The sequence below is a fragment of the Noviherbaspirillum aerium genome (genome assembly GCF_008929045.1).
Lineage (GTDB): Bacteria > Pseudomonadota > Gammaproteobacteria > Burkholderiales > Burkholderiaceae_D > Noviherbaspirillum > Noviherbaspirillum aerium.
The window spans coordinates 114,418-172,088 of the sequence record NZ_VFAH01000004.1; the positions used below are offsets into that span (position 1 = coordinate 114,418).

Here is a 57,671-nt window from a genome sequence, read left to right on the forward strand (position 1 = left end):
TACCTTGATGCGGAAGTCTTCCGGATTCAGTTCCAGCTTGAGCGGCCCGGGATGATCGTCCGTCGGCGGATGCAGCGGCGACGCCCGGTAGTAATTCACGCCGCCGGTCAGACCGCGCGACCAGCAGTCATGGTATTTCGCACGAACCTCATCGGTGAACCACGGCGTGGGAGACTGCCCCATGCCGTTCAGCAGGTTTTCCAGCAGCTTGAACCCGTCCTTTGCAAGCGCGGTTTCGGAGCCTTCGGCACGCAGCCAGTTCATGTAATCGCTGGCCTTGCGCTGCGCCGGGTCGTTGGCCAATGCCTGCATGAACAGGTAGGGATGCGGCGAATTCACGATGATCAGCTTGTGCAGCAGCTGCGGCAAGGCAATCGCGAAATTCCAGGCGATCGCCCCGCCCCAGTCATGCGCAACCATCACGAACTTGTCGTAGCCAAGCTCGGCCGCCAGCAATCTCAGATCTTCGACGATATGCTTGGCCTTGTAGGCCGACAGCTCGCCCGGCATCGATGAAAGATTGAAGCCGCGCAGGTCGGGCGCCACGGCAAAATGATCACTGCCGAATTCCTTCAGCTGAGCCTCCCATTCATACCAGAACTCGGGAAAGCCGTGCACGAATAGCAGAAGCGGCTTTCCGCGTTCGCCGGCGCTTGCGTAATGCAGGCGCATGCCGTTGGAAAGCTCCGCGAACTGGTCGGTCTTGATTGCAGCTGTCATGCGATCTCATCCTTTGCCTGCGTTGGTGATGGCGCTATTGAAACGGATTATTGCTGCCTCAGCTTCGCCTGCAGCATCTCGCGTATCTGGGGAGCGGCGGCAAACGGATCGCTCGGGTTGCGCTGGGTGACGATGTCTTCCATCCGGGTCTGGACGTTGCCGAGCGCCTGCGGATGGGAATAGATATAGAACTGGCCGTCGCGTATGGCGTTGAAGGTTCTTTCCGCCACCTCAGCGGCCGTGACTTTGCCGGAGGACACCGCCTTGTCGGAAACCGCCTGCGCAACGACCTGGCTCAGCGTCGGGCCGCCTTCTTCCTTGACATCGTCCGGCCGGTTGCGCTGCGACTGGCTGATGCCGGTCGGGACGAAATACGGGCACAGGACGGAGGCGCCGATCGGTGCGCCGATCAGCTGCAGGTCGTGATACAGCGTCTCGGACAGGGACACGACCGCATGCTTGGAAACATTGTAGATGCCCATGTTCGGCGCATTGAGCAGGCCGGCCATCGATGCCGTGTTGACGATATGGCCCTGGTAGCCGGGCTCCTTCTTTGCGCATTCCAGCATCAGCGGCGTGAAGGTGCGCACGCCGTGCACCACGCCCCACAGATTGACGCCGAGCACCCACTCCCAGTCGGCGATGGAGTTTTCCCACACCAGGCCGCCGGAGCCGACGCCGGCGTTGTTGAACACCAGATGCACGCTGCCGAAGCGCTCCATCGTTGCGTCGGCCAGCGCCTGCACCTGTTCGGCCTTGCGCACATCGCAGCGCATGGCCAGCACTTCGGTGCCGCCGGCTTCGAGTTCGGATCGGGTTGCATCCAGCGCATCCTGCTGCACGTCGGCCAGCACCAGTCTCATGCCAAGTCGTGCGCCGATCTGTGCAAACTCCTTGCCGAAACCGCTTGCGCCGCCGGTGATGACGGCCACCTTGCCCTTGAAGTCATTCATGTGTTCTCCTGCCTCTCGGTATTGAGATGGAATTGATCAAATAGTCGTTGCGTCTGTCGCCGTATCGGCGCTGCTCAGACTTTCTTGAGATGGAAGCCGATGCGTGGAAAATGGACATGTACCACGCCGGCGCGAGGATCCTCGCGGCGGACTGCAAACTGCGTTGCCGTGGACAGCACCAGCTCGCCCTCGACCGGATCGAGCGCGTAGTCGGTGGGCGTGATGGTCACGCGCTGTCCGAGCGAAACATCGTGGGTATTGAAGAACGGCATGTCATCGCCTGCCGCCGGCGTGCTGGCGCGAGCAATCGCGACCGCCTCTTCCGAAGCCAGCCTTTCGGACTGATGATGGCCGAACTCCGCCATGCGCGCCAGCCACTCCTTCAGCGCGGGAGCCGTGTCGAGGATATGGGCGACCGGCTCGGCCTTCTGCACGAACCACAGGCAGTGGTACACCGAGAAGTCCGCGATGCTTGGCTGCTGACCGAGCAGATAGGGTTTGCCGCCGGCAAGCATGTTTTCCATGCGCCGCAAATATTCCGCCAGCGCGCCGCTTGCTTCGGCGAGCGACATGCGAGGCGCGTTACCGCGCATCGCCGCGCGGTCGACGGAAAATGCCTTCATCTGTTCGGGCGTGACATTGCCCAGCAAGTAGGGCACGGCGGACGGCTGGAATACATAGGCGATCACTGTCCAGAACAGCGTGGCGTCCGCCCATTGCGACAGCATGCGTGCCACTCCCTCGTTCTCGGCGGGATACAGCGTTGGCTGCGGAGACATGCGTTCCAGCACGTCGGCGATGAGCGCGCTGTCGCAATAGATATCCGCGCCGATCTGCATGAACGGGGTTCTGCGGTAACCGCCGGTCAGGGCAATGACATCGGGCTTGGGCATGATGGTCGGGATGACGACGGACTTCCATGCCAGCTTCTTGTAGCCGAGGATGAGACGGACTTTTTCGGAAAACGGCGAGATCGGGTAATGATGCAGGATGATGTCGGGCATGCTGTCTCCTCTTTGATTTTGTCGCGGCACCACGCCTGCATGGCAGGTGGTGCCGCACGGGCGCGCTTATGGCGCGCTCCGCTGCACGGCTCATAGATCCGGCCCGAAAACATGTTGGGCCGAATCCCCTCACCCCGGCCCTCTCCCAGAGGTAGAGGGTGAGATCAGCGACCCGAAAAATGAACCATTTTTCGGGCCGAATCAATCAACCAGCTTGACCAGCTGCTTGCCGAAGTTCTTGCCCTTCAGCATGCCGATAAACGCTTCCGGTGCCGCCTCCAGCCCCTGCGCAACCGACTCCCGGAACTTGAGCTTGCCGGTGGCGACCAGCGTGCTGAGTTCCTTGAGACCCTGCGGCCAGAGGTCCATGTGCTCGGAAACGATGAAACCGCGCATCGTCAGGCGCATCGTCAGGAAGTTGCGCACATTGTTGAGCGCCATCGGTTCGCCGTCATAACCCGCGATAAGGCCGCACAACGCGATGCGTCCGAAGGGATTCATGCGGGCGATGCATTCATCGAAAATCTTGCCGCCCACATTCTCGAAAACGGCATCGATGCCGTTCGGCACGGCGCGCGCAAGGTCCTCGGCGAGGTTGCCGGCCTTGTAATCGATGCAGGCATCGAACCCCAACTCATTGACCACGTAATCGCATTTTTCCTTGCCGCCCGCGATGCCGACCGCCCGGCAGCCGCGCAGCTTCGCCAGCTGGCCGACCACGCTGCCGACCGCGCCGCTGGCGGCGGAGACAACGATGGTCTCCCCTTCCTTCGGCTGCATGATCTGCGTCAGTCCGTACCATGCGGTCATGCCGGGCATGCCGACCGAGCCGAGATAGGCGGACAGCGGCACCTGCGTCGTATCGAGCTTGCGCAGCATGATGCCATCCGAAACGCCCATCTCCGACCAGCCCAGCATGCCCTGCACCTTGTCGCCGACTGCGTATTTCGGATTCCTGGACTCCACCACCTCGCCGACGGTACCGCCGATCATGGTTTCCCCCAAAGCCTGCGGCGCGGCATAGCTTTTCACGTCTTCCATGCGCATGCGCATGTAGGGGTCGAGCGACAGGTAATGATTGCGGATCAGCACCTCGCCATCTTTCAGGGCAGGCGCCTGCACTTCTTCGAGACGGAAATTGTCCGGCGAGACCACACCCTTCGGACGTGAAGCCAGGACCAGGCGTTTGTAAGTTGTCATGGTTTTCCTTGCATTCCTTGAAATCGCTGAATTGCCGGCCGCCTTGCAGCCGGCGGTGTTATTCGTGACTGATCTTGCCGGCCACATCGAGGCGCTTGAGGTACTTGAACGTCCCCGAAGCCTTGGCCACCAGATTGTCGCCGTTCCATAGCTCGCCTTCGCAGAAGCATATGCTCGTCGAGCGATGGGTCGCGATACCTTTGGCGATGATGCGGGTGCCGGGCTTGCCGCCGGGCTGGAAGAAACTGGTCTTCATTTCGACAGTCACGCCGCCGCGCGCGTTCGGATCGAGCGAGCGGCCAGCCATCGACATCACCACGTCGAGCAGCGTCATCACGACGCCGCCGTGGGTCACCTGCCAGCTGTTCATGTGACGTTCCTGCAGTTCAAGCGCGACCTGCGCCTCGCCGTTTCCCATGCCGAGGAATTCCACTCCCATGTCGTTCAGGAAGGGAATCTCGGCCGGAAAAGGCCGAGGCTTTGCTTCGGTATTGAGTCGGCTCATCAGTGAACCGCCGATACGCCGCCGTCGACCGCCAGGATCTGGCCGGTGATGTGCTTGCCCGCGTCGGAAGCAAACAGCAGCGCGGCGCCTTTCAAGTCCTCGTCATCGCCGATGCGCTGCAGCGGAGCGCGCCGGGTCAGGTTGTCCACGCCCAGGTTTTCCAGCAGGCCCTTGGTCATCTTGGAGGGGAAGAAACCCGGCGCCAACGCATTGACGGTGATGCCGTGCTTGCCCCATTCGCCGGCAAGCGTGCGGGTAAAGTTGACGACCGCCCCCTTGGAGGTGTTGTAGGAAATGGTCTGCATCGATTCCGGGCCGTTGCCCGACAGGCCGGCGATCGAAGCCACGTTGATGATGCGGCCGTACTTGCGCGGGATCATGGACTGCTTGCCGACCGCCTGCGACAGCAGGAAGATGCTGCGGATGTTCAGGTTCATGACCTTGTCCCAGGCCTCGACCGGATGATCTTCCGCCGGCGCTCCCCAGGTGGCGCCGGCATTGTTGACCAGAATGTCGATATGGCCGAGGCGCTTGAGGGCCTCCGCAACCAGCGGCGCGACATTGGCTTCCTGCGACAGGTCGGCGGCAATCGCGCTGGCTTCGATGCCGCGCTGCTTCAGGTGGGCGACGGCTTCGTCAAGATCGGATTGCTTGCGCGAAGACAGCACGATCTTCGCGCCCTGCTCGCCCAGCGCTTCGGCGATCTGCAGTCCCAGTCCACGCGAGCCGCCGGTGACGAGAGCGGTCTTGCCATTGAGATCGAAGAGTTGTTGAATGGTACGCATAGGGGTCTCCTTCATCGGTTCTATTGATTCGGCCCGGAAATGGATTCATTTTTCGGGTCGCTGATCTTTGCTTCTACCTCTAAGACAGGGCCGGGGTGCAGGAATCCGGCCCAACCTATTTTCGGGCCGGATTCAAAGTTCTTCATTATCCCGCACTTGCAGCCGCCGTCAGAACCAGGCGTCCTGCATGTCGAGCGTGGTGGTGTCGATGCTTTCCAGCAGGTCAAGCTGCGGCTGGACCTTGGGCAATTCCCATTTGAAGAAATAGGCGCAGGCCTGAAGTTTGCCACGGTAGAAGTCCGCGTCATGGCCGGACTTTCCGGTAGCGACCATCGCCTGCTGCAGCCACATCCATGCCACGACCGCATGCCCGAAAGCCTCCAGGTAGACGGAGGCATTGGCGAGGGTCTTGTTCATGTCGCCGGCGGCATACAGGGCTTGGGTCACCTTGGCGATCCGCTGCAGCACGGCGGCGAGCGCGCTGGCATAGCCGGCAAGCTCCGGCACTTCCAATGCCTTTGCGATGGTCTTCTGCACCTCGTCGCCGAACGCCTTGAAGGCGGCGCCGTTCTGCATCGATACCTTGCGGCCGAGCAGGTCCAAGCCCTGGATGCCGTGCGTGCCTTCGTGGATGGGATTGAGCCGGTTGTCGCGATAGAACTGCTCGACGTTGTACTCGCGGGTATAACCGTAGCCGCCATGTACCTGGATGGCCAGGTTGTTGGCTTCGAGGCACCACTGCGACGGCCAGGACTTGGCGATCGGGGTCAGGATGTCGAGCAGCAGGTTTGCATGGCGCTTCGCGTCATCCGACTCCGCCGTCTTTTCCTCGTCCACCAGGCGGGCGCAATAGAGGTTGAGCGCAAGGCCGCCTTCGACATAGGCCTTCTGCGCCAGCAGCATGCGCTTGACATCGGTGTGCTGCACGATGGGAATCTGCGGCTGGGCCGGATCCTTGGCCATCGGGTGGCGCCCCTGCGGCCGCTCGCGCGCATATTCGAGCGCATGCAGATAGCCGGTGTAGCCGAGAACCACTGCGCCGAGACCGACGCCGATACGGGCTTCGTTCATCATGTGGAACATGTTGGCCAAGCCTTTGTGCTTTTCGCCAACCAGGTAACCGATCGCCCCCGCCTTGCCGCCCGGCTTGAACTTGCCTTCGCCGAAGTTGAGCAGGCAGTTGGTCGTGCCCCGGTATCCCATCTTGTGATTGAGTCCCGCCAGTACCACGTCATTGCGTTCGCCGATGGAGCCGTCGGGATTGACCAGCTTCTTCGGCACGATGAAGAGCGAAATGCCCTTCACGCCCGGAATCAGCTTGCCGTTTTCATCCGGCACCTTGGCCAGCACGAGATGAACGATGTTTTCCGACAGCTCATGCTCGCCGGCGGAAATCCACATCTTGTTGCCTCTGAGGCGGTAGGTGCCGTCTTCCTGCGGTTCGGCGCGGGTGACGATATCGGACAGCGATGAGCCCGCCTGCGGCTCCGACAGGCACATGGTGCCGAAGAAACGGCCTTCGAGCATGGGCTTAACGAAGGTCTCGATCTGCTCCGGCGTGCCGCACTTGAGCAGCGTGTTGGCATTGCCGATGGTGAGGAAGGGATAGGACGAGGTGCCGACATTGGCCGCTTTGAAGTATGCGAAACTCGCCTTCTCGATCAGCACCGGCAGCTGCATGCCGCCGTAGTCGTAGTCCTGGCCGGCTGCCATCAGGCCGGCATCGCAAAAGACTTTAAGCGCCGACTTCACCTCCGGAATGATGTGCACGGTTTCGCCGTCGAAGTGCGGTTCTTCCTGGTCGCTCTTCTTGTTGTGCGGCGCGAACAGGTCGGTGGCGATGCGTTCGCAGGTATCCATGGCCGCGGTGAAGGTTTCGCGGGAATGGTCCGCATAGCGGGCTCGTCTGGTGAGTGCTTCGGCGTCAAGCCATTCGTACAGCAGGAAGTCGATATCGCGTCGGGAAAGAATTTTCGATTGCATGATATGCCCCGCGCGTCGCCGTCGAAACGGCGACGCGTTCAATAAGCCATTGTCAGGAATTCAGAAGTCAGTAAAGCGGACATTGCCATGCCCAGAAACGCATGTGGGCGCCGCGGCGCCCACATTTTTTCGCTTAGACCACTTCGAACAGGCCGGCAGCACCCTGGCCGCCGCCAATGCACATGGTGACCACGACGTACTTGGCGCCGCGGCGCTTGCCTTCGATCAGCGCATGGCCAGTGAGGCGCGCGCCCGATACGCCGTAGGGATGGCCGACGGCGATCGCACCGCCGTTGACGTTCAGCCGGTCGGCCGGAATGCCGAGCTTGTCGCGGCAGTAAAGCACCTGCACCGCGAACGCTTCGTTCAGTTCCCACAGGCCGATGTCCTCAACCTTCAAGCCGGCCTTTTTCAGCAGCTTGGGAATCGCAAATACCGGGCCGATGCCCATTTCATCCGGCTCGCAGCCGGCGATGGCGAAACCGCGGTAGATGCCGAGCGGCTGCAGGCCTTTCTGTTCGGCGAGCTTGCTGTTCATGACGATCGCAACCGATGCGCCGTCGGAGAACTGGCTGGCATTGCCCGCCGAGATCACGCCGCCGGGAATGGCGGTGCGGATCTTGGAGACGCCTTCCATCGTGGTGTCGGCACGGATACCTTCATCCGAGGAAATCGTGACTTCGCGGGTCAGCAGCATGCCGCTTTCCTTGTCGGCCACGCCCATGATGGTGGTCATCGGCACGATCTCGTCATTGAACTTGCCGGCGGCCTGGGCGGCGGCGGCGCGCTGCTGGCTCTGCACGCCGTACTCGTCCTGGCGTTCCTTGCTGATGTTGTAGCGCTTGGCGACCGTCTCTGCGGTCTGCAGCATCGGCCAGTAGATTTCCGGCTTGTTCTGCTTGAGCCAGACTTCGGCCAGCATGTGGGAGTTGGCTTCGTTCTGGACGCAGGAAATCGACTCGACGCCGCCCGCCGCATAGATGTCGCCCTCGCCCGCGATGATGCGCTGCGCGGCCGTGGCGATGGTCTGCAGACCCGAGGAGCAGAAGCGGTTGATGGTCATGCCGGCGGTCGTCACCGGGCAGCCGGCGCGCAGGGCGATCTGGCGCGCGATGTTGCTGCCGGTCGCGCCTTCGGGCGTCGCGCAGCCCATGATTACGTCTTCGACTTCTCCTGCCTCGATCTTCGCGCGCTCGATGGCGGCCTTGAGCACATGTCCGCCCATGGTAGCGCCGTGGGTCATATTGAAGGCACCTTTCCAGGATTTGGCCAAACCGGTGCGGGCTGTGGATACGATGACGGCGTCAGTCATTTGAGGCTCCTTGAGTTGAATTGTGGATGTTCGAATCAGTGCTCGAGCTTAGGTTGTATTGAGGTGTCTCTGGCGATGAAAATTGCTGAATTCGAGAATATCATAGTTTTAGCACGATCGTTCGTAAAAGTTTAGGGTTTCACAAGCCGCACCCGACCGCCTTGCGGACCTGGTTCAAACCCACCAAACATTTATCTTGCGAAATCTCCATATGTAAGTTTCTGTAAGTTTGAAGCAAGCGTCGCGTAAGGTTAGGGTCGCACACTCCACTCGTGCAATATGGGCAAGAAGGATTGCTTGCACATGTATATTAATTATTTGAGTTTGAGGAGATAAGCATGGCGACAGTACAGACTACGACTGCACGCGGCATGACGGCGGAGGAGCGAAAAGTCATTTTCGCATCTTCCCTCGGGACGGTATTCGAGTGGTATGACTTTTATTTGTATGGTTCACTGGCAGCGATCATCGCGAAGCAGTTCTTTGCCGGCACCGACCCGAATACAGCGTTCATTTTCGCGTTGCTGGCATTTGCCGCGGGCTTCATTGTTCGCCCGTTCGGCGCATTGGTCTTCGGTCGCCTCGGCGACATGATTGGCCGCAAATACACCTTCCTGGTGACGATCCTGCTCATGGGCGTCTCGACGTTCATCGTAGGCTTGCTGCCCAACTATGCATCGATCGGCATCGCCGCTCCGATCATCCTGATCACTCTGCGCATCCTGCAGGGCCTGGCGCTCGGCGGCGAATATGGCGGCGCGGCAACCTATGTCGCCGAACATGCTCCGCACGGACGTCGCGGCGCTTACACCGCCTGGATTCAGACCACCGCAACGCTCGGCCTGTTCCTGTCGCTGATGGTGATCCTGGGTACACGTACCGCCGTCGGCGAAGCAGAGTTCGCCGACTGGGGCTGGCGCGTTCCCTTCCTGGTCTCCGTGTTCCTGCTGGCAATCTCTGTCTGGATCCGTCTGTCGATGAATGAGTCGCCGGCATTCGCCAAGATGAAAGCCGAAGGCAAGACTTCCAAGGCACCGCTGTCCGAATCCTTCGGCCAGTGGAAGAACCTGAAGATCGTCATCCTGGCGCTGATCGGTCTGACCGCCGGCCAGGCAGTCGTCTGGTACACCGGCCAGTTCTATGCCCTGTTCTTCCTGACGCAAACGCTGAAGGTTGACGGCGCCACGGCCAACCTGCTGATTGCGGCTTCGCTGGTCATCGGTACACCGTTCTTCATCATCTTCGGTACGCTGTCCGACAAGATCGGCCGCAAGCCCATCATCCTCGGTGGCTGCCTGATCGCCGCGGTGACCTACTTCCCGATCTTCAACGCGCTGACCCACTACGCCAACCCGGCGCTGGAAAATGCGATCAAGAACGCACCGGTGGTCGTGACTGCCGATCCGAATGACTGCCAATTCCAGTTCAACCCGACCGGCACGAAGAAATTCACCTCTTCCTGCGATATCGTGAAGGCAAAACTGGCAGCTGCTTCGGTGAACTACACCAACGAAGCTGCTCCGGCAGGCACACCGGCAACGGTCAAGATCGGCGACAAGGTCATCCAGTCCTACAATGCGAACGGCCTCTCCAAGGACGACGCCGCAGCCAAGGACAAGGCCTTCTCGAAAGATCTGGGTGACGCCATCAAGGCTGCAGGCTATCCGACCAAGGCCGATCCGGCCCAGATGAACAAGGGCATGGTTCTGTTGCTGCTGGTTATCCTGGTGCTCTACGTCACCATGGTGTACGGCCCGATCGCGGCGATGCTGGTGGAAATGTTCCCGACCCGCATCCGCTACACCTCGATGTCCCTGCCTTACCACATCGGCAACGGCTGGTTCGGCGGTCTGCTGCCGACCACCGCGTTTGCTCTGGTGGCCTACAAGGGCGACATCTACTACGGCCTGTGGTACCCGATCATCATCGCCCTCATCACCTTCGTGATCGGCATGCTGTTCGTCAAGGAAACCAAGGACGACGACATCTACGCCGCGGATTGATTTCCGCCTTTCCCGGCATGCGCTGCATGCCGGGACGCATCAAGCACAGCCGCCTGCCCGTCAGGCGGTTTTCTTTTATGCCGGACCGATCATGTGGGCCGACCGCATGCTTCCGCTGCCAAGCTTCCGCAAGTTTGGTATCGTCGCGGTTTGGCTGTTGCAGGCTTCCGGAAACCTCGTGAAAGCCGGGTCCGCCGCGGCGGATTTTTTCTTCCTAATTTTTCATCCCGACACAACCATGAACCAACCCATCCGCCTCGGCACCCCGCTTTCCCCTTCCGCAGTCAAAGTGATGCTTCTCGGCTCCGGCGAACTCGGCAAGGAAGTCATCATTGCACTGCAGCGCCTGGGCGTGGAAGTCATTGCCGTCGACCGTTATCCCGACGCACCCGGCCATCAGGTAGCCCACCGCGCTCATGTGATCGACATGACGGACGCTGCAGCGCTGACCGCCCTCATCGAACAGGAAGCCCCGCACCTGGTCGTGCCTGAAATCGAGGCCATCGCCACACCGGCGCTGATGGAACTCGAAAAAAGAGGCGGCACACGCTTCATTCCGACGGCCCGCGCCGCCTGGCTGACGATGAACCGGGAAGGAATCCGCCGGCTGGCGGCCGAAACCCTCGGATTGCCGACCTCGCCCTACCGCTTCGCCGATAGCCTGGATGAACTGAAAGCCGCCTGTGGCGCCGTCGGCTTTCCCTGCGTGGTGAAGCCGGTGATGTCGTCTTCGGGCAAGGGACAGTCGAAAGTGGACAGCGCAGAAGAAGTGGAAGAAGCCTGGCGCTACGCAGCCTCGGGCAGCCGCGTCGATGCCGGGCGGGTGATCGTGGAAGGCTTCATCGATTTCGATTACGAGATTACACAGCTGACCGTACGCGCACTCGATGCCAGGGGCGAAACGGTCACGCATTTCTGCGAACCGATCGGCCATGTGCAGGAAAAAGGCGACTACATCGAATCCTGGCAGCCGCATCCCATGCCTGCCGCAGCGATGGCAAAGGCGCGCGAGATTGCGAAGAAGGTCACGGATGATCTCGGCGGCCTGGGATTGTTCGGCGTCGAACTGTTCGTCAAGGGAGACATGGTCTGGTTCTCGGAAGTCAGCCCGCGCCCGCACGACACCGGCATGGTAACGATGGCAAGCCAGCGCCAAAGCGAGTTCGAGCTGCATGCCAAGGCCATCCTTGGCCTGCCGGTAGATGTTTCTCTTCTGGCTCCGGCAGCTTCAGCTGTCATCTACGGGCAGCATGAGGCGAAGGCCATTGCCTTCGAAGGCGTGGCGGAAGCGCTTGCCGTACCCGGCGTCGATATCCGCCTGTTCGGCAAGCCGGAATCCTTTGCCCGCCGCCGCATGGGCGTGGCGCTGGCAACCGCATCCGATACGGACGCGGCGCGGCGCCTTGCCAAGGAAGCCGCTGCCAAGGTCCGCCCTGTCCTGCCGTAACAGGCAGGCGAAAGGCGACGGGAAGGCTTGTACCAATTCCAAGCCCTTCCATCGCTTGGGATCGCGTCTTTTTCCGCCTGGCCGAGTGGCAGCCGACGTTCGTAGCCCCGCCATGGACTCCTGATCCGCCATTTCCGCCTTGCCAGCCGAAAAACCAGCGATCTCATTCCTCATGGAATACCTTGGATTGGTATTACCCGGGCACCAGCTTGAGAAGACCCAGCCTGCCCTTTTCCACTTCAGCGCGCTGCGTCTTCAGCGGGATGTATCGCACATCCACCCAGCGCTGCGACAGGTTCCGGTAGAGGGGCGAGAGCACATTGCCGGACTGGCCGGTCGAATGGATGAAGCGCGAGTTCTCCAGGTTGGACAGGTCATACACTGCCCTCAGGCTGGCGGCGTGGCGGTTGGCGAATGGATCCTTTTCATCGCGCAGGCTGTATCTGCCGACATTGACGGTGTGGGTATCGCCCGGGGACGGCACCCGGATATCGAAGAAGCGCGCCAGCAGATCGACCTTGGTGAAAGGACGGTGCTCCGAACGGGCGGCATGGGCGTCACCCCAGCGCCATTTGGCCATATCCCCGCCGTAGCGCCGATCGAGATCGGCCAGGGCCACCTCCAGCGCGGTCGATAACAGTTCCGCGCAGGTCTGCGGCTTGCTGTCTGCCGGCTTGTTTACGTCGGCGCACCAGCGGCCCTGCCCGTCCTTGTCGAACAGGACGTTCACCGTGGATTGCTGCACATTTCGGTGCTCGAAGTAATCCTTCATGAGCGCCTCGCCGAGTTCATCCCTGAAGATTTCGTTCGATATTTCCCGCATCCAGGCGTTGTAGATCAGTGCGGCGACGCTGTCCACCCGCATTTCCCCGTTCCATTGCCCGAGCAATCCGAGTGCCGCGCGTGCCTTCTCTGATCTGGGCGCTGTCTTGACGAGCAAGGGAAGGACTTCCCTCGCAGCCAGGGAGACATCATCCTTCTGCATCTGCGCAAAGCTGTCGAGGCCATGTGTGGGCGCCGCATCCAGCAGCGACTGGATCCGGTCCGCGCGATACGGCATGCTCCATTCGCTGGTCAGGTAATGCGGATAATCAGGCCCGACGATCTTGTGATTGGCGGTCACGATCTTTCCGGACGGCGGATTGAATTCCTTCGGCAGGTCCTGGAAGGGAAGAAAGCCGGCCCAGTCGTAGCGCGCATCCCAGCCGGGCGCGGGCGCAAGGCCTTTCAGATCGTTTTCCGGCTTGCGGAGCGGCACCCTACCGGCCGCGACAAAGCCGATATTGCCGTCGACGTCGGCATAGACCATGTTTTGATGCGGAGAATTGAAGTCGGCCGCACCGTCGAGAAACTGCTGCCAGTTGCCGGCGTGGTTGATCTTCATGCCGGCTTGCAGCGTCATGTCATCCGGGCGCAATGCCGTCCAGGCGAAGGACACGACATACTTCTTCGCATTGACGGCCGTCCGGTCGACGACCGGCAAGGCGCCGCTGATGACCGGACCGTGGCGGGTCTCGCGGACCAGCAGCTGCTGGTCCGCCGCGCCCTTGACCTTGATCGTTTCCACCCGGGCTGTAAACGGCGCCCAGCCATCCGGAGTCTGGTACCGCGCGGCGTTGTCGGGATCGACGCGTTCCAGGTACAGGTCCTGCACATCCGACGCGGTATTGGTGAATGCCCAGGCGATCCGGCTATTCCTTCCCAAAACGACGCTCGGTATCCCCGGCAGCGTTGCGCCCACCACTTCGAATCCCGGCGCGGAAAGATGGGCGAAGTACCACAATGCCGGAGCGGACAATCCGAGATGAGGATCATTGGCGAGCAAGGGCTTTCCGCTTTCCGACAAGGCGCCGCCGACGGCCCAGTTGTTCGAACCCATTCCCTCCACCAGCGAAGCTGGCGCCGCAGCCGCGATCCTGGTGAGCTGGCCGGCAATGGTCATCATGTCGCCGTATAGCACGGTGTAGTCGCGAGTCTGCAGCACAGGGTCGCCCGGATACGGCGGCAGAAACTCATTGATACGATCAAGCGACAGACGCTGCGACAGGCGCATGCGCAGGATTTCCTGCGACCAGTTTGCACCCAGGTCCCATGCCATCATGGTTTGCCAGCCGATCGAGTCGACGGGATGCCAGGGTTCCGGTGCGGCCGCCCGGGTGAGCAGGAATTCCGGCGGCAAGGGACTGGAGCGAGTCGCCAGGTAGGCATTGACGCCGCGCGCATAAGCCTCGAGCCCGGCTCGGGTTTCAGCGGACAGGTTGGCCAGGATGCGCTCGGCATTGCGGCGAATGCCAAGGGTGCGCAGGAAGCGGTCGGCATCGACGGCGTTCGGTCCTAGGATTTCCGCCATGCGGCCGGCGGCAATGCGCCGATTCATCTCCATCTGCCATAGGCGGTCCTGGGCATGCACGAAGCCGAGCGCGAAATAGGTATCCTGTTCGGATTTGGCATAGATATGCGGAACGCCTTCGGCATCGCGCACGATGTCGACGTCACCCTGCAGTCCGCCGAGCCGGATCGTGCCGTCGATGGCCGGCTGGCTGGCGGACCGATACCAGAGGCCGGCTGCGAGCGCAGCGACCGCCAGGATGGCGATCAGAACGCCAGCGGTGCGGGCAACTTTCCGCAGTGTTGTTGTCATATGGGTCATTTCCTCTTCCAGTTTAAAGCCAGTTGCCCGGGCTTTTCAAAGCCTTCGAACCCCGCGCATTGTCAGATGGTAAGATGTGGAGTCATGTCATGAAACCGCAACAAAACCGTTCTTATCTTATGAAATTTGACGTTGCCATCGTGGGAAGCGGTCTCGCCGGACTCTCCGTAGCCCTACATCTTGCCAAAACACGCAAGGTTGTTGTGATTTCCAAGCGCACACTCCTTGACGGCGCAAGCAACTGGGCACAAGGCGGCATCGCCGCCGTGCTCGACTCCGGCGACAGCCACGAGCAGCATATCGCGGATACGCTGGTGGCCGGAGCCGGCCTGTGCGACGAAACGGCCACGCGTTATATCGTGGAACACAGCCGCGCGGCAATCGAATGGCTGATCGAACAGGGAGTTCCGTTCACCCGGGATCCGACTGCTGAGCTTGGCTATCACCTGACCCGGGAAGGCGGCCACAGCCAGCGGCGCATCATCCATGCCGCCGACGCCACCGGCCATGCGGTGCAGGTGACCCTGGAACAGAAAGCGCGCGCGCATCCGAACATCACGATACTCGAACACCATTACGCCATTGACGTGATCAAGTCCGACAAGCTGGAGGGTTCCGCCCCGGCTTCGGCTGCGGATTCGGACGACGGCGGCACGCCGCGCTGTGTCGGCCTGTATGTGCAGGATGTCAATTCCGGCAAGGTGATGACGCTGGCTGCGGATCACACGGTACTGGCCACCGGCGGCGCCGGCAAGGTGTATCTGTACACCACCAATCCCGACACCGCCACCGGCGACGGCATTGCAATGGCCTGGCGCGCGGGTTGCCGCGTTGCCAACATGGAATTCATCCAGTTTCATCCGACCTGCCTGTACCATCCCTACGCAAAATCCTTCCTGATCAGTGAAGCCGTGCGCGGCGAAGGTGGTTTGCTCAAGCTGCCAACGGCGGCCGGTGCCGCCGCCGGACAGCGTTTCATGGAGTGGCATGATGAGCGGGCGGAACTGGCGCCGCGTGACGTGGTGGCGCGCGCCATCGACTTCGAAATCAAGAAGCGCGGCCTGGACCATGTCGATCTCGACATCAGCCACCAGCCGCCGGAATTCCTGAAAGAGCATTTCCCGACGATTTATGCCCGCTGCCTGGAATTCGGCATCGACATCACCAAACAACCGATTCCGGTCGTGCCGGCGGCACATTACACCTGCGGCGGCGTGGTCACCGATGCCATGGGCCGGACCGACCTGCCGGGCTTGTACGCGGTGGGCGAAACCGCCTACACCGGCCTACACGGCGCCAATCGCCTGGCCAGCAACTCGCTGCTGGAATGCCTGGTGCTCGGCCGCGCGGCGGCACAGCATATCGAACAGCAGCCGAAGCCGCGCTCCCTGCCCCTGCCGGCATGGGACGAGAGTCGCGTGACCGATGCGGACGAGGAAGTGGTGATTGCGCACAATTGGGATGAGTTGCGGCGCTTCATGTGGAATTATGTCGGCATCGTGCGCACCACGAAGCGGCTCGAGCGGGCGCAGCACCGCATCGGCCTGCTGCGCGAGGAAATCTACGAGTATTACTCGCACTTCCGCATCACCCGCGACCTGCTGGAACTGCGCAACCTGGTAGATGTTGCCTCGATGATCGTGGAGAGCGCCTTGTCGCGCCGCGAGAGCCGAGGCCTGCACTTCAGCCAGGACTATCCGGAAACCCTGCCCAAGGCCTTGCCCACGGTGCTGGCGCCTTCGCGGCGCTAGAGCGCCTTGGCCTCGACTTGGCAAGTCAGGATGAACCGGCTTGAGGCTATGTCTGCCACGCCGCTGCGTGCTCTGGATACGCTTCAGTGATGATCGACTTCTCCGGTGCGCGGGGCGCGTTTGTAAGCGCGCTCCTCGACGCCACTTCGAACCGCTGCAATACAGATCAGGCACAGCCTGGAACGGATGGCGGATGACGGATGCAAAAATGGCCGGTTGATTCAACCGGCCATTTCCATTTCCGTTTCCCCATCGGAAATTGCGCAAAGCAGTTCAGCTCATGACTTCAGCCGATCACTCGCAACGAATAATCGGTGGCACGCACATCCTTGGTCAGGCTGCCGATCGATATCCGGTCGACGCCGGTTTCGGCGATCGCGCGGACGGTCGACATATTAATGCCGCCGGAGGCTTCGAGAACGGCACGCTCCGCCGCGATTTTCACCGCCTCCCGCATCATGTCCAGAGAAAAGTTATCCAGCAGGATTGACTTCGCTCCTGCATTCAGGGCTTCATCCAGCTCGGCGAGGCTTTCGACCTCGATCTGGATCGGAACCCCGGCATTGAGCGCCTGCGCGGCACGCATCGCGGCAGTAATACCGCCCGCTGCCGCGATGTGGTTTTCCTTGATCAGGATGCCATCGTAAAGCGCCAACCGCTGATTTTTGCCGCCGCCGACGCGTACCGCATACTTCTGCGCCAAGCGCAGCCCGGGCAGCGTCTTGCGGGTATCCAGCACGGAGGCACGCGTCCCGGCAACGACATCGGCGTACTGGCGCGTCGCCGTCGCGACGCCCGACAGCAGTTGCAGGAAATTGAGCGCCGAACGCTCTGCCGTCAGCAAGGCCCGCGCCGGCGCCTGAATCAGGCAGACCTGCGAGTCCGCGGTCATCTGCGCGCCTTCGGCATAGTGCCATTCGATCTTGACGCGCGGGTCAACCTGGCTCATCACGCCCTCGAACCATGGCGCTCCGCACAGCACGGCATTTTCCCGCACCAGCACGCGCGCCTGTACCGTCTCGTGCTCGGGCACCAGCAGTCCGGTGAGGTCGCCGGTACCGACATCCTCGGCCAGCGCGGTACGGATGTTGGCTTCGAATGCCGCAGACAGCGCCGGATCGAAAGGCGCAAATGGATTCTTCAATGTGCTCATGCCGGGCCGATTCCTGCAAACAGTTTCTGTTCCTTGGCGAGATCGCCGGTCGGGCGGACATTGGCTTTCTGGGCCGCCGCGAAAGCCAGCATGCGGTCGATGCACAGATAGGCCTTGCGCCCAATTTCCGGATCGACATGGATCTCGTTGCGGCCGGTCTCAAGCACATCGGCCAGGTTTTGCAAGCCGTTCATCGCCATCCACGGGCAATGCGCACAGCTCTTGCAGGTGGCGCTGTTGCCTGCGGTCGGCGCATCGATGAAAATCTTGCCGGGCGCTGCCATGCGCATCTTGTGCAGGATGCCATTGTCCGTCGCGACGATGAATTCCTTCGCATCCAGGGATTGTGCCGCGGCGATCAGCTGCGAGGTCGAACCGACGACATCGGCCTGGGCCACCACGGCTTCCGGCGATTCCGGGTGCACCAGAATCTTCGCGCCGGGATGGTCCTTCTTCAGCAGTTCGAGTTCGATACCCTTGAATTCATCATGCACCAGACAGGAGCCCTGCCAGAGCAGCATGTCGGCGCCGGTCTTTTTCTGGATGTAGCCGCCGAGATGCTTGTCCGGCGCCCACAGGATCTTCTTGCCCTGCGCATGGAGATGCTCGACGATCTGCAGACCAATGGAAGATGTCACCATCCAGTCCGCTCTTGCCTTCACGGCGGCGCTGGTGTTGGCGTAGACGACCACGGTGCGATCGGGATGGGCGTCGCAGGACGCGGCAAATTCTTCCGACGGGCAGCCAAGGTCGAGCGAACAGGTTGCGTCGAGATCCGGCATCAGGATGGTTTTTTCCGGGCTCAGGATCTTGGCGGTTTCACCCATGAATTTCACGCCGGCCACTACCAGGGTCTTGGCCGGGTGATCCCTGCCGAAACGCGCCATCTCGAGGGAATCGGAAACGCAGCCGCCGGTTTCCTCCGCCAAGTCCTGCAGGTCGGCATCGACATAGTAATGCGCCACGAGCACCGCCTGCTTTTCCTTGAGCAGCTTGCGGATGCGCTCCTTGAGCGCGGCTTTTTCAGCTGGCGATGGCGCAGCCGGTATGCGCGCCCAGGCATTTGCGGTGCAACTGGTGCCGGCATCCATCTGCGGGCGCTCGAATTCGATGGTCTTAATAGGTTGGATCTGCATGGTGTCGATGAGTAATACCACCGCAAGTGGCAAGAAAACGAGAGTATGCCCGATACTTCCGATGTGAGTGCGCCAATGCCTTATTCAAGAAAAATCTGCGTCCTCGGTATCCTTCCCTTCCGCATTTCCTTTTCGTCAAGAGCCTTTGCCGCTGTGCGTTAACCATGGAAAGCATGGAATTTATACGACAATTATTTCCTGAGCGCAATTTATACATTTACGTGAGGAAATATTCGGACGATACTTGAATGAGAAATCTCAATGCCGCACGGAAATATTCGTTATACAAAGGCAAGGTGAAGTTTCCAAGAAGAATGAGCTGGGAGGCAAGTCATTGGAACGCAGCATCAACGATGGCAGACTCTCTGCATAAATCGGGGTGGAAAGACGCCCCGGAGCGTGAGGAAGACAATCATGACGAAGGTGTTCGACAAGACGGAAAAGGGGCGCGAAGAAATTGCCACCCGAAAGTATCATCTATCCCCGAGGATTCGCAGCCTGCTGGTAATGATTGACGGCAAACAGACCGCCGATGAATTGCTGAAAAAAGTCGCCGGCCTTGGCGTCAATGAACAGGCCATGACGGAATTGCTGCAGGAAGGATTCATTCAGGAAGCCGCGTCGCTGGCAATAACCAGAGCCGCAAACGCCAGCTCAGCTAACGCCGACGGAAACATCCCGGCTCCTGCGGAGGCACCGGGCGTGCCTCATTCAACACCACTTGCCTCGCCAAGCCCGGCGGTAGTCGTGCTTCCCGAGGGCCAGACGCAGTTCGAAGCCATTTACCGCTTTTACAACGAAACCATCAAGAGCACGATAGGGCTGCGCGGCTACGGCCTGCAGCTCAAGGTCGAGAAAGCGGCATCGATCGACGATTTCCGCCAGTTGAAGAAACCCTATCTCGAAGCCGTGCTCAAGGCCCAGGGCCAGGAAATGGCGCGCAGCCTGAGGGACAGGCTGGACAAGCTGCTGTATCTGGGAGAGCCGATTCCGGAAACCACCACCATCGCCGGTCTCAACAATTAAACCGGCAACCGGCTCATCCCCGCAATCACTTTGCCGGCCTCACTCGATACCCTGGCTCTTGAGATAGTCTTCGTAGTTGCCCTGGAAGTCGATCACTTCGCCATCCTTGACTTCCAGGATGCGCGTGGCCAGCGATGATACGAATTCGCGGTCATGCGACACGAAAATCAGCGTGCCCGCATATTTGTCCAGCGCGATATTGAGGGATTCAATCGACTCCATGTCCATGTGGTTGGTCGGTTCGTCCATCAGCAGCACATTGTGACGGCCAAGCATCAGCTTGCCGTACATCATGCGGCCCTTTTCGCCGCCGGACAATACCTTCACCGACTTCCTCACATCATCGCCGCCAAACAGCAGACGGCCGAGGATCGAGCGGACTGCCTGGTCGTCGTCGCCTTCCTTGGTCCACTGCCCCATCCAGTCGGTGAGGTTCTTGTCGACTGCAAATTCCTCGGTGGGATCCTGCGGCATGTAGCCGACATTGGCGTTTTCCGCCCACTTGCCCACGCCGTGATCGGGTGCGAGACCGCAGATTTCCATGCCCCCGATACAACGCAGCAAGGTGGTCTTGCCGGCGCCGTTGGCGCCAATGATGGCGATCTTCTCGCCGGCTTCCACCATCAGATTGATATTGTTGAAAATCGGGCGGTCATAAGTCTTGGAAAGACTCTGGACCTCGACGGCGAGACGGTGCAGCTTCTTCTCGCCCTCGAAGCGAACGAAAGGATTCTGGCGGCTGGACGGCTTGATGTCCTCGACCTTGATCTTGTCGATCTGCTTGGCGCGGGATGTCGCCTGGCGCGCCTTGGACTTGTTGGCAGAGAAGCGGCGCACGAATTCCTGCAGTTCGGCCACGCGTTCCTTGGCCTTGGCGTTGGCCGCCATCTGCTGCGCGCGCGCCTGCGACGAAGCAAGCATATAGTCGTCGTAGTTGCCGGGATAGACCTTCAGCGTACCAAAGTCCATGTCCGCCATGTGCGTGCAGACCTGGTTCAGGAAGTGACGATCGTGGGAAATGATGATCATGGTGGAATTGCGCTCGTTGAGCACGTCTTCCAGCCAGCGGATGGTGTTGATGTCGAGGTTGTTGGTCGGCTCGTCGAGCAGCAGGATGTCCGGATTGGAGAACAGCGCCTGCGCCAGCAGCACCCGCAGTTTCCAGCCGGGGGCGACATTGCTCATCGGTCCCTGGTGCTGTTCGATCGGCACGCCGACGCCGAGCAGCAGTTCACCGGCGCGGGCCTCGGCGGTATATCCGTCATATTCGGCGAACTTGGCCTCGAGGTCGGCGGCCTTCATGTAGTCGTCGTCGGTCGCGTCGGGATTGGCGTAGATGGCGTCGCGCTCGGTCATGGCGGCCCACATTTCCGTATGGCCCATCATGACGACGTCGAGCACGCGCATTTCCTCATAGGCGAACTGGTCCTGGCGCAATTTACCGAGACGCTCGTTCGCGTCCAGCATGACATTGCCGGCGCTCGGCTCGAGGTCGCCGCCGAGAATCTTCATGAAGGTCGACTTGCCGCAGCCATTGGCGCCGATCAGGCCGTAGCGATTGCCATCACCGAATTTGACGGAGATGTTTTCAAACAGCGGCTTGGGGCCGAACTGCATCGTGATGTTTGCGGTGGAAAGCACGTAGAAGCCTTTTCTTGCGAAGTGAATACGAAACCGGTCATTCTACCATTTCGGACCAGCGATCCACCGCTTCGCATCGCAAATCCACGGCCGGCATGTTATGCGCCTTGCAACAGCTTCTCCCGTGCGGCAACAAAGGCCTGAGCCGAGCGCGTCAGCGCCGCTTCATCCACACCGGGCTGATACAGCTGGCCGCCGATGCCGAAACCGCTGGCTCCGGCCGCTACATAACCGGCCATGTTCTGCGGATTGATGCCGCCTACGGGGAGCAGGGGCGTATCGGCCGGCAGGATGGAACGGATGGCCTTGACCGCCGATGGCGGAATCATCTCCGCCGGGAACAGCTTGAGTCCATGGGCGCCGGCCTGCAGCGCGCGGAAGGCTTCGGTCGGCGTGGCAACGCCGGGCAAGGCAACCATGCCGTTCGCTGCCGCATGAGAAATCACATCCTCGGCGCAGTGCGGGGACACGATCAGCCTGCCGCCGGCATCCTTGACGGCATTGACGTCGGCCACCTTCAGCACGGTGCCGGCGCCGATCAGCGCGTCATCCGGCGCCATGTCGATCAGGCGCTGCATCGCTTCGATGGCGCCGGGCCGGTTGAGCGGGACTTCCAGCATGCGAAAGCCGGCGTTGAACAGCACGCGCCCGACCATGGGCGCCTCCTCCGGTGTCAGGCCGCGCAGGATGGCCACCATGGGAAATTGAACGGGACGGAATAAGTCGGACATGTTTTACCTCGGAAGATTGAAAAGCGCTTTGAGCGCCGCAAGGTAGACGGTATCGGGCTGCCAGGCCCGCGACGGTATGCCGAGCAGCTCCAGCGCATTATGGTAGCGGGCGGATAGACCCGGACTGCCGATCACCTGAACCGGCGTGCCGGCCATTGCCTTGGCGCGCTGCAGGATGTCATGAATCTCGGTGCCGATCAGCAGGCCCGAGAGGTAGGATGCCGTGTGCTCGGGCGGCATCATGTCGGTAACGACCAGCGCGCGGCAACCGAATGCGGTATGCGGGAAACTGCCGTGTCTCGCCGCCCGCACGCCGGCGGCAAAGGCATCGGGATGCGACTCGTCCTTGTTTCCGATCACCTTCGACAGCGTGCCGTTCTGGGAAAGCAGCGCAAAGAACTCGCCTGTCATGAAGGTGAGAAACTCCATGATGCGGCCCTGCTCCACCCGCGCCCACTTGCTGTGCGTTCCGGGAAGCAGGAACCAGCCTTCCGAAGCGTCGGCGCCGCTCAGGGCGAGGGCGCCGAGGATCTGCGCCTCTTCGCCGCGCATCACGTCCGGAATGCCGTTGGGATCGACGTACTTGTAGCCCGGCGCCACGCGGCAGCGCACGCCGGGGATGCCGGTGTCGATCGCCATCAGGTTGTCATGTAGCGCGGTCAGCGGCCGGTCGACGCCCAGGTAAGGCGCTTCCTTCCATCCATTGCGGCTGCCCACCATGCCGGACATGACGATATCAGCCTGCCGCAGGCCGAGGGTTTGCAGCAGGTCGCGCAGCGAGCCGGCAAAGTCGCCGTTGACGTGCAGGATGCCGGCGCCGTCATCATGCTGCCGCAGCAATTCGCCGCGATGATCGAGGACATAGCTTCTGCGGTTGCTGGTGCCCCAGTCGATACCGAGCAAGGTCGTGTCTTGTATTGTCATAGGTGGAGATTTCGTGAAGAGAATGTCGTTCACCTGGCGCGGATGAACTTGCACGCCATGCGTTATCGCGACGATACCTGGCCGTATCGGGCAGCATGTCAGGCCCAGCCGCCATCGACAATATACTCTTGCGCGGTACACATCGCGGCATCGTCGGAAGCAAGGAAGAGTACCATCCTCGCGACATGCCAGGGCGCCACCCTGCCCTTGAGGCACTGATTCTGGTCAATCAGCTTTTCTCCTTCCTCATCGACCCACATGGTCAGCTGGCGCTCGGTCATCACCCAGCCCGGCGTGACGGTATTGACCCGGATATTGTAAGGTCCGAGATCGCGCGCCAGGCCGCGCGTCAGCCCGCTGACCGCGGCCTTGGTGGTGGTATAGACCGGATAGCCGCCGTTGGCGATATGCCAGCTGGTGGAACCGAGGTTGATGATGGCGCCGCCGCCGCGGCGCTTCATGCCTTCTATTACCGCCTGGCAGGTAAAGAACATCGGGCGCTGGTTGATCGCGATACGTTCGTTCCAGTAATCGAGGGTGACTTCCTCGGGCTTGTGGCGCTGGTCATTACCCGCATTGTTCACCAGCACATCGAAGTCGCCGATATCCGCGGCAACCGAGCGCATGACTTCCTGCAGCGCGGGAATGTCGCGGATGTCGCATTCCCGGAACACCGGCTTCTCATACCCGGCCACCGAGAGCTTTTCGCACAAGGCCAGGCTCGCATCGACCGCGATATCGATGAATGCCACTTTCGCGCCCTGCTCCGCAAAGGCGGTCACGATGCTTTCGCCGATGCCGGAACCGCCCCCTGTAATAAATACCCGCTTGCCTTTGAGGCTGCCGAAACGCGCCAGCTCAGCTTGTGCTGCCATGATTTTCTCCTGAACTTTCGAATCGATGACTAATCAATATTGATGCTAAGTCGAAACCCTTCCCCCGCAGCTCACGATTTCACTCGCATTTACCAGTTTTTACCCGTTTTCATTCACGTTCACTCAATGTCCTTCACGAAAGCTCTATGACCATGGAGAAACCCAAACGTCGCAGCCGCGCCTGGTTCGAAAAGCAGGACCGCGACGGCTTTGTGCATCGAAGCTGGACATCGAAAGCCGGCCATCCTGCGGACGAATTCGACGGCCGCCCCGTCATCGGCATCTGCAACACCTGGTCCGAACTGACCCCCTGCAACAGCCACTTCCGAGAACTCGCGGAATTCGTCAAGCGCGGTGTACTTGAGGCAGGAGGATTCCCGCTTGAGTTCCCCGTCATGTCGCTTGGCGAGACGCAACTGCGGCCGACGGCCATGTTGTTCCGCAACCTGGCCAGCATGGACGTGGAGGAATCGATTCGCGGGAATCCGATCGACGGCGTCGTGCTGCTCATGGGATGCGACAAGACCACGCCGGCCCTGATGATGGGCGCGGCCAGCTGCGGCCTGCCGACCATCGGCATTTCCGGCGGCCCCATGCTCAACGGAAAATTCCGCGGCAAGGACATCGGTTCCGGCACCGGGGTCTGGATGATGTCGGAAATGGTGCGCGGCGGACAGATGACGCAGGAAGAATTCACCGAAGCCGAAGGCTGCATGAACCGTTCGTCCGGCACCTGCATGACCATGGGCACGGCGTCCACGATGGCAAGCATGGTGGAAGCGCTCGGCATGTCCCTGCCGGGCAATGCGGCGATACCGGCACCCGACACGCGACGCAACCGGCTGGCGCAGTTGAGCGGACGGCGCATCGTGCAGATGGTCGAGGAAGACCTCACGATGGACAAGATCATGACGCGCGAGGCGTTCGAAAACGCGATCCGCGTCAATGCCGCCATCGGCGGATCGACCAATGCCGTGATTCACATGCTCGCCATGGCTGGCCGCATGGGCATCGATCTGACGCTGGAAGACTGGGACAGCATCGGCAGCCAGTTGCCGTGCCTGGTCAACCTGCAGCCTTCGGGCCACTTCCTGATGGAAGACTTCTACTATGCGGGCGGCGTGCCCGCCGTGATGCGGGAAATCCAGCATCTGCTGCACCTCGACGCACCCACGGTCAACGGCAGGACCATCGGCGACAACATCAAGGATGCCCCCTGCTACAACCGCGAAGTCATCAAGACGGTCGAGGAGCCGTTCAAGGAAGCCGCCGGCATCGCCGTCCTGAAGGGAAATCTCGCGCCGGACGGCGCCGTCATCAAGCCCTCGGCCGCGTCGCCGCAGCTGCTCAAGCACCGCGGCCGCGCGGTGGTGTTCGAATCGATCGAAGACCTGCATGCGCGGCTCGACGATCCCGACCTCGACATCGACGAGACTTGCGTGATGGTGCTCAAGAATTGCGGCCCCTGCGGCTATCCCGGCATGGCCGAGGTCGGCAACATGCCGCTGCCGAGCAAGGTGCTGATGAAAGGCATCAGCGACATGGTCCGCATTTCGGATGCGCGCATGAGCGGCACCGCCTACGGCACCGTGGTGCTGCATACCTCGCCAGAGGCGGCGGTCGGCGGGCCGCTTGCACTGGTGCGCAACGGCGACATGATCCAGCTCGATGTCGGCGAGCGCAGCCTGCACCTGGAAGTCAGCGACGAGGAACTGGCGCGGCGCCGCGCGGAGTGGACGCCGCCGGAGCGGCCGACGCGCGGCTATGCGAAGCTGTACGTCGACCATGTACAGCAGGCGCATCTCGGCGCCGACCTCGATTTCCTGGTCGGCCGCAGCGGCGCGCCGGTACCGCGCGAATCGCATTGACAATGACAGCATCGATACACAACGACGATAAAGACAGGAGGCGCTTATGAAGACGCCCGAATGCATCTGGGAGGCCAAGGCACTGCTGGGCGAAGGGCCGCTCTGGTCGGTCAGGGAACAGGCGCTGTACTGGGTCGACATCCTCAACCATCGCCTGCACCGCTACTCGGTCAAGGACGGAACGCGTACCTGGCAGTTCGATGAAGAGATCTCGGCGATCGCCGAGCGTGCCGATGCGGACGGCTTCGTGATCACCCGCAGGCACGGATTTGCCACCTTCAATCCCGCCACCGGAGAATTGGCGCCGCTCGCCAGCGTCGAGTCCGACCTGCCCGGCAACCGCTTCAATGACGGCAAGTGCGACCGCCTCGGCCGCTTCTGGGCCGGCACCATGGACTTCCATGCGGACAAGCCGACCGGTTCGCTCTATCGCCTCGCGCCCGGCGGCGAATGCATGCGCATGGATACCGGCTACATGGTGACCAACGGCCCCGCCTGGTCGTCCGACGACAAGACGCTCTATCACAACGACAGCGCCCGGGGCCATGTCTATGCGTTCGACTATGACCTGGAGCGCGGCGAAATTTCAAACAAGCGTCTGTTCCTGCAGTTCGGCGAGGAAGACGGATCGCCCGACGGCATGGCGACCGATGCCGAGGGCGGACTCTGGATTGCGCATTGGGGTGCCAGCAAGCTGACCCGCCATGATGGGCAGGGCAAGCTGCTGCACACCATTGACTTGCCGTGCAGCCAGATCACCAGCTGCGTTTTCGGAGGACCGTCGCTGAGAACGATGTTCATCACGTCCGCCAGCGTCGGCCTGTCGCCGCAGCAACTGGAACGAGAACCGCTGGCCGGCAGTCTATTTGCGCTCGACCTCGATATTGCCGGGGTTCCTGCCAATCCATTTCGGGGATGATGCCTGCTGCCATGAAGACCGATACTCTGACACTTGAATCCGACCGACAACGCCTGCTGCTTGCTCCGGAATTCGGCGGCGGCGTCATCGGCTGGGACTGGAAACTGAACGATCAGTGGTCGCCCATGTTCCGGCCCTGGAACGGCAAATCCGAAGACCGCTATACGCTATCCTGCTTTCCGCTGGTGCCCTGGTCGAACCGTATCACCGGCGGCGGCTTCGAGCACGAGGGTGTATTCCATCCGATACGCCTGAACCGGACCGGCGAGAGCTATCCGATCCATGGCGATGGCTGGATGCAGGCCTGGCAGGTGAGCGAGCGCACCGGCGACCGCATCAAGCTGTCGCTCGAATCAGACAAATTCGACAGCAACCCTTATCACTACCGCAGCACGCAGACCTTCCTGCTGCTGCCCGACGGGCTCCAGATCGATCTCACGGTCACGCATCTCGGCCAGGGAACGCTGCCCTATGGCCTGGGCCTGCATCCGTATTTCATGCGCAATGCGCAGACGCGATTCATGGCCAAAGCCGAAGGCGTTTGGCTATCCGGCGACGATCCGATTCCGGTCGAGCATACGACGAATTTTCCGGAAACCTGGGACTACAACACGCCGGCGCCGCTGGAGGGGCCAATGATCGACAATTGCTTCAGCGGTTGGAATGGCAAGGCGGTGATCGAGTATCCGGACCGGGCGCTGACCCTCACCATGGTGATGCCGGACTGCAACGGCTACAGCCTGATGTACCGGCCGCTCGGCTTCGATTATTTCTGCTTCGAACCGATCACGCATCCCATCGACGCCTTTCACATGTCGAATCAGCCAGGACTCGCCATCCTGGGGCACGGCGACAGCCTCGCGCTGCGGGCCAAGTTCCTGGTCAGCGGATCAAGCACCGGCTGAGCGGCGCGCGCTCAGCCCCGGATAACCGCTCATCGTCAGCGCGGCATTGCGGCCGTCGGACTGAAGCCGCGCGTGGCTGCCGATGACGAGAGTGGCCTTGTCGCGAATGTGGCCGAACGGCAGCCCGGTGAAAATAGGGACGGAGAGGGTCTTCCGCAGATAGGCAAGCATCGCCTCGAAATCATAGCCGTTGTCGTAGTCGAACAGGCGGTAGGCGGAGAAATCCCCGAAGACGATGGCTTTCTGTTCGAGCAGGCCGGCATGCAGGAGCTGCAGCAGCATGCGCTCGACCCGGTAGGGGTGCTCGTTGACATCCTCGATGAACAGGATGCCATTCCTGACATGGGGCAGAAAAGGCGTACCGATCAGATGCGTGAGCATCGTAAGGTTGCCGCCCCACAGGACTCCGGACAGATCCGCTTCCGGCTGCTCGGCCGGAGCCAGCGCAACCGCATGCGTTTTTCCGGACACGCACCGCCAGAAGTCGCCAAGCGTGTAGTCGCTGGGGTCTTCGCGTGAAAAATCATCGCAGATCATCGGCCCGGCGAAGCTGATGGCGCCGTCATGCGCGAGCATTGCCATCTGCAAGGCGGTGAAATCGCTGTGGCCGACAAACAGCTTGCCGCTGGCCGACAAGGCGGCAAGATCGATCCGGGGCAGCAGGCGCGACAAGCCATAGCCGCCGCGCAGCGCGAGCACGATATCGACTTCCGGATCGGCGGCTGCCTGGTGCAGTTGCGCAATCCGTGCCTCATCCGTGCCGCCGAAGCGCTGGAATTTCGATTCGGCATCATAGAAATTCTTCACCCGGCAGCCCTGCTCCTGCAGCCTCGCGGTGGCGCGCCCTACGGCCAGCGGGTCGGCAGCGTAACCGCTTGCCGCAACAATGGCGACCGTCGCACTGGACAGCTGTACTGGTTTCCCCATGCTTCCCTATCGTGATGTTTTTCCTGCCCTGCCCGCAACCGCAATGCACATCATAAACATTTTGCGCATCAAGTGCTGCTGGCGGCGGCCGCCAGTTCGCGACGGCAGTGCGAACCGATCAGGCTGGCGATCGGCACTTCCAGCTGCGGCGGCAGGTCATGACCCATGCCTTCGATCTCGTGCATGATCGCGTTGGGAATCCAGCGCGCGCTGTCCTGTCCGCAGGCAATCGGCACCAGCGGATCGTCCGTGCCATGGATGATCAGGGCCGGCGCCCGGATAGTGCGCAATTGCGCCACCAGGTCGCCGGATGAGGCGACCGCCATCATCTGGCGCGAAGTGCCGCTGATGCTGGGATTGCGGCGCACGCTCTGGATGATGCGCTGGCGGAGAAGCGCTTCCGGCGTCGGATAGGCCGGGCTGCCCAATATCTGGAACAGATGCACGTAATACGCGACAACGCTCTCGAAGTCGCGCGGATTGGCCGGTGTCGACAGCATCGCGGTGCTTGCCGCCAGCGTCGGTCCCGGCAGGCCCGGGCGGCCGCTGGTCGACATGATGGACGTCATGGTCAGCGTGCGATCCGGATAGCGCGCCGCGATGATCTGCCCTATCATGCCGCCCATCGAGGCGCCGACGATGTGTGCCTTCTTGATATCGAGCGCATCCATCAGGCCGATCGTGTCGCGTGCCATGTCATATAGGGTGTAGCTGCTGAACATCGGCATGCGGAACAGTGGCTTGAACATGGCGAGATGCGGATGCGTCTTGCCGAAATGATTCACCTTGGACGACAAGCCGCTGTCCCGATTGTCAAATCGTACGACGCGAAAGCCCTGCTGCACCAGGGTCTGGCAAAATTTATCCGGCCAGGAAATCAGTTGCAGTCCAAGCCCCGCGATCAGGACAATCGTTTCGCCCGCAGGGTTGCCCTGCACGTCATAGGCAAGCTGAATGCCGTTGGTTTCAATTACAGGCAATGGGACCTCCCCTTTGCAGAGTCGACAGTATTTTCATTGTTGAAACTTGGTTGTGGCGTTGATGCGGTGTTAATGCTTTGCTCCTAGGGCCTGTTCACACTTCATTCGGGAGATGCGTTCGCGCCATAACGCGTATTGGCGGTGGCGCGTTCTGGTGCGAACCCTTCGGGAAGGTACCGTAGGCGTCGCATGGCGGCGTTACGTGGGGACGCCGAGTCCTCCTTGCCGTAGCACCGCTACGACGCGTCGTCGTGCCTGGCCCTGCCACGCCTACGGTGCCTTCGCACTCCCGAATGAAGTGGGAACAGGCCCAATCCTTCCGCACCTGCAGCCTCCAACAGCAAACGGCGTGCCTGAATGAAAAGACTCTGGTTTCGGCGCCGTCCCATACCGCAATGTAATTCCGGCACCGCCAGATGGCAAAATCTTCGCACGTCCGAGCCGGCGGGAATCATTGTTAACTGCAAGAAATGTTTTCTGCCGAACGAACAACCAAGAGTCCACTCTACACGAGCCGCTGCGGCAATGCAGCAGCGAGGTCAAGCGAACGGCATATCGTTGCCGGACAGTTCCGGCGGCAGCGGGCTGACATCGAGCTTGCGCTGAAGCGTACGGCGCCGCTCGGCGAAGAAGGCGCGCAGCAGGTTCCCGCATTCTTCCGCGAGGACTCCGCCCTTGACTTCAGTGTGATGATTGAGGCGCTCCTGCGCAAACAGATCGACGATGGATCCGCAGGCGCCAGTCTTCGGGTCGTGCGCGCCGAAGACCACCCTGGCCAGCCGCGCATGCATCATCGCGCCGGAACACATGACGCAGGGCTCGAGCGTAACGAACAATTCACAACCCGGCAGCCGGTAGTTGCCGAGAATGCTGGCCGCGGCGCGCAAGGCCATGACTTCCGCATGCGCGGTCGGATCATGCGTGCCGATGGGCTGGTTGAAACCGGTGGCGATCACCGCCCCGTCCTTCACCACCACCGCGCCGACCGGCACTTCGCCGAGCGCCCAGGCATTGTGCGCCTGCGAGATCGCCTGCTGCATGAAGACTGCGTCGTCCATCGCCATCGCCGCCTCAGTCCGCCGTGATTTCGGCCCAGCAGTTGGGCGTTTCATGCAGAACCACCTTCTGCAGGCGCAGCCCTGTGCCGAAACGGTCGTGGAACACGCCCTTGAGGATGTCGAAGGCGGTGCGCGCCAGGTTTTCCACGGTGGGGATGCGGTCGATCACCACCGTCTTGTGGCCCGGCAGGCTGGCCAGGAATTCCAGCACGGCAGTGTCCTTTTCATACGCCAGGAAGGCATGGTCCCAGACGTCGACCAGATGCTGCTTCGCCAGCGTCTTCACATCGGAAAAGTCCATGATCATGCCGTTGTCGGAACTGCCCTCTTCCTCGATCACCGCACCGACGAGAGTGATTTCCAGGGTATAGCGGTGGCCGTGCAGGTTGCGGCACTGGCTTTTGTGATCGGGAATGCGGTGTCCCGCATCGAATTCGAGTTTTCTTGTAATCGTCAGCATCGGAGTTTCAGGGTATTTGCAGTAATTTATGCGTCTGGATGCTCAGCTTCCAGCGGGGATTCCGTTTGCAGGTCTCGATGGCGAGCTGCGTATTGCGCGCCGCGTCGGGGCCGTCCATCGGTTGCAGGTAAAAGTGCTCGAAGTCGAGCGATGCATATTCTTCAAGCGGCTGACCGTCCTGGGGAATCACCACCTTGAGTTCATTGCCCTTGGTGACCTTCAATTGCGACCCCATTTTCGGGCTCACGCATATCCAGTCCACGCCGACGGGAACCGGGAGCGTGCCATTGGTTTCAATGGCGATCTCGAAGCCTTGGGCATGCACTGCGTCGATCAACGGCCGGTCGAGCTGGAGCAGCGGCTCGCCGCCGGTAAAGACAACGAATTTGCTGCCTGAATAGGTGTCCGGCCAGAGCGAGGCGACTGTTTCCGCAAGCGCGCCGGCATCGTACTTGCCGCCCCGCTCGCCATTGGTGCCTACGAAATCCGTATCGCAGAACCTGCAGACCGCATCGGCGCGGTCGGATTCGCGGCCAGACCAAAGGTTGCAGCCAGAGAAACGGCAGAACACCGCAGGACGGCCAGCATGCGTGCCTTCACCCTGCAGCGTATAAAAAATTTCTTTCACACTGTACGTCAAAATGTGTTCCTAGAGAAAAACGATGAGACGGCGCGAATTATGACGGTATACCGGCATGCCGGTGTTTCGGCGGTGCTAGTGGTGCGAAGCAGGAATTTACTGGTCAAAGGATGGGTGAAAATCATGCCGATACTGCGTCAACAATGCGCGCAAGGCTCCGGCCTTGCTGTGCTTTTTCCTTGTCCCGGCATGATTCCGCCACATTCGCTTTTAACAAGTTTTCAATTCATACCACTAGTCATCCGGTGCCCGGCAACGGAATTCGGTTGCCTCAAGCCGATCCCGCGCCGCCGCTGCAAGGAGCGACAGAACGGCGGAGCGCATGGCGGTCGGGCAACGGGAGGGCAAAAGGGAAATTGTCCGCGATTCGCGGATCAGGACGCTATTTTCGCATTTAACGGCGAAATCGCCCAGCATCATGCGCATATACCGGAAATAGGCGGGAGAAATATCCGGATGGTGCCGATCGTATCGCGCCTCCCCGGTCTACCCGCAGGAACGCGAAGGGTACCGGCCACCCATCATCAGCGGCCGGTAGCGGCGGAAAAGGAATCGCAGTGGGAGCCGCAGTGCGCAAATGCGCGCCGGCATCCACGTTCAGTGCGACACGCCTTCCCGCCGCAAGACCTTGAGTGCGGTCAGCAGCAGGATTTTCAGGTCGAAGGCAAGCGAACGTTTTTGCAGGTATTCGACATCCAGCCTGACCTTTTCAGCAATGCTCAGTTCGTCGCGGCCATTGACCTGCGCCCAGCCGGTGAGTCCCGGCTTCAGATCATGCACGCCATGCCGGGTGCGCAGGGTGATGAGGTCGGTCTGGTTGTAGAGAGCCGGGCGCGGCCCGACGAAACTCATGTCCCCTTTGAGGATGCTCCATAACTGAGGCAGTTCATCCAGGCTGCTGCGGCGAAGGAAACCACCGAGCGGCGTCAGATAAAGCGCCGGATCATCCAGCAGATGAGTGGCGAGCACCGGCGTATCGGCACGCATGGTGCGGAACTTCGGCATGCGGAACACATCATTGCCGGCGCCGATCCGGTCGGACCAGTAAAACACCGGCCCTCCCGACGACAGCCACACCAGAACGACCAGCGCAAGAAATGGAGCCAGCAACGCAAGCATTAACAATATTGCAAGCAGGAGATCGACCAAGCGTTTCATGAGCAGATGACTGGTGTGGGTTTTACCTGAACCATGCGTAACCGGAAGCGGCATCAATTCTTGGCTTGCTCGACGGCCTTGCCTACGGCGTCGACCACGCGCTGCAGATCCGCTTCGGGCAGGTATGGCCCCATCGGCAGGCTAAGCACGCGTTCGGACATCGATTCGGCCACCGGAAAACGCGGGGTGGTGTTGAAGCTCGCATAGGCGACCTGCATCGGAATCGGCACCGGGTAATGAATCGCCGTCGGTATGCCTTGCTGCCTCAGTACCTCCTGGACCACCGGCCGGTTCTCGACAATGATGGTGTACTGGCCAAATACGCCGGTGCGATCCTGTCGCTGCGTTACCGTCCGCACCTTGTCCTTGAACAGGCTGTTGTAACGTTCGCCGATGCGGATGCGCTGCTCGATTTCCCAGTCGAAGTAATCGAACTTGGCCAGCAGGATTGCGCACTGCAAGGTATCCATGCGCCCGCCGACACCGACACGGGTGTGCACATAGCGCTGCGATTGGCCATGAATGCGTATCTCGCGCATTGCCTTGGCGAGGTCCGGATCGCTGGTGAAGACGGCTCCTCCGTCGCCGTAACAGCCCAGCGGCTTGCTCGGAAAGAAACTGGTGCATCCGATGGTCGACAGGTTGCCGCTGCGGCGGCCCTTGTAAGTCGCACCCAGGCTCTGCGCCGCGTCTTCAATCACGGTCAGGCCGTAACGCCGTGCGATCGCATTGATTTCGTCCATGTTCGCCGCCTGGCCGTAAAGCGACACCGGGATGATGGCGCGCGTTCTCGGCGTAATGCAGTCCTCGATGCGGGATGCGCTGATCAGGCAGGTATCGGGTTCGATGTCGGCAAACACCGGTATCGCGCCCAGCATGACAATAACCTCCGCCGTCGCTACGAAGGAGAAAGGCGTGGTGATGACTTCGTCTCCCGGACGCACGCCGATGGCCATCAGCGCGATCAGCAGGGCATCTGTGCCGGAGGAGACCGAAATGCAGTGCCGCGCGCCGGTGAAGGCGGCAAGCCGCTGCTCCAGCTCTTCGACTTCCGGGCCCATGATGTAATGACCATGGTCGAGCACTTTCTGGATACGGGCCGCGATGTCGCCGCGCATCTCCCGGTATTGGCTCTTGAGATCGATGAACTCCACGGCGGTCGCGGCAGAAGCTTCGGCTTCGGCTGCGAACGGAGGTGTGATCGATGCGGGTGAATACTCAGCGTGGAGCGGATAGGACACAGATATCCTCCTTCAGGACATAACGATCCCCGGTGCGGGGACAGATGGTTTCACCGCTGCCCTTGAGCGGCAGATCGAGTCGTTCGCCATGCCGGCTCATCCAGCCAATCTGCCGGGCGGGTACGCCGGCGACCAGCGCAAAGTCGGGCACATCACGATTGACGACGGCGCCGGCGGCAACGAAGGCATAGGCGCCGATGGTGCTGCCGCAGACGACGGTGGTATTGGCGCCCAGCGTTGCGCCGCGCCGGATCAGCGTGCGGCGGTACTCATGCTTGCGGCTGACGGCGGAGCGCGGGTTATAGACATTGGTGAACACCATGCTCGGGCCGCAGAACACGTCATCCTCTATCCTCACCGCGTCATATACCGAGACATTGTTCTGGATCTTGACGTTGTCGCCGATCTCGACATCGTCGGCAACGAAAACGTTTTGCCCTAGCGAGCAGCCCCGTCCGATGCGTGCCCCGGCGCTGACATGGCTGAAGTGCCAGACGCGCGTGCCCTCCCCCAGCACGGCGCCGGCATCCACAATTGCACTGTCATGAATCTTGGCTGCCATGTCAGTACTCCAGCGGCAGCGCGACACGCCGGCCGTCGCGTGCCGACAGATAGGTGGCGATCAGTACCTCCAGCGTCTTCAGCCCTTCCCTTCCATCGGTATGCGCCTCGGCTTCGCCGCGCAGGGTGCTGATCACGTTGTCGTAATACTGGGCATGCCCGAAACCGTAGACGGATCCGGTTTCGTAACTGGCGGCCTTGACCTGTTCGTCGGCTTCGATCGGTTCCGCAAATTCCCAGTGCAGCACCTGGTTCAGGGCGACGCCCCCGATCCGTACCGTACCCTTGTCGCCGAGTACGGTGATGCTGCCCTCCATGTTCCTGGGATAGGTCAGCATGGTCACGTTAACCGAGCCGAGCGCGCCGTTGCGCCAGCGCAGGCACATCACGCCGCTGTCCTCCACTTCGATATTGCGTGCCTGCGTGGCGGTATAAGCGTGCAGGCTTTCAATCGGCCCGACCAGCCATTCCAGCAGGTCGATATAGTGGCTGGCCTGGTTCATGAAGGCGCCGCCGTCATACTCCCAGGTGCCGCGCCATTTGGCGCTGTCGTAGTATTCCTGAGGCCGTGTCCAGAACACATTCACGCTGACCATGTGCACCCGGCCGAAACGCCCGTCGTCCAGCGCCTTCTTCAGCAGCTGCAGCGTCGCGTTGCGGCGATTCTGCTTGACGACGAATAGCCTGACGCGGGCCTCATCGCAAGCGGCGACCATGCGCTTGCCATCTTCCCAGCGTGTCGCCATCGGCTTCTCGGTAACGACATGGCGGCCTGCCGCCGCCGCGGCGATGGTCTGGCTCGGATGCAGCCCGGAAGGCGTGGTGAGTATCACCGCGTCGGCGGCGCAGTCGGCAAGCAGACTGGACAGACCGCGATAGGGCTTGGCATGTGTCAGATCCACGGCCTCTTCGAGCGCCCGGCCATCCGTGTCGCAGACGCCAACCAGCTCGCACCGGTCCGCATGCTGCTGCAAGGCGCTGAAATGATTTCTCGCAATGCGTCCACAGCCGACCAGCGCAAATCTTACTTTGTCGCGGCTGCGTATCGAAGCGGAGGATGGGAAATTGTCCATGACCCACTCCTCAGGATTTGACGACGTTGTCCACCGTGCCGGAATACACGCCGCGGGTATCGACGATGACCTTTGCATGCTGACCGATGAAGTCGTAATCGAAATCATCATGGTTGGTCGCCAGCAGCACCAGATCCTGCTGGGCAATGTTTTCTTCCGTCAGCGGCGTGCTTTGCAGATCGAAGCGATGCTCCCGCATCTTGGGAAAGACCGGCACATGCGGATCGGAATAGCACACCACCGCGCCCTTGTCGCGCAGCATTTCCATCAGGCGCACCGACGGCGACTCGCGCATGTCGTCGACATTCTTCTTGTACGTGATGCCGAGCACCATGATGCGGCTGCCCTTGAGCGCGCGGCCCCTGTCGTTCAGCGTATCAACGACCTTGCCGATCACCCAGCTCGGCATGTCGTCATTGATCTCGCCGGCCAGCTCGATGAAGCGGGTATGCAGGCCATACTGGCGCGCCTTCCACGTCAGGTAGAAGGGATCGATGGGAATGCAGTGGCCGCCGAGCCCGGGTCCGGGGAAGTATGGCGTAAACCCGAACGGCTTGGTCGCCGCGGCATGAATGACTTCATAAATGTCGATACCCATGCGATCGGCGATGATCTTCATTTCGTTGACCAGCCCGATATTGACGGCACGATGAATGTTTTCCAACAGCTTGGTCAGCTCCGCCGCACGGGTCGAACTGACGGGAACCACGCGATCGACCGCCGCCCCGTACAGCGCGAGACCCGCCTGGCGGCAGGCCGGCGTCGAGCCTCCGACAATTTTGGGGATGGAGCGTGTCTTGAACTGCGCATTGCCCGGATCCTCGCGCTCCGGCGAAAACACGAGAAACACATCGTTTCCAATGTCGAATCCCCTTTCCTCAAGTCTCGGCCGGAGCTCTTCCTCCGTCGTGCCGGGATATGTCGTGCTTTCCAGCGACAGCACCTGTCCCGGCCGCATGGCAGGCATCAGCACATCGGCGGTACCGAGAATAAAACTCAGGTCCGGCTCGCGGTAGCCGTTGAGCGGCGTCGGCACGCAGATGATCAGGGCGTCGGCTTCGGCGGCGCGCGAGAAATTGCTGGTCGCCTGAAAACCGCGCGCAACAGCCTCGCCGACGGAACGCGCCTCGATATGCTCGATATAGCTTTCTCCGCGGTTGAGCTTGCCGACCTTGTCGTGGTCGATATCGAAGCCGATTACTTTGAAGCCGGCGTAGGTATAGCGCAGCATCAGCGGCAGTCCGACGTAACCCAAGCCGACAATGCCGATGACCGCCGTGCGGCTTTCTATCTTCTGCAGCAGACGCTGTAGCGTTCCGGCTTCAGGGAGCGCCGCAAGGTTGAGTGCGGGCCGAATTTCAACAGTTTCGTCAAAGTGTTCCGGCAACATGGTTTCAAGCTGCAGCGTTTCATCCTTCATTTGATAACCTTTCTCGGGTTGTATAAAGCGGCCTGGCGAGTTGCCATGGCCAGCGGGATGGCAGACAGCTCGGAGGTGTTGCCGCATGGGGCAATACCTTCCGCGTCCGCTGTTTTATCCTTGGCATGTCCCGGCAGGCTGTGCGGCGTATAACCGCGCACCAGCTTTTGCACCAGGAACAAGATCATGTTGCGGTCATTGTTGCTGCAGGCGAGCAGCAGGTACGCCAGCTGCTGGCGCAGTTCTTCCGGCTCGATCACATACTCGGAGGTAGTCATGATGCGCGGATGGCGGCTGGGCACCGCATCGTTTCCGGCGAACAGTTCCTCATACAGCTTCTCGCCGGGACGCAGGCCGACAAAACGGACCTCGATGTCGCCATCGGGATTGGAAGCCGTCTTTTCGGCAAGTCCGCACATGGCGATCAGGGTGCGTGCCAGGTCGGCGATCCTGACCTGCTCGCCCATGTCCATGACGAACACATCGCCGCCGGTCGCCATCGCGCCGGCCTGCATCACCAGCTGCGCCGCTTCGGGAATCGACATGAAATAGCGGACCACGTCGGGATGGGTAATCGTAATGGGCCCACCCTGGGCGATCTGTTTCTTGAACAGGGGAATCACCGAGCCCGAAGAGCCCAGCACATTGCCGAAACGAACCATGCAGAACGTGGTATGGCTTTCCGCCTGCATCGCCGCCGCCTGGAAAATCAGTTCCGCGATGCGCTTGCTGGCCCCCATGATGCTGGTTGGCCGCACCGCCTTGTCGGTGGATACCAGCACACAGGTCTTGACCTGGTATCGGGCAGCCGCGTCAGCCACCACCTTTGCGCCAAGTACGTTGTTGCGCACGCCCTCGGCGATGTTGCTTTCCACCAGCGGCACATGCTTGTAGGCGGCGGCATGATAGATGGTGTCGATTGCATTGTCGCGCAGGATGCGAGCCACCACGTCCGCATCGCAAACAGTGCCGAGATGGCAGTGGATCTGCTTGCCGGCAGAACGCCCGATCAGCTCCTGTTCGATCGCGTACAGCGCATATTCGCTGTGGTCAAGCATGTGCAGGGTGCGTGGACCGACGCTCATGATCTGCCGGCAGAGTTCGCTGCCGATGGAACCGCCGGCACCGGTGACAAGAACATTCTGTCCGCGCACGCATTTCGCAAACAGTTCGGGATGCGGACGTATCGCCGGGCGGCCCAGCAGATCCTCGATCTTGACATCGCGAATGGAATGGGTCGTGATACCAGCGTCGGCCAGTTCCAGCATGCTGCACAAGGTCTTGACGGGCGCATTGCACTGGCGTGTGCGGTACAGGATGTCCCGCCGCTGATCCGATGTGGCTGAAGGAATGGCAATGACTACCATGTCGACTCGGCGCTGCTCGACGACTTCGGCGACCCGACTGGAGTGAAACACGGTCAATCCTGCGACATTGCGCCGGTCAAGTCCTGGCATGTCGTCGAAAAAGCATAGCGGCCGGTACTTGCCGCTGCCGCGCATTGCCAGGGCCAGCTTCGCGCCGGCGGTTCCTGCGCCATAGATCGCGACGGTGCAGCAGGCATCCTCGCGCCGCAGCGCGCCGCCGTCGCACAGCAGGAGGCGCGCGCTCACGCGCGACAAGGCGACATAGGACAGGGCGATGAACCAGTAGATCACCAGCGCGGTGTGCGGAATGCCGTAATAGGAAAAATAGGCTGCGGCGGCATAGGACAGCAGTACGACAATGCCCAGGCCGACGGCGGTACCGCCCAGCAGGCGCAAGTCGATAAAACGGATGACTGCGTCATAAAGCCCGGCAGCACGAAAGGCCAGCATGGATGTTACGGCGATGACGGCAGACGTGGCCCAGCCGTCGGACAGGAAATCGCTCGGCCCGACACGCAGCAGCATCGCCAGCTGGAAGCAGCACGGCAATGCAAGCATGTCCACGCCCAGCATCAGCATGATCTTGAACGAACGACGCAGGGACAGCAGCTCTCTGCGCAAAAGATCAAACGACGGCAGGACATTGTTCATATGCTCTCCAGTTCGTTAATCGGACTGCGGACGGACTGCGGAAGAACGCCGTGTTAAGGAAGGAGATATATCCCGGCCTAACGCCGTGCTTTGATTGCTCTGTTCGCAGCTCGACCGGCCTAGAACGTTTTCACCCTGACCTGCCTGCCGATCCCGGACAGATTGCTGCCGGCACCGCGTTGTGACTCCTTGCCATGGCTTGGCCATGTGGCGTCGTCACGTCTTGTTCCAGCGGCAGTCTGCCTCGGCCTTGACTAGGCCGGCAGGGTGAAAACGCTCTAGTGCAGTCTAGTTGGTTAATTCAAAATTAAAAATTATTAAATTTCGATTTGTATGCCGGTTAATTTCGTACTTGCTTTAAGAGTTTCGATTAAGGCGATATCAAGAACGGCATGCATGCGCTAAACGGCGTGTCACGCACACGCATGCAAGCGATGGTCAGAAAAATCTTGAGGCCATCTTAAGGACATGCGTCGAGCGGCTTGATGAACAGACAACCGCTGCCATAACAGGGCCACTACCTATTCCAGGTTACGCAACATGCTGCCTTGCCAGCCAATCCCGGTGGGAATGAGCGCTCGTCAACACGAAGACGGATCTGCGCTGAAGGGGGAAGGCGCATCGCCGTGCGGCTGGGGCGATCAACGACGCGCCGCGCTGCGCTGCAAGTTGAAAGACCCTCTCTTACCGAAGCAAGCCATGCCGCCTCATGTCATGCACCAGCTCACCAATGCCGTGCTCGAAATCGCGCGGCACATACTTGAATTCATCAATGAATGGATGCAGATCGATATCCTTGTTTTCCTGAAAACGCAGCACCTGCTCCGAGGAGATGGGGCTCAGCCGCAAACTTCCCAGCAAACGCACCGCAAAGCCGACCAGCGGCGCGGGCACCGGGATGAAAAATGTCTTTTTGCCGAGACTGTTTGCGGCACACCGTATCAGATCGCGATTGGAATATGGCCGCCCTCCCGCGACGTTGTAACTCCTGTCATAGCAGCGCTCATTGAGCAGCGCCATCTCGTAGGCCTTGACAAGATCATGAATAAACACCGGTTGAATCAGACTTTCTCCATTGCCGATCAGCGGAAAGATGCGCAGGCGGTCCACTGCGCGGACCAGGCGGGAAATATTTCGATCGTCCTTGTGCCCGTAGATCATGGTCGGCCGGATGATGGTCCAGCGGCACGATAGATGCTGGCGGATGTAGGCCTCGGCCAATCGCTTGCGCTCCGCGCTCTCCGAAGGCAGGCGCGTGAATATGCCGGTCGAACCGGTGAAAATGACATGGCGCGGCGGTGTCGCGCAACGCTCCATCGCCTCATTGATTGATTGCGCGAACCAGATGTATCCGGCGTTGACTACCGCATCGCAGCCGTCAAGCGCGGCTGTCAGCGCAGGAATATGGTCGATATCGGCCACGACCCGCACGTCGATCTGGCCCAGTCCTTCGAAGTCACGCTTGCCGGAACGTCGTACGATGGCGACGACCTGATAACGGCTGCATAAGCGCTGTACCAGGCGAAAGCCAACTTCACCGGAAGCGCCGATGATGGCGATTCGTTCCATGCCCTGCTCTCCCCGCGTCATGCGCAAGCCTGCAGCAGGCGCTGCGCCAGCATCGGGTAACTATGGTTGCGCATGACGAATTCCTTGCCGCGCATTCCCATTGCGCGCCGCTCGCCTTCGCTGAGCGCCAGCAGCCGCTGCAGCCCCGATGCGACGGCATCCGCATCGGCGGGAGCAACGGTCAATCCGCATCCGGCCTCGGCGACCGCATCATTGCCCGCCTCCACCGCATGCAGGACCGGTGCGCCCGCCATCATGTAGTCCATAAGCTTGTTGGGTGCAATCCCGAAGCGATACAGGGGCTGCCTCTTCCAGCCGATGTAGGCGACGTCGAACCATTGGAGCAATGCGGGAATCTGCTCCTTGCGGACCGGATCGAGAAAGTGCACATGCCGCAGGTCCTCGCCGGTGGCGCGCTGCTGCAGCAACTTCTTATGAGATCCATTGCCGACAAGGACAAAGGCAATTTTTCGCCCTCGCAGGCGGCCCGCCGCACTGAGCAGTGTATCAATTTCGTTGGGTATGCCGAGCGCACCGGCGTAACCGACAATCTGAAATCCGCCCAGCCGCAGGCTGCCGAGAAACCGGTGCATCGCTTCCGGCAGCGCTGGCCAGGGTGTCTTCCACTCGCCGGGAACCACGCCGTTGGGAATCACCATCCAGCGTCCTTCATCCACGCCGCGCTGGCGCATGTAATCATGCACGCACGGCAGCAGGGAAACGACCTTGTGCGCGCGACGGCAGCCATAGGACTCGGCATGGTCGAGCAACCGGATCAGCGGGTGCCTTTGCGATATGGAACCCAGCTCGACGAGACTGAGCGGCCACAGGTCGCGTATCTCGAAAACGAAACGGGCGCCGGCCAGCCTGGCAATACGCGAAGCACCATACACGCTGAGCGGATGGGGCGACGACGCCAGCACGACATCCGGACGTTGCTGCCGCGCGATGGTGGCCGCGCTGCGCCACAGGTCGCCGGCGAAACCGAACATGTTGACCAGCCGCCGGATTCCATTGCCCGGATAGGCGCAGCCCGCGAGCCACAGGTGAGGCACGCCGCAGTGCTCGCTCCATGCCGCGCCGGACCGCGCCGGCTGGCTGGTGCGCAGGTGTGAATAGCGGGATGCGACAATCAGCACTTCATGTCCGAGCGCCTGCAGTTCCCTGGCCATGTAGAAGTGGCGATAGCCCATGCCCAGCACCGACGAGCCGGAATAGTGATTCACGATCAGAATACGCATGCCTGTCTCCTCATTCATCTGCCACGCCGACCAGCGACGGCAGGAACATCACTTTCGATAGCGCCTTTCCCATCGGCGGCGCCGATCTGGAGAACGCTGGGTAGTAACGTGCAATCAGCTCTTTGTGCTGCGCACCATCCCGTGGGCGATCGGGGGTGCGTTCTCGTGCACTGTCCTGTCCGCCATCCTGTTTTTCCCCCAGTATGGCAAGCTGGTGCAGGCGGCGGCCGAGCTGCCTGATCACAGCTTGCTGCCCGCTCCATGCCGCATAGCCCCCGGTAACAAAGGCTTCGCTCAGTCCGAATGGCGGCGTACCCTCATTGCAGCTGCCGGCGGCGGCATAGCCGACGCGGTACCAGCCGTTGGCACCATTGAGGTAATTGCTGAACAATGGCTGCTGGCGGTCGCCGTTCCAGGACAGCGTCACCAGCGCATTGGCGAATCGCACGTCGAGGTCGCCAGGCGGCAGTTCCTTCTCCGCAAGTTCGAAGATGCCTGACATGGCTTCACGGTTCCGCTCGAGGGCATCGAGAACGTGAACCAGGCGGCGCGCATGACTTAGGTCCCAGCCAACGTCCGGCCGCTTGGGCACCGAGGCGGCTTCGATGCGATGCAGCGGCGCTGTCGTCGATTCACTGCCTTTGCGGGAGGATTTACCCTTTTCCGGACAGACCAGCGGTTTTTCGCTGCCTTCATATCCGGCATAGAGATGGTCGGAATAGTGCCGCCAGAAACCACGGTCGAGTTCCGCAATCGGCATTGCCTCGCCGTGTCCGTTCCCATTTGCCTGGCGCGCAGTCCGATACGACAAACGGGCATTGAAAAGCCGCAGCAGGACATGCACATGTTTTGCCAATGCCTCGCGCTCCTGTCCTTCAAGGCGATGCCACTTTACGCCTTCGTCCCGGTCTCCCAGAATGCCAGCCCATTCCGCGTAGATGCCGATCATCCATAGCGGCTTGTCGGTGAACAGGAGGTCGCTCGATCTGGTGTTCACATCTTCCGGACTTGCGCCTGCGGCATCCGCCAGCTTGCCGATCGCTTTGCGGTCTCCCCAGCGCAGCATGTGTTCGGCAATGACAATTGACGTCGTTCTGATGAAGGCGTGCGCATCCTCATTCAACGAGAACTGAGACGAACCCTGTGCTGAGTTTTGTGCCGGGTTCTTCGCCGGTATTTGCGTCGTCGCAAGCGCATTGGCGATTGACGATGCCAGTCCCAGGAACTGCAGGCTGACCAGTTGCACTTCCTGCCCCAGCAGACCTGGGCGGCCGCTACAGGTGCGGCCGCCCCGGCACACCCAGCGCCTTCCCGGCGAAAACCAGCCGCCGGGCTCAAGCGACTCGTAAGCCGGTCGCACCACCGATGCAATTTCCATCAGTCGGTCGATGCGCTTGCAGCGCCTCGCCATGGATACCAGGTTATGGAGGTACGTCTGGACATCGTATAGCACATAGACGTCGCCCTCTCGCCTGAGCCTGTCGCTGACGCTTTTTCTTGCCCAGTCGCGAATGCTGCCGTCCCACAATTCCCAGGTCTGCTGTTCGACCTGTCCGCCGCAGGCGAAGCGTTCGCCGGCGCTCTCCACCTTCTGCAGTCTCTCCGGTCTGTGACCAGGGCCAGCCTTGGTCGGTTGCGTCGCAAGCACTTGAGGCACCGCCAAGGCAAGCAGGAATACGGCCATGATCCAGACCGCGGCGAAGAGGCTCGCACTGCGCCGGAACATTGCTGTCGGAGGAAACGGATGCAGCGCTTTTCCCGTCATGCGAACTCCGCATAGAATTCGACCAGCTTCTTTTCCTCGTTCCGCCAGTTGTAGCGGGTGTGCACCAGTTCACGGCCGTTATCCCCCAAGTGCCGTGCCACAGCAGGATTCGTTACGAGGAAATCGATGGCGTCGGCGATCTGCTGCGGCTTTGCCGGATCGACGCAGATGCCGCAGGCATTGTCTTCAATGATGGAGCGCCAGAGCGGAAAATCGGAGGCGATCACCGGCAGGCCGGCCGACATGTATTCGAACATCTTGTTGGGCTGGGAGTCGAGGTGGTTGGGTGCCGGGAGCAAGGTCACCAGTCCTGCCATCGATTGCTGCATGACCCGTGCGACACCGGACCGGTCAAGATAGCCATGCTCCCTGATCCTGGCCCAGCCGGCATGGCGGCGCAGCTCCTCGCCCAGCAACGGTGGGTTGAACGCTCCCACCAGGTCGATACTCGTGTCCGTACCGAGCAAGGCCGCGGCCGCCACCATTTCCCGCGCACCGCGGACTTCGGTCAGGCCGCCGACATAGCAGACCTGCCTGCCGCCGCCCCCGGTGTTTTCATTGTCGCCGGCCGGACTTCCGAGTTCGCCGGCGATCGGAAAATTGTTGACGTCGATGCTGCGGCATTTGAGCGCCAGGAACTTGTCGCGGATGCTCGGCGTCGCCGCAACGACGCCGTCGAAGCGGCGCGATGCAAAGGCTTCGTAGGCAGCGAGCACCCCGGACAGCGCGCGTGCGGACACAGGGCCAAGATAGGGCTTGCCGAGCAATTGCTTCGGCAGATCCTCATGCGCGTCGAAGATCACGGTTTTTCCGCCTCGTTTAAGCCGGAGGCCATAAGGAATCAGTTCCGGGTCATGAAGATGATAGATCCTTGCGTCGAGGGCGAGCGCCGTCATGAATACGCGGCGGGTACTGTCGAGCATGCGGTCGAGCCGGCCCCGGGGCCGTCCGACGTCGACGATGTTAACCCCCTCCCTCTGCTCGCTTCCCTTGCCGTCGGCAACGACCAGCGTCACCTTATATCCCTGCGCCGCGAGGCTGCGGCACTGCTTGACGAAAACGCGGGTATCGTAGCGGGGATGGGCGCTGGTGAGATGTACGACATGCATGCAGAGGCTCCTTGTTGACAAGGCAGGCAAGTATCAGAAGGTTCAGATACAGGCCATGCGTAAAAAATGCGGTCAGCAGATCCGATGAGGTAAGCAAGGCGAACACCGGGACGACGACTGCGGCGGTCATCATCGCCTGTGCGCCCGACTGCCTTGCGCATTCGTCGACATAACGGAAGACGGCGGCAATGACCACGGCATACAGCAGGACGCCGGCAAACCCTGCCTGCATGTAGCCGCTGCCGAACCAGCCGGTATTGGCCCCCATGCTTTCGCTGTCGAAGTATTCCCGTCCGATGAGATGGGTCGTTGAAATGTCGTAGGGATAGTCCAGCAGGCCGAGCGTCAGCTTGCTGTTGGAAAACCAGACCCATTCATTTCTGGAGAAAAAGTCGTAGTACATGAAGTTGAGTTGCGCAGGCAGGAAGAAGACCCTGCGCATCACAAGCTTGCCGGTCCAGCCGAAGGCCTCATCGTCGACATGCCGCGCGAGCCAGAAGTCCGCAAGCGACAGTGCCAGAGCCACGACCACCCCGAGACCGAACAGAAGCGCAAGCTGCTTTCTGGAAGATGCGGCATAGACGCCTAGCACCAGCAGCGGATAAAACAGCGGCGCCTTGTGCGCAGTCAATCCGAAAATCAATACGGAGCAACAGGCGAAGACAATCGCCGTGATGTACTGCCTGTGCATGATGGACAATACCAGCGCGGTCGGCACCACGACCTTGCCGATCAGCGGCGATACATAATCGAAGACGGAAGGCAGATTGCTGGCGGCGTCCGCCCGCAGGTCATACACACGGCTGAGATCAAAGTTGAGATAACGGACGCCGCCCATCAGGACGATCGCCGCGATGTACAACAAGGTCATTACCAGAAACGTCCGCCGCAGTCCTTGCGGCGACATGCGAAGCCAACGTGGCGGTGTGAAACGGAGCATCGGTCGCATCGCGATGCACAGCGCATAGCCGGCGGCCACCTGCGCGATATAGCTGCCCGGCAGGTCCTCGGCATGGAACAGGACCAGCATGGGAATCAGCACGAGGCACAAGACCAGGTGATAGTACAGGGTGCTGGCTCGGTCGGAGCGGATCGGCGTAATGATTGACAGTACGGCGGCGGTAACAAGCGCAAGTAGCCACTTGTCATCATTCGGCATGAAGTAAAAGCCTTCGGACGCGTAAATGACCGACACCGAATCCTCATAACCCCGAGCCAGCAGCAGAAACGCGGCCAGATGCAGTCCAAGCACCGCAATGCGGATGCCGCTGCGCATGGCGGGAGTGCTCATCGCGTTTCTCCCGCTTGACGACGCTGGCGGTCTGCAGCCGGCTCGAGTTCGAGGAATTCGTCGACCAGCATGCCGATCGGCGAATAGCCGCTGCGCTGCAACCGCACCACCTTTTGGCTCGGCAGATGGGAAATCAGGTAACTGTTGGTGAATTTCCTGGGCACCAAGGCATGCCTCAATGCCTTGAGATGATGCTTTGCCCCGATTGGCAACTGTTTCAGCACGGCGCGCGCCAGCCGGCCAACAGAACCGATATCGCTTGAATTGTTCAGGGCTTCCTCGACGCCGCTGCGTATGGCGGCGGCATAGGCGGTTCGCACCTGCTCCAGATACCATCGCCTTCCCTGCCGCAGATGCAGCGGAACATCCTGCCAGAATGCCATGAACTCAACGTCCCACAAGGGAAGCCACCAGTCGAATCCGAAGAATTCATACACCCGCACCGAATTGACGATGTACTTGGCCTGCCTTTCCTGCCAATCCCATTTTTCGAAAGCGTCGGCAAACTGTTCATGGCCGGCGATATGGTCAACCTCTGCCCGGTCGAGCACCCTTCCGCGCCAATGCTGCAGCTTCTGCCCCTCAGGCATCGTCGAGGCGCTCACAACATAATGACGCTCGAGAATGCGGCTGACGAGCAAGGTGGTATTGACTGGCTGACTGCAGAACGCATCGACGGGAATATGGCTGCCTGCGACGAAATCCCCGCTGTGCCCCGGCACGAAAACACAATCTTCGTCCACGATGCCGCGCTGCTTCAGCGCCCGCACCGCAATCCAGTCCTGAACGTGCGGCAGGCTGGTCCAACCCGAAGCCCAGCGCTGGAAGCGCCGCCGCTCTTCGGTATGCCAGGCGGCGCACCAGTCATGTTCGCTGTACTCGACAAAGTGCCAGGGCAATCTCAATTCCCGGGCCACGCGCTGGCTGTATCCCGACTCCTTGTTGCCCTTGATGCCATAGGTGAACGTCAGCACCTTGCCGTAACCGCGCCTTGCCAGCATCAACGCGATGAAACGGGAGTCGTAGCCTCCGCTTAGCAGAATCACGATCTGCCGGCCACCGGCATACTGGATCAGACGGTCGATTGCTGCCATGGCATGGCCATTCATTCTCTGGCTCAGTGTGTCGGGCGAGCAGTCCGCCGTTGGCCGGTGCAGGAACCGGTAATAGCGATGCGTCGCCGCTTCCACCTGCTGGCCCGGCCCGGGCTTGGCGGACACGTGAAGGAATTCACCGGCCTGGAGTTGCTTCACATTCGGATACAGGGTGTCGCTGCCGGTGACGTAGCCGGCCAGGCGGAATTCTTCATGGGCTTCGGGGTCCATCACGCGGTCCCCGATTGCCTGGCGTACCCATTCCGCGTCATCGCCGAGATAAACCTTGCCATCGGCTTCGGCGTAGAACAGCGGAATACTGCGCACATGATCGACTGCGGCGATCAGCTTATCCTCGCCCTGCCAGACGAGGGCATGGAAGCCGTTGAGGCTCTGCAGCAGTTGATGCCAGGAATCAAGCCATGGACCGATTCCGCCATCGCACCCCGGGAGAAGCCCTGCCATTTCAATGGCGTCCTCGTATAGAGTCTCCTGATGGAATACCGCGCCGCGCCAATGCATGCCGCTTGCGGTATCAAGCTGCCACTGCCTTCCAGCCAGACGAATGAGGACGTCCTTCATCGTAATGCGCTCCTGATCAACAATCCGTATCGAACGGCAGCCATCACGGCGACCGCAGCTATCGCCAGCGTCCATGCCGATGGCTCATCGTTTCGCACAAGAACAAAAACAAGGGGGAAATTCAACAGCAGACTCCAGCCGATGGCAGCAGACCCGGCGGCGCGGATCGCACGTCCCGGACTGCCGGAGGCCCGCAATATCCAGAGCAACTGGCCGCTCCAGCAGCATGCGCTGACGAGCGCGAACAGAACGATGGCCAGCCTTGCGTCGCCCTTCCATGCGCCGAAAGCAATCGCCGACGCGCGCATGCCCAGCAAGGCGAGCTGAAAATTCAATCCTGCCGCCTGCCGCCCGAGCACATCGAAAGCTGCGCATAAGGGCGACGTTACGAATACGAGATAAAGCCAGGGCGCCAGCCATTGCGCAATGACGCCCGCTTCCCGCCATTCGTCGCCAAATATCCGCCCGAACAATTGCGGACCGACCAGCGCCAGCGTGAACGCGGGAGGCATGCCGATCTGCGCCAGCCTGCCATGCACACCAGCCACCAGCACGCCGAAGCGCCCTTCACGCCATGCCTGCGCAGCACCAGACAAAAACACGCTGGCAATCGACTTTCCCAGCACCAGCATGGGCATGGACAGCACGCGGTTGGCAAGGCTGTACATACCGGCGACAACCGGATCGAACAGCGCAGCGAACAGCAGCGGCGGCAATTGCGAACCAGTGGTGTTGAACAAGGCGGCCCACGATGCAAGCAGGGGAAAGTGCTTGTACCGCCGGCCGACGGCAGTCACGTCGCGCCAGCGGATCGTTGCCAGCAGTCCAAGCCTAGGCCGGACCGTGCGCCAGCCGAGCGAACCCAGTCCCATTCCGCCGCCCGCGGTTTGCCCTATGAGCAGTGCGCCCGGTCCCAGCATGGAAGCGCCGGCCTGGATCGCCGCACAGGTGAGAGACTGGCTCAGCCTCGTGGCGGCCAGTGCGCCGAACTCGCGCGTCCGTATGGCCCAGGACTGCAGTATGTTGTAGCCCCCGGCCAGCAAGCCGCCCAGCGGTACCAGGTAGAAATAGGACGCCAGTTCCGGCGCATTAAGCAAGCGGGCAAATTCCTCGCCGAAATAAAGCAGCGGCACGGCGACCACAGCTGCCGTCAGCAAGGCAAGCCCCAGGCTGAGCAGCAGCAATGCTCCGGCATCGCGATCATCTTCGGGCAAGGGAATCGCTTGCTCGTAGCGAAGGCTCATGATGACCGTCAACAGCATCAGCAAGGCAATGAAGATCCCGAGCAGGCCGAATGCATGGGGCGAATAAATCCTTGTGAGCAAGGGAGCGGCAATGATCGTGACGCCCTGCGCCATGACGGTCCCGCTCACCAGCACAGAAACATTACGGAAAGTTTGCCTTCGCGAGGGCACGTCGGCGGCAATGGTCTCGCGTCCCCGCATCAACGGCCCTCGGCGACGAGTTCACCGCCGGCACTGCCGCCGCGTGCATACTCCGCCGCGCGGCCATATCGGAAACGGCCCGCTCCGCCGTATTTGCTGTAGGTTCCATACGTACCGGGACGATCTCGATGGCCATTGAACACGATGCCGGAGATGGAAGCGCCGGCGGCGTCGAGCTGCCCGACTGCTTCTTCGATTTCATCGACGGTACTCACGCCTGCGCGCACCACCGTGAAGGTTGCACCCGCATAGGGCGCTACAGCGAGTGCGTCCGCCGCCAACAGTACTGGCGCGGTATCAATGATGACAAGATCATAGAGGTTTGCCAGATGCTGCAGCACGGAAGTCAGCCTGGCGTCGGCAAGCACTTCCGCGGGGCCTGTCAACGATGAACCGGTGGACAGGAAGTCCAGGTTGTTCATCACGCCGCGATGTATCGCCTGCTCGGGCGGCATACGACCGAGTACCGCTTCGCACAAGCCGCCCAGCCTTTCCAGCCCGAAGCGTCGATGCAGGTATCCAGTGCGCAGGTCTGCATCGATCAGCAGGATCTTCTTGCCGCATGCCGCCATCACCGCCGCCAGGTTCGCCGACACGAAGGATTTGCCGACGCCCGGTGTCGCTCCGGTGATGGCCACGATATTATTCCGCGTGCCCTGCAGGTCAAACTGCAGCGTCGTGCGGAAACGCCGCAGGCACTCCAGCGTCGGATCGCTCGCCGTCACATCGTCCAGGGTCGCAAAGCCCGCTGCCGTCCTTGGAACTTTGCCAATACCGAGTTTCCTTTTTTCGACAACCGGCTTTCCGTATCCGGCCAGCGAGGCGCTGTAGGGAATGGACGCCCTCACCGGCATGCCGAGTTCTTCGACAATATCGGCAGGGTCGTCGAGCCGGCGGTACACCGTCTTTCTAAACCAGGCGCCCAATATACCCAGCAGCAGACCGGCCACCGCTGCCATGCCAATGATCATCATGCGCTTCGGCTTGACAGGGCGCTCCGGCATTTCGGGCGCGTCGAGCAGGCGTGCAAATCCGCCCTTGCTCGCCATGATCAGCTGCAGTTGCTGAGCGGTGGTCAGCACGGCGGAGTAGACCGCGGTGTTGACCTTGACATCCCGGCTCAGCCGCAGGACGTCCTGCTCAACTGCCGGCAGGCGCTTGATGCGCGCCTCCACACCGGCGAGATCGCGCGCAACGACCTGCATCTGCTGGGTGATGGCAACGACTGCCGGCGCATCCTCCTGAAAACGTACCAGCAGGTCTTCTTTGCGCTGACGCAGTTCCGACATGCGTATCTGCGCGCTCACCGATTGCTGCAAGATGGTTTTCGCCTCTTCCTGCAGGTCGATGGTTCCGAGCGCATGGCGCACGGCGTTGTACTCGCTTTCCGCCCTGGCAAGCTCCTGTTTTAGCTGGGGGAGCTGCCGGTTGAGCGAGGCCAGTGCGCGTTCGGCGTCCTGTGCCTTGCGCTCTTCGTTCTGCCTGATGTATTCCACGCCGATCTCCCTGAGCTGCCGCGTTGCGAGCCATGGATCCGCGCTTTCAATGGTGACAGAGATGATGCCCGATTGCTTACCGGTTTCCGCGATCTTGAGGTTGTTCTGCAGGTCCTCGATGGCGTCCAGCCGTGATGAGCGTCGCATGATGAACCCTACTCCGGCGTTCGCCTCCAGCCGATCCACCTGAAGTGCGATCACGCGACTGCCGACCTGCCACTGTTCAAGTATGCCGACCCGCCCTCTGAAGGATCGGCCTTCGTGCGTGAGCAGATAGCGCCCTTCGCCCTCGGCGATCAACTCGAAATCGGCATTTTCCAATTCCTTTGGCACATCAAAGCGTGACACTTCCATGCGTTCCCTGCCCCAGGCAAAGCTACCGAAACCGAACAAACCCGGGGCCGATAGTTCGGTATTGCGCCGGGCGACCCAGGCGCCGATCAATGGAAAGTAAGATGGCCTCGCCTCGATATATGAATGCGTCCGGTCGACTGCTGCGGCAACGATACGGCGCGACTTGAGCACACCGATCTCGGCGGTGGCTTCCGGTTTTCTCGACTCTGCGCTGGTACTGCCATCACCGAGCAATCCGGTAGACAGTCCTGAAGGATCAGCGACCTGAATCAGGATGTTGGACTGGTAGACCGGAGAAGCAAGCAATGCGTAAATGACGCCTGCCGATGTCACAAGCACGGCAATGCTGAATACAAGTAGCAGGTTGTTACGGAGGAGGAGCCAGTAACGGCGCCAGGGAAAGGCATCTTCTCTTGCGAGATGGGGCGTAATTTGTTGAATCGGATAATTCATTGGCGCTCTGTCTGCATGGTGGATGATCCTGCTCGCATGGCGATGGTGATCAACCAGCCATGTTCCCTGGTCTGTTTTCAAAATGGCGGCGTGACTTGATCCTTGCGCAACGGCGTCATGCATATCGCGTACTTCACGTACGGACGCTTTCTCGCACCGAGTGCAAGCGGCTGGTTACGTTCTCCTGCAGCCTCGCATGACTGCGCCCTGCATCTCTGCCTACCTGCTTATATCGTGCGCCAAATCGGCATTCCGGGCTGGCTGCATGTCATCCGGAAACCACGCGCACGCCACGAGACATGACGCGGCCGATTCACTTATGCGCGATCGAGTTGCGCTGTCAGCACAAAATAGCTCTGTGCCCAGGCTGCTAAAGTGTAGCCATGCACGCCCAAAAGAAAAGTATGAAAAATCGATTCAATACAGCATTAGAAGTGCGCAGCCAAAGGTCGTTTTCGATGTAGTTATTTCATCGCTCTCGTGCGCGACTATCCGATCGATGTCTTTCATATGTGCACACCGCGCGTGGAAGAGCGGCGAACGATCACTGATTCTATAAATGACCTTACCGTCATCCTGTCGCCATACGCCGGCGGCCCTGTGCGGATCGAATTGCACGATCGTTGGAGCCACGGAAAAAAGAGCGAAAAAAAACGGGAGCAAAAAGCTCCCGTTTTGGCCTTACATGTTTTTAACTCTGGGTCTTATACCAATCCCAAACCAAACCATGAGATGAGACTACGTCTTTTTCCGCCTGCCCGCGTTGCACCAGTCATCCATAGCCAGCTATGGTTCCTGACTTGCGACCTCGGCCTCGCGTGTCAAAAAAATCCGTCGATTTCATTTGGCATGGATGACTCCGGACCGGTATTACTCCCACTCGATAGTCGCAGGCGGCTTGCCCGAGATATCGTAGACGACCCGGTTCAAGCCACGTACTTCATTGATGATGCGGTTCGACACACGGCCCAGCAATTCATGCGGCAGATGCGCCCAGTGCGCGGTCATGAAGTCCTGGGTCTGCACCGCACGCAGCGCCACCACATACTCATAGGTGCGCCCGTCGCCCATCACGCCGACCGACTTTACCGGCAGGAATACGGCGAATGCCTGGCTGGTCTTGTCATACCAGGACTTGCCTTCCTCATCCTTCGTGTTGCGCAGCTCTTCAATGAAGATGGCATCCGCCCTGCGCAGCAGGTCCGCATATTCCATCTTCACCTCGCCCAGGATGCGCACGCCGAGACCCGGTCCCGGGAACGGATGGCGATACACCATGTCGTGCGGCAGGCCAAGCGCCACGCCAAGCTCGCGCACCTCATCCTTGAACAGTTCGCGCAGCGGCTCCAGCAGCTTCAGGTTCAGCGTTTCCGGCAGGCCGCCGACGTTGTGGTGGCTCTTGATCGTATGCGCGGTCTTCTTGCCCTTGCCGGCGCTTTCGATAACGTCCGGATAGATGGTGCCCTGAGCCAGCCACTTGGCGTTTTTCAGCTTGCCGGCTTCAACCTGGAACACTTCGACGAATTCGCGGCCGATGATCTTGCGCTTGGCTTCCGGGTCGGTCACCCCGGCCAGATGTCCCATGAATTGTTCGGTGGCGTCGACATGAATCACCTTCACGCCGAGGTTCTTGCCAAACATGTTCATTACCATTTTGCCTTCATCAAGGCGCAGCAGGCCGTGATCGACGAATACGCAAGTCAGCTGGTCGCCGATCGCGCGGTGAATCAGCGCGGCGGCCACGCTGCTGTCGACGCCGCCGGACAGGCCGAGGATCACTTCGTCTGAACCGACCTGCTTGCGAATCGCCTCGACAGCTTCCGAAATATAGTCGGGCATGTTCCAGTCGGATTTGCATCCGCAGATCTCGTGCACGAAACGGCTCAGCATTGCCTTCCCCTGCACCGTATGCGTCACTTCAGGATGGAACTGCACCGCGTACAGCTTGCGTTCCTCATCCGCCATGCCGGCGATCGGGCAATTGTCTGTGGATGCCATCAGCTTGAAGCCGGGCGGCATATCGATGATCTTGTCACCGTGGCTCATCCAGACTTTCAGCATGCCATGGCCTTCGGAAGTGACGAAATCGGCGATGCCGTTCAGCAGAGCGGTATGGCCGCGTGCGCGGACTTCCGCGTAGCCGAATTCGCGTACCTTGCCGTTTTCAACCTTGCCGCCGAGTTGTTCGGCCATGGTCTGCATGCCGTAGCAGATGCCCAGCACCGGCACGCCGATGTCGAAGACGGCCTGCGGCGCGCGAGGCGTGTCGCCCTCGGTAACCGAATTCGGACCGCCCGAGAGGATGACGCCGGCAGCGCCATAGCTGCGAACGAATTCGTCGCTGACATCATAGGGATAAACCTCGGAGAACACGCCTGCCTCGCGAACGCGACGCGCAATCAGTTGCGTGACCTGGGAGCCGAAATCGAGAATGAGAATTTTAGAATGCATGGAGAGTGCTGGTTTGAGTAATCAGTTTGAATCCGGGGTAGCGTTGACGACGCGGTTGCGTCCAGCGTCCTTTGCGACATAGAGCGCGGTATCGGCACGGCTGATCAGTTCTTCGGTAGTCGCTGCCGGAAACAAATCCGACGAGGCGACGCCCGCACTGATCGTCAGGTTCAGCGTGACGCCGTTAATCACTTCCGGCTGGGAAGCGATCGCCGCCCGCATGCGCTCCGCCACTGTCATTGCGGTGGCATGCGAGGCGCCCGGCAGGACGATCAGGAATTCTTCCCCGCCGTAGCGGCCCAGCGCTTCCTGCGGACGGATACAGGAACGCAGGCGGCTGGCCACCTTGACAAGGACTTCATCGCCGGCCGGATGACCGTAGGTATCGTTGATCTTCTTGAAATGGTCGAGGTCGGCAACGATCAGGCCAAGCGGCAAACCGAGCTTGTCGCAGCGTATCGCCTCGATGGTCAGAATGCGCATGATCGCGCCCCTGTTCCATGTCCCGAGCAAGGGATCGATCAGGGACTTGCGGCGCAGGTTCTTGTTCTTTTTCTGAAGCTCCAGTTGCGAGGCATTCAGCATGCGCACTTCCAGCTCCCGTTCGACCAGCCCCGCAAGGTCCGCCAGCGTCTGGCGATCACTTTCGGCAAACCCAGTGCGCGGCGCATGATCGATCAAGCTGATGGTGCCGACAAGCGTCGCGTCCTGCCTGTAGATCGGGTGTGATGCATAAAAACGGATATGCGGCGCGCCGTTCACTGAAGGATGGTCCTTGAGCGAGACATGCCGGCCGGCGTCGTGCACGACGACGAGCTCCTCCGAGGGAGCGATGTCATGGCAAAACGCCGTCGCGCGGTCCATCGCCGCCGACGAAGTGTCCATGACCGGATTGACCGCATTGTCATTGTTGAATGTGACAATGCAGTCGGCCACATTGAACAATTGTTTGCCGATGCGGCGGATACGCAGGAGCTGGGGATCGCTGCACGAAGTCAGCCCGGCCTGCTCCGACGGGGCGACCGTGGATTCGAACTGCAGCGGAGCGGCCGTTGTGCTCATGAGGATCCCCGTTCCGTGATCCGGTCAGTCGGCACGGTAGTTCGGTGCTTCCTTCGTGATCTGCACGTCATGCACATGGGATTCGCGCATGCCCGCCGAGGTAATCTCGACGAACTCGGCCTTTTCCCGGAATTCATCGATCGACGCACAGCCGCAATAGCCCATCGAGGAGCGCACGCCGCCGACGAGTTGGTAAAGAATCGCCAGTACGCTGCCCTTGTAGGGAACACGTCCTTCGATACCTTCGGGGACCAGCTTGTCGGCATTGTTGGCCGAATCCTGGAAATAGCGGTCGGCCGAACCTTCCGCCATCGCGCCCAGGCTGCCCATGCCGCGATAGGATTTGTAGCTGCGACCTTGGAACAGGATCACCTCGCCCGGGGCTTCTTCGGTACCCGCGAACATGCTGCCCATCATCACGCTGGAAGCGCCCGCAGCCAATGCCTTGGCGATATCGCCGGAGAAGCGGATGCCGCCGTCGGCGATGCAGGGAATATTCGTTCCCTTGAGCGCTTCGGATACATTCGAGATCGCCGTGATTTGCGGCACGCCGACGCCGGCCACAATGCGTGTCGTGCAGATGGAGCCTGGACCGATACCAACCTTGACGCCATCGGCGCCATGCTCGGCCAGCGCAATCGCCGCAGCCGCCGTCGCGATGTTGCCGCCGATGACGTCGACTTGCGGATAGTTGTTCTTGACCCAGCGCACGCGGTCGAGCACGCCTTTCGAATGGCCGTGCGCAGTATCGACGACGATCACGTCCACCCCTGCCTTGACCAGCAGATCGATGCGCTCGTCATTGTCAGCGCCCACGCCGACTGCAGCGCCGACACGCAGCTTGCCATGCTCATCCTTGCAGGCATTCGGATGCTCGGTGGCCTTCTGGATATCCTTGACAGTGATGAGGCCGCGCAATTCGAAAGCGTCGTTGACGACGATGACCCGCTCGAGTCGATACTTGTTCATCAGCCGCTTGGCTTCGGACAGTTCGGCCCCCTCCTTCACGACCACCAGCTTTTCGCGCGGCGTCATCTTTGCGCGCACTTCCGCATCAAGCTCTTCCTCGAAACGCAGGTCGCGGTTGGTGATGATGCCGACGACGGTCTTGCCTTCGACAACCGGGAAGCCGCTGATGCCGTGCTGTTCCGACAGCGCAATGACATCGCGGATGCGCATGGTCGGCGGGATGGTGATCGGGTCGCGCACCACGCCGGACTCGAAACGCTTGACCTTGGCAACTTCGCGCGCCTGCTCCTTGGGCTTCAGGTTCTTGTGAACGATGCCGATGCCTCCCTCCTGCGCCATCGCAATTGCCAGACGGGCTTCGGTCACCGTGTCCATTGCCGCAGACAGCAAGGGTATGTTCAGGGTGATGTTGCGCGACAGGCGCGTTTTCAGGGATGTATCTTTGGGGAGGATGTCGGAGTGTGCCGGCACGAGCAGCACGTCATCGAATGTGAGTGCTTTTTGGAGGAGACGCATAGTAATTCCTATAGGCGCAAAAGCGAATTATACAGAAAAGCTTGTTTGTCGTCGCCTTTGAAACGGATCGCGGCTGGAGATATGGGGCATCGTTTCGCCCCGAAACAGAAGGCGATGCGAGTGATCGGCCGCTCGACGCACGGCCGCGTGCGATGCGATCCGTCACCGCGGCTGCAAGAGAAGCCGCGCATGCAATACGCCTGTTCGCAATCGGCCACAACTTCACACGGCTTGCGAAGCTCCTGGCTTTGCTTCATTGACAGCGCCACCAAAGCATGGCGAAATCCGGTTATGTCTTATCTGCAAGGACTTCAATGACTACCCCCTTACATCGTCGATGCTTCACCGGCGCCATGTCGCTCATTTTCCTCGCTGTCTGCGGCAGCGCCGCCGCACAGTACGTCTGGCTCGACGAGAAGGGAACCAGGCAGTTTTCCGACCGGCCGCCGCCCTCATCGGTTCCTGCCGCCCGTATCCTGAAGCAGCCTGGCGGCATCTCTTCGGCGCCAACCGCCGCGCAATCATCCGCCCCCGCCGCTCCTGCCGAAAAAACAACGGCGGAGAAAAATGCTGAATTCCGCAAGCGCCAGTTGGAGCGTGAGGAAAAGGAAAAGAAAACGGCAGAGGAAGGGAAGCTGGCCGCCGACAAGGCGAGGAACTGCGAACGGGCGCAAGAGTATCAGCGCAGCCTCGAAGCCGGCGTACGCATCAGCCGGACCGAAAGGAATGGCGAACGCTCCTACTTGTCGGACGAACAACGCGAGCGCGATCTGAACGAGACGCGGCGCATGCTGAGCGAGTGCAAGTCATAGGAACACTATGCGAGCGGCGCGTGGCGTGGCTGACGGAAGGGAAAATGCCGCTGGCTCAGGCTTCGCGAGCCTTCTTCCCGGCGCGGCGACGACGGGCATCCTTCGGATCCGCGATCAGCGGACGGTACACTTCCACCCTGTCATGATCGCGCAGCACCGTATCGAGAGTCTTCAATTTGCCGTAAATGCCTACACGCGCTGTATCGATGTCGATCTCCGGCACCACCTGCAGCAAGTCGCTGAGCTCGATTGCACGCCTGAGAGTCATGCCTTCCTGGACGCGCAGTGCCTTGAGGAACTGCCTGTCAGGCAATGCGTAGCAGACTTGAACGCTGATTTCACCCATAAACCGCCTCGGCCCGCTTGCTGAAGGAATCGACGAAGCTGTTTGCAATCATATTGAAGACAGGCCCGATCAGGCTTTCGAGCATGCGG

General features: G+C 60.8%; 47 protein-coding genes (2 of these 47 only partly in view). 8 read left to right on the forward strand and 39 right to left on the reverse strand.

Annotated elements, in window-relative coordinates:
• The 8 genes from FH061_RS08115 to FH061_RS08150 form a co-directional block, all read right to left on the reverse strand.
• Positions 1-720, reverse strand: the 5' portion of a protein-coding gene (locus FH061_RS08115) for an alpha/beta fold hydrolase (protein WP_151634814.1). The gene continues 177 nt to the left of window position 1, outside the view; only the first 720 of its 897 coding nucleotides appear in the window; the start codon lies at positions 718-720; the stop codon falls past the left edge of the window.
• A gap of 47 nt (positions 721-767) precedes the next feature.
• Positions 768-1,673, reverse strand: coding sequence for an SDR family oxidoreductase (locus FH061_RS08120; RefSeq protein WP_151634816.1), 906 nt, complete (start codon positions 1,671-1,673; stop codon positions 768-770).
• A gap of 74 nt (positions 1,674-1,747) precedes the next feature.
• On the reverse strand, positions 1,748-2,677 hold the full coding sequence (locus tag FH061_RS08125; RefSeq protein ID WP_151634818.1) for a glutathione S-transferase family protein: 930 nt from the start codon (positions 2,675-2,677) through the stop codon (positions 1,748-1,750).
• Positions 2,678-2,878: 201 nt separating this feature from the next.
• Positions 2,879-3,877 carry an NADP-dependent oxidoreductase gene (locus FH061_RS08130; RefSeq protein ID WP_151634820.1) on the reverse strand — a complete coding sequence of 333 codons (999 nt, stop codon included), beginning with the start codon at positions 3,875-3,877 and terminating at the stop codon, positions 2,879-2,881.
• Positions 3,878-3,935: 58 nt separating this feature from the next.
• Positions 3,936-4,382 (reverse strand): PaaI family thioesterase, encoded by a 447-nt coding sequence (locus tag FH061_RS08135; protein WP_151634822.1) that lies wholly within the window; start codon positions 4,380-4,382, stop codon positions 3,936-3,938.
• On the reverse strand, positions 4,382-5,167 hold the full coding sequence (locus tag FH061_RS08140) for an SDR family oxidoreductase (protein WP_151634824.1): 786 nt from the start codon (positions 5,165-5,167) through the stop codon (positions 4,382-4,384). Before FH061_RS08140 ends, FH061_RS08135 begins: the two co-directional genes overlap by 1 nt.
• A 168-nt stretch (positions 5,168-5,335) precedes the next feature.
• Positions 5,336-7,150 (reverse strand): acyl-CoA dehydrogenase, encoded by a 1,815-nt coding sequence (locus FH061_RS08145; protein ID WP_151634826.1) that lies wholly within the window; start codon positions 7,148-7,150, stop codon positions 5,336-5,338.
• Between the two features lie 133 nt (positions 7,151-7,283).
• Positions 7,284-8,462, reverse strand: coding sequence for an acetyl-CoA C-acyltransferase (locus FH061_RS08150; protein WP_151634828.1), 1,179 nt, complete (start codon positions 8,460-8,462; stop codon positions 7,284-7,286).
• A gap of 338 nt (positions 8,463-8,800) precedes the next feature.
• Here FH061_RS08150 and FH061_RS08155 point away from each other — a divergent pair, with 338 nt between their 5' ends.
• Both FH061_RS08155 and purT read left to right on the forward strand, forming a co-directional pair.
• Entirely contained in the window at positions 8,801-10,465 is a 1,665-nt protein-coding gene (locus FH061_RS08155) for an MFS transporter (RefSeq protein WP_151634830.1), read from the forward strand.
• Between the two features lie 238 nt (positions 10,466-10,703).
• A complete protein-coding gene (gene purT / locus FH061_RS08160) occupies positions 10,704-11,912 on the forward strand; it encodes a formate-dependent phosphoribosylglycinamide formyltransferase (RefSeq protein ID WP_151634832.1) in 1,209 nt (402 codons plus the stop codon).
• A 193-nt stretch (positions 11,913-12,105) separates the two neighbouring features.
• On the opposite strand, the gene FH061_RS08165 is transcribed toward purT, so the two are convergent.
• Positions 12,106-14,553, reverse strand: a complete 2,448-nt coding sequence (locus FH061_RS08165; protein WP_151634834.1) for a penicillin acylase family protein — start codon at positions 14,551-14,553, stop codon at positions 12,106-12,108.
• Positions 14,554-14,681: 128 nt separating this feature from the next.
• On the opposite strand from FH061_RS08165, the gene nadB reads away from it, so the two are divergent.
• The gene (gene nadB / locus FH061_RS08170) at positions 14,682-16,313 is read left to right on the forward strand and encodes an L-aspartate oxidase (protein WP_151635239.1); all 1,632 of its coding nucleotides are present in this window, start codon (positions 14,682-14,684) and stop codon (positions 16,311-16,313) included.
• A 286-nt stretch (positions 16,314-16,599) separates the two neighbouring features.
• Here the strand turns inward: nadB and nadC are convergent, their stop codons facing one another.
• Positions 16,600-17,466 (reverse strand): carboxylating nicotinate-nucleotide diphosphorylase, encoded by an 867-nt coding sequence (nadC, locus tag FH061_RS08175; protein WP_151634836.1) that lies wholly within the window; start codon positions 17,464-17,466, stop codon positions 16,600-16,602.
• A complete protein-coding gene (gene nadA, locus FH061_RS08180) occupies positions 17,463-18,602 on the reverse strand; it encodes a quinolinate synthase NadA (protein ID WP_192804964.1) in 1,140 nt (379 codons plus the stop codon). Before nadA ends, nadC begins: the two co-directional genes overlap by 4 nt.
• Positions 18,603-19,016: 414 nt before the next feature.
• Here nadA and FH061_RS08185 point away from each other — a divergent pair, with 414 nt between their 5' ends.
• Positions 19,017-19,628: a hypothetical protein gene (locus FH061_RS08185; RefSeq protein WP_151634838.1), complete on the forward strand. Its 612-nt coding sequence runs from the start codon at positions 19,017-19,019 to the stop codon at positions 19,626-19,628.
• 39 nt (positions 19,629-19,667) lie between these two features.
• On the opposite strand, the gene FH061_RS08190 is transcribed toward FH061_RS08185, so the two are convergent.
• From FH061_RS08190 to FH061_RS08205, 4 genes are all read right to left on the reverse strand, one after another.
• A complete protein-coding gene (locus FH061_RS08190; protein WP_151634840.1) occupies positions 19,668-21,269 on the reverse strand; it encodes an ABC-F family ATPase in 1,602 nt (533 codons plus the stop codon).
• A 98-nt stretch (positions 21,270-21,367) separates the two neighbouring features.
• A complete protein-coding gene (locus tag FH061_RS08195; protein WP_151634842.1) occupies positions 21,368-22,000 on the reverse strand; it encodes a 2-dehydro-3-deoxy-6-phosphogalactonate aldolase in 633 nt (210 codons plus the stop codon).
• A gap of 3 nt (positions 22,001-22,003) precedes the next feature.
• On the reverse strand, positions 22,004-22,924 hold the full coding sequence (locus FH061_RS08200) for a 2-dehydro-3-deoxygalactonokinase (RefSeq protein WP_151634844.1): 921 nt from the start codon (positions 22,922-22,924) through the stop codon (positions 22,004-22,006).
• A 98-nt stretch (positions 22,925-23,022) separates the two neighbouring features.
• A complete protein-coding gene (locus FH061_RS08205; protein ID WP_151634846.1) occupies positions 23,023-23,799 on the reverse strand; it encodes an SDR family NAD(P)-dependent oxidoreductase in 777 nt (258 codons plus the stop codon).
• Between the two features lie 146 nt (positions 23,800-23,945).
• Here FH061_RS08205 and araD point away from each other — a divergent pair, with 146 nt between their 5' ends.
• From araD to FH061_RS08220, 3 genes are read left to right on the forward strand one after another with little or no spacing between them, the layout of a single operon-like run.
• Positions 23,946-25,667 carry an L-arabinonate dehydratase gene (araD, locus tag FH061_RS08210; RefSeq protein ID WP_151634848.1) on the forward strand — a complete coding sequence of 574 codons (1,722 nt, stop codon included), beginning with the start codon at positions 23,946-23,948 and terminating at the stop codon, positions 25,665-25,667.
• 46 nt (positions 25,668-25,713) lie between these two features.
• Entirely contained in the window at positions 25,714-26,586 is an 873-nt protein-coding gene (locus tag FH061_RS08215; protein ID WP_151634850.1) for an SMP-30/gluconolactonase/LRE family protein, read from the forward strand.
• 11 nt (positions 26,587-26,597) lie between these two features.
• Positions 26,598-27,491, forward strand: a complete 894-nt coding sequence (locus FH061_RS08220) for an aldose 1-epimerase (RefSeq protein WP_151634852.1) — start codon at positions 26,598-26,600, stop codon at positions 27,489-27,491.
• Here the strand turns inward: FH061_RS08220 and ldcA are convergent.
• The 22 genes from ldcA to guaB all read right to left on the reverse strand — a co-directional run bounded on the left by ldcA (position 27,477) and on the right by guaB (position 56,424).
• Complete coding sequence (ldcA, locus tag FH061_RS08225; RefSeq protein WP_151634854.1) at positions 27,477-28,418, reverse strand: muramoyltetrapeptide carboxypeptidase; 942 nt, start codon at positions 28,416-28,418, stop codon at positions 27,477-27,479. The two genes, FH061_RS08220 and ldcA, sit on opposite strands and share 15 nt — an antisense overlap.
• Positions 28,419-28,486: 68 nt before the next feature.
• On the reverse strand, positions 28,487-29,398 hold the full coding sequence (locus tag FH061_RS08230) for an alpha/beta fold hydrolase (RefSeq protein WP_151634856.1): 912 nt from the start codon (positions 29,396-29,398) through the stop codon (positions 28,487-28,489).
• A 539-nt stretch (positions 29,399-29,937) separates the two neighbouring features.
• Complete coding sequence (gene tadA, locus FH061_RS08235; RefSeq protein ID WP_225984540.1) at positions 29,938-30,456, reverse strand: tRNA adenosine(34) deaminase TadA; 519 nt, start codon at positions 30,454-30,456, stop codon at positions 29,938-29,940.
• 13 nt (positions 30,457-30,469) lie between these two features.
• Positions 30,470-30,916 (reverse strand): 6-carboxytetrahydropterin synthase QueD, encoded by a 447-nt coding sequence (gene queD, locus FH061_RS08240; RefSeq protein WP_151634860.1) that lies wholly within the window; start codon positions 30,914-30,916, stop codon positions 30,470-30,472.
• 7 nt (positions 30,917-30,923) lie between these two features.
• Complete coding sequence (gene queE, locus FH061_RS08245) at positions 30,924-31,556, reverse strand: 7-carboxy-7-deazaguanine synthase (RefSeq protein WP_151634862.1); 633 nt, start codon at positions 31,554-31,556, stop codon at positions 30,924-30,926.
• Positions 31,557-32,153: 597 nt separating this feature from the next.
• Positions 32,154-32,714 (reverse strand): sugar transferase, encoded by a 561-nt coding sequence (locus FH061_RS08250; protein ID WP_151634863.1) that lies wholly within the window; start codon positions 32,712-32,714, stop codon positions 32,154-32,156.
• A gap of 53 nt (positions 32,715-32,767) precedes the next feature.
• Complete coding sequence (locus FH061_RS08255) at positions 32,768-33,868, reverse strand: DegT/DnrJ/EryC1/StrS family aminotransferase (protein ID WP_151635243.1); 1,101 nt, start codon at positions 33,866-33,868, stop codon at positions 32,768-32,770.
• Between the two features lie 64 nt (positions 33,869-33,932).
• The gene (locus FH061_RS08260) at positions 33,933-34,517 is read right to left on the reverse strand and encodes an acyltransferase (protein WP_151634865.1); all 585 of its coding nucleotides are present in this window, start codon (positions 34,515-34,517) and stop codon (positions 33,933-33,935) included.
• Between the two features lies 1 nt (position 34,518).
• Positions 34,519-35,589, reverse strand: coding sequence for a Gfo/Idh/MocA family protein (locus FH061_RS08265; RefSeq protein WP_151634867.1), 1,071 nt, complete (start codon positions 35,587-35,589; stop codon positions 34,519-34,521).
• A gap of 10 nt (positions 35,590-35,599) precedes the next feature.
• Positions 35,600-37,009, reverse strand: coding sequence for a nucleotide sugar dehydrogenase (locus tag FH061_RS08270; RefSeq protein ID WP_225984541.1), 1,410 nt, complete (start codon positions 37,007-37,009; stop codon positions 35,600-35,602).
• A complete protein-coding gene (locus FH061_RS08275) occupies positions 37,006-39,027 on the reverse strand; it encodes a polysaccharide biosynthesis protein (RefSeq protein WP_225984542.1) in 2,022 nt (673 codons plus the stop codon). The genes FH061_RS08270 and FH061_RS08275 overlap by 4 nt, the downstream gene beginning before the upstream one ends.
• 684 nt (positions 39,028-39,711) lie before the next feature.
• The gene (locus tag FH061_RS08280; protein ID WP_192804965.1) at positions 39,712-40,596 is read right to left on the reverse strand and encodes an NAD-dependent epimerase/dehydratase family protein; all 885 of its coding nucleotides are present in this window, start codon (positions 40,594-40,596) and stop codon (positions 39,712-39,714) included.
• A 17-nt stretch (positions 40,597-40,613) separates the two neighbouring features.
• Positions 40,614-41,837, reverse strand: a complete 1,224-nt coding sequence (locus tag FH061_RS08285) for a glycosyltransferase family 4 protein (RefSeq protein WP_151634871.1) — start codon at positions 41,835-41,837, stop codon at positions 40,614-40,616.
• A 10-nt stretch (positions 41,838-41,847) separates the two neighbouring features.
• On the reverse strand, positions 41,848-43,602 hold the full coding sequence (locus FH061_RS08290) for a hypothetical protein (RefSeq protein WP_151634873.1): 1,755 nt from the start codon (positions 43,600-43,602) through the stop codon (positions 41,848-41,850).
• The gene (locus FH061_RS08295) at positions 43,599-44,711 is read right to left on the reverse strand and encodes a glycosyltransferase family 4 protein (protein WP_151634874.1); all 1,113 of its coding nucleotides are present in this window, start codon (positions 44,709-44,711) and stop codon (positions 43,599-43,601) included. Before FH061_RS08295 ends, FH061_RS08290 begins: the two co-directional genes overlap by 4 nt.
• Positions 44,620-46,002 carry an O-antigen polymerase gene (locus FH061_RS08300; protein ID WP_151634876.1) on the reverse strand — a complete coding sequence of 461 codons (1,383 nt, stop codon included), beginning with the start codon at positions 46,000-46,002 and terminating at the stop codon, positions 44,620-44,622. Before FH061_RS08300 ends, FH061_RS08295 begins: the two co-directional genes overlap by 92 nt.
• Complete coding sequence (locus FH061_RS08305; protein WP_192804966.1) at positions 45,999-47,678, reverse strand: asparagine synthase-related protein; 1,680 nt, start codon at positions 47,676-47,678, stop codon at positions 45,999-46,001. Before FH061_RS08305 ends, FH061_RS08300 begins: the two co-directional genes overlap by 4 nt.
• On the reverse strand, positions 47,675-49,123 hold the full coding sequence (locus FH061_RS08310) for a lipopolysaccharide biosynthesis protein (RefSeq protein WP_151634879.1): 1,449 nt from the start codon (positions 49,121-49,123) through the stop codon (positions 47,675-47,677). Before FH061_RS08310 ends, FH061_RS08305 begins: the two co-directional genes overlap by 4 nt.
• Entirely contained in the window at positions 49,123-51,426 is a 2,304-nt protein-coding gene (locus FH061_RS08315; RefSeq protein WP_192804968.1) for a polysaccharide biosynthesis tyrosine autokinase, read from the reverse strand. The genes FH061_RS08310 and FH061_RS08315 overlap by 1 nt, the downstream gene beginning before the upstream one ends.
• Before the next feature lie 870 nt (positions 51,427-52,296).
• Complete coding sequence (gene guaA / locus FH061_RS08320; protein ID WP_151634883.1) at positions 52,297-53,877, reverse strand: glutamine-hydrolyzing GMP synthase; 1,581 nt, start codon at positions 53,875-53,877, stop codon at positions 52,297-52,299.
• A gap of 21 nt (positions 53,878-53,898) precedes the next feature.
• Positions 53,899-54,939 carry a sensor domain-containing diguanylate cyclase gene (locus FH061_RS08325; RefSeq protein ID WP_151634885.1) on the reverse strand — a complete coding sequence of 347 codons (1,041 nt, stop codon included), beginning with the start codon at positions 54,937-54,939 and terminating at the stop codon, positions 53,899-53,901.
• A 24-nt stretch (positions 54,940-54,963) separates the two neighbouring features.
• Entirely contained in the window at positions 54,964-56,424 is a 1,461-nt protein-coding gene (guaB, locus tag FH061_RS08330) for an IMP dehydrogenase (protein WP_151634887.1), read from the reverse strand.
• Between the two features lie 314 nt (positions 56,425-56,738).
• Here guaB and FH061_RS08335 point away from each other — a divergent pair, with 314 nt between their 5' ends.
• Positions 56,739-57,236 (forward strand): DUF4124 domain-containing protein, encoded by a 498-nt coding sequence (locus FH061_RS08335; protein ID WP_225984543.1) that lies wholly within the window; start codon positions 56,739-56,741, stop codon positions 57,234-57,236.
• Positions 57,237-57,291: 55 nt separating this feature from the next.
• Here FH061_RS08335 and FH061_RS08340 read toward each other — a convergent pair whose 3' ends face one another.
• On the reverse strand, positions 57,292-57,582 hold the full coding sequence (locus FH061_RS08340) for an RnfH family protein (protein WP_151634889.1): 291 nt from the start codon (positions 57,580-57,582) through the stop codon (positions 57,292-57,294).
• Positions 57,575-57,671 carry the 3' end of a type II toxin-antitoxin system RatA family toxin gene (locus FH061_RS08345; RefSeq protein ID WP_151634891.1) on the reverse strand. It continues 335 nt past the right edge of the window, so 97 of the gene's 432 nt are visible here — the last part of the coding sequence; its start codon lies beyond the right edge, outside the window — the gene reads right to left on this strand; the stop codon is at positions 57,575-57,577. Before FH061_RS08345 ends, FH061_RS08340 begins: the two co-directional genes overlap by 8 nt.

Coding starts and splice junctions, on each gene's coding strand:
- FH061_RS08120 (WP_151634816.1), bottom strand. CDS start 1,673: ATGAATGACTTCAAGGGCAAGGTGGCCGTCATCACCGGCGGCGCAAGC.
- FH061_RS08125 (WP_151634818.1), bottom strand. CDS start 2,677: ATGCCCGACATCATCCTGCATCATTACCCGATCTCGCCGTTTTCCGAA.
- FH061_RS08130 (WP_151634820.1), bottom strand. CDS start 3,877: ATGACAACTTACAAACGCCTGGTCCTGGCTTCACGTCCGAAGGGTGTG.
- FH061_RS08135 (WP_151634822.1), bottom strand. CDS start 4,382: ATGAGCCGACTCAATACCGAAGCAAAGCCTCGGCCTTTTCCGGCCGAG.
- FH061_RS08140 (WP_151634824.1), bottom strand. CDS start 5,167: ATGCGTACCATTCAACAACTCTTCGATCTCAATGGCAAGACCGCTCTC.
- FH061_RS08145 (WP_151634826.1), bottom strand. CDS start 7,150: ATGCAATCGAAAATTCTTTCCCGACGCGATATCGACTTCCTGCTGTAC.
- FH061_RS08150 (WP_151634828.1), bottom strand. CDS start 8,462: ATGACTGACGCCGTCATCGTATCCACAGCCCGCACCGGTTTGGCCAAA.
- FH061_RS08155 (WP_151634830.1), top strand. CDS start 8,801: ATGGCGACAGTACAGACTACGACTGCACGCGGCATGACGGCGGAGGAG.
- purT (WP_151634832.1), top strand. CDS start 10,704: ATGAACCAACCCATCCGCCTCGGCACCCCGCTTTCCCCTTCCGCAGTC.
- FH061_RS08165 (WP_151634834.1), bottom strand. CDS start 14,553: ATGACAACAACACTGCGGAAAGTTGCCCGCACCGCTGGCGTTCTGATC.
- nadB (WP_151635239.1), top strand. CDS start 14,682: ATGAAATTTGACGTTGCCATCGTGGGAAGCGGTCTCGCCGGACTCTCC.
- nadC (WP_151634836.1), bottom strand. CDS start 17,466: ATGAGCACATTGAAGAATCCATTTGCGCCTTTCGATCCGGCGCTGTCT.
- nadA (WP_192804964.1), bottom strand. CDS start 18,602: ATGCAGATCCAACCTATTAAGACCATCGAATTCGAGCGCCCGCAGATG.
- FH061_RS08185 (WP_151634838.1), top strand. CDS start 19,017: ATGACGAAGGTGTTCGACAAGACGGAAAAGGGGCGCGAAGAAATTGCC.
- FH061_RS08195 (WP_151634842.1), bottom strand. CDS start 22,000: ATGTCCGACTTATTCCGTCCCGTTCAATTTCCCATGGTGGCCATCCTG.
- FH061_RS08200 (WP_151634844.1), bottom strand. CDS start 22,924: ATGACAATACAAGACACGACCTTGCTCGGTATCGACTGGGGCACCAGC.
- FH061_RS08205 (WP_151634846.1), bottom strand. CDS start 23,799: ATGGCAGCACAAGCTGAGCTGGCGCGTTTCGGCAGCCTCAAAGGCAAG.
- araD (WP_151634848.1), top strand. CDS start 23,946: ATGACCATGGAGAAACCCAAACGTCGCAGCCGCGCCTGGTTCGAAAAG.
- FH061_RS08215 (WP_151634850.1), top strand. CDS start 25,714: ATGAAGACGCCCGAATGCATCTGGGAGGCCAAGGCACTGCTGGGCGAA.
- FH061_RS08220 (WP_151634852.1), top strand. CDS start 26,598: ATGAAGACCGATACTCTGACACTTGAATCCGACCGACAACGCCTGCTG.
- ldcA (WP_151634854.1), bottom strand. CDS start 28,418: ATGGGGAAACCAGTACAGCTGTCCAGTGCGACGGTCGCCATTGTTGCG.
- tadA (WP_225984540.1), bottom strand. CDS start 30,456: ATGGACGACGCAGTCTTCATGCAGCAGGCGATCTCGCAGGCGCACAAT.
- queD (WP_151634860.1), bottom strand. CDS start 30,916: ATGCTGACGATTACAAGAAAACTCGAATTCGATGCGGGACACCGCATT.
- FH061_RS08250 (WP_151634863.1), bottom strand. CDS start 32,714: ATGAAACGCTTGGTCGATCTCCTGCTTGCAATATTGTTAATGCTTGCG.
- FH061_RS08260 (WP_151634865.1), bottom strand. CDS start 34,517: ATGGCAGCCAAGATTCATGACAGTGCAATTGTGGATGCCGGCGCCGTG.
- FH061_RS08265 (WP_151634867.1), bottom strand. CDS start 35,589: ATGGACAATTTCCCATCCTCCGCTTCGATACGCAGCCGCGACAAAGTA.
- FH061_RS08270 (WP_225984541.1), bottom strand. CDS start 37,009: ATGAAGGATGAAACGCTGCAGCTTGAAACCATGTTGCCGGAACACTTT.
- FH061_RS08275 (WP_225984542.1), bottom strand. CDS start 39,027: ATGAACAATGTCCTGCCGTCGTTTGATCTTTTGCGCAGAGAGCTGCTG.
- FH061_RS08280 (WP_192804965.1), bottom strand. CDS start 40,596: ATGGAACGAATCGCCATCATCGGCGCTTCCGGTGAAGTTGGCTTTCGC.
- FH061_RS08285 (WP_151634871.1), bottom strand. CDS start 41,837: ATGCGTATTCTGATCGTGAATCACTATTCCGGCTCGTCGGTGCTGGGC.
- FH061_RS08290 (WP_151634873.1), bottom strand. CDS start 43,602: ATGACGGGAAAAGCGCTGCATCCGTTTCCTCCGACAGCAATGTTCCGG.
- FH061_RS08295 (WP_151634874.1), bottom strand. CDS start 44,711: ATGCATGTCGTACATCTCACCAGCGCCCATCCCCGCTACGATACCCGC.
- FH061_RS08300 (WP_151634876.1), bottom strand. CDS start 46,002: ATGAGCACTCCCGCCATGCGCAGCGGCATCCGCATTGCGGTGCTTGGA.
- FH061_RS08305 (WP_192804966.1), bottom strand. CDS start 47,678: ATGAAGGACGTCCTCATTCGTCTGGCTGGAAGGCAGTGGCAGCTTGAT.
- FH061_RS08310 (WP_151634879.1), bottom strand. CDS start 49,123: ATGCGGGGACGCGAGACCATTGCCGCCGACGTGCCCTCGCGAAGGCAA.
- FH061_RS08315 (WP_192804968.1), bottom strand. CDS start 51,426: ATGAATTATCCGATTCAACAAATTACGCCCCATCTCGCAAGAGAAGAT.
- guaA (WP_151634883.1), bottom strand. CDS start 53,877: ATGCATTCTAAAATTCTCATTCTCGATTTCGGCTCCCAGGTCACGCAA.
- FH061_RS08325 (WP_151634885.1), bottom strand. CDS start 54,939: ATGAGCACAACGGCCGCTCCGCTGCAGTTCGAATCCACGGTCGCCCCG.
- guaB (WP_151634887.1), bottom strand. CDS start 56,424: ATGCGTCTCCTCCAAAAAGCACTCACATTCGATGACGTGCTGCTCGTG.
- FH061_RS08335 (WP_225984543.1), top strand. CDS start 56,739: ATGACTACCCCCTTACATCGTCGATGCTTCACCGGCGCCATGTCGCTC.
- FH061_RS08340 (WP_151634889.1), bottom strand. CDS start 57,582: ATGGGTGAAATCAGCGTTCAAGTCTGCTACGCATTGCCTGACAGGCAG.